We start from the raw sequence: 57,671 nt of genomic DNA on the forward strand, positions 1-57,671 counted from the left end.
AACTGCGCCTGGAAGGTGTTGATATGTATATGGGCGAGGTAAAAGTTCAACTAAAGCCCAATGCAGACGGCGTCTATTTAGGCCAATTATTGTTACCAATTTGTAATACTGGAAAAATGCGCTGGAAAGGATACATCGTATCCCTTGATCCGCAGCAGCCCGTTGCCCTTAGTTTTGAGGTTAATAGTCAATGAAATACCTAGCATGGATTGCCCTATTTATTATCAGCCTTGGCGCTGGCATCGCCAGTTACCAGTGGCTGACCACAAGCCCACAAGATGCAGACATGACAGCAGCGGCTCCTCCGGTCAAAGTCCCTCTCAATCTATTTAAAATCAACAGTGATGATGGGCGTTTTCATCAGCTTAGCCATGATAAACAGATTTATATCGCTTATTTTGGCTTTACCCATTGCCCAGATGTTTGCCCCACATCGCTAGCGATCCTCAGTGCCGCCTTACAAGGGGCCAGCGAAACACAGCAACAAAAAATACAAAGCTTATTTATCAGTGTTGACCCAAAACGCGATGACGCAAAAACGGTCAGTACCTACGCCGCTTATTTTCATCCCGACATCATTGGATTAAGTCCAAACGAAGGTCAGCTACTGGGTTTAACCCATGCCCTGGGAGTGTATTATAAGTACGTTGATACACCCAATTCGCAGTTAGAATATAGTGTTGACCATAGTTCCTTCTTTTACTTTCTCGACGCCGATGGCCAGCTCTTAGCGAAAGTTCCTCATACCCTCGATCCAAAGCCGCTGGTTAAGCAAATTCAGCGCTTACTACCCTAAAAGGATTACTTATGCGCCCTCTATTAATTCTACTGAGTTTTATTTTAAGTACACAGTTAGCCTTCGCGGCGGATACTCTCGAAGTTAGCGAGCCCTATGCTCGGGCCACGCCCCCGAATGCCCCTACGAGTGCTATTTTCCTCAGTATGCATAACACTTCCGAGCAAGCGATTAGCTTAATTTCGGCAAGCACACCCGCTGCTGGTCGAGTCGAGTTGCATACTATGTTAATGGATGGCGATATCATGCAGATGCGTCAAGTCCGGCAAATTGAAGTCCCAGCAAAAGGGACCATTGAGTTAAAACCCGGCGGTTTTCACTTAATGTTATTTGATTTGCAGAAAGCCTTCGTTGAGGGAGAGCAACTACAACTGTACTTGAATTTTTCAGATGGCAGTCAGCAGCACCTGAACGTTCCGGTAAAAAACGTCATGGCGATGATGAAAATGACACAGTAACACGAGCAAGAGCCTTTTAAGCCTTGGCGTTTCATGTTTGTTGCAGATACAAATGCACGATAACGACAAGAGAAACAAGGCTTGAAGATAAGCGCTTTAGCAAATCAGGCTAAGCGCTTAGCCAACCGCCAATTCTAAATAATGATCTAAACAGATATCGTAATCACGCGCTGATACCGCCCCTTCTATTTCCTCACTTTCAACTTTACTTAAGTCCAAAGTCGTCACTTCAAGGTGGGTATGCGAGACCGCGCTATAAATTAGCTTCAACACTGGCTGCAAGGGTTTAAGCTGATTACGAGCTACCACTAAACCCAAACGCCCGGATATCAACTTCACTAAGGTACCAACCGGGTAAACCCCCATACAACGGATAAATTTTTCAACCAACAGTTTATCAAACTGACTACCGACACCTTTTAACAAAATACGGAATGCTGCCGTCGGAGGCATACCACTTTTGTAAACACGATCGGCGGTAAGTGCATCATAACAATCAATGATATTCGCCATCCGGGTATAAGTTGACAATTGCTCACCGCTTATTTGATGGGGATAACCCAAACCATCTAGGCGCTCATGATGATTACTAGCGATATCCAGCATCACTTTGCTAATCCCTTTTTGCATTCTCAAAATTGAATAACTGTGAACCACATGCTCCCGCATAATTATAAATTCTTGCTCAGTTAACTTATCTGGTTTGTGGAGTATTGCATTGGGGGTATAAATCTTACCGATGTCATGCAACATTCCGCCCATGAGCAATTGTTTTTGCAAGCCCTTACTTTGGCCTAAAAAACTTCCAAAATAGGCCAGCAGCATACCTACGTTAAGCGAGTGCTCCATTAAATATCGATCTTTGGCGCGGATCCTTGCTAAACATAACATTGCATTACTTTGATTTTCTAATGAATCAATCAGCTTCTCAGCGACCCGTTCCATCGGAGCAATATCAATCGCTTCACCATGTTGTAATTGTTTAAAATAATTACCTTGTATCACTTTAGCTTCATGAAATAGCTTCTTCGCCAAACGTTTCTGAGTTTCATCACTGGATATGTGAGGCTTGCTTGCAGATCGTTCTAGCCCGTTAGTGGGGGCAGGCACAGGCTGTTCAAACATACTACGCGCCCAATCAACTTTGAGCGTTTTTACCCCTTTACTTTTTAATTGGGTAATTTGTCTATTTTGGGTGATCAGTCCTGATTGGCTCACATGGCTATGACCAGTTTGCGATTCGATGGCAACAACAAACATACCTTTTTTCAAGGCATCAATATCAACCACTCTGATGTCATAGCTCGAATTCACCATATGGTTCCACGGCTCCGTCAATCAACCCAATCAAAGAGCACTTACGCCCACACCTATTGACAGCATTATCTATGCTTAAAAAAGCCTCTATTTAAAGTGTAGAATGTTATCTATCTCAACAAAGCGACAAATGATGATTTTTGGGCGATGGCTTACAAATTGATTCATCAAACCGAAGCTAAATACTCTTTGGCCAAACTTTCTACGTGTGTCTTCTCTTTCTCAGTAAAGGCTGCTGCTCTCGCGGTCAGCGAAGAAAAATTTAAAGTTCCTAAAATTTTCCCATCTTTCTCTAAAGGGGTTCCAATATAGCTTTCTAGATGTAAGGCTTGATAACAAGGATGTAGGCACATCTCGGTAATCGCACCAACGCGCTCATAAGCTACAGTTTGAGCTTGTCGTAATACTTCACGACAATAGGTAGAGTCAACTTCAAACTCATCCCCTTGCCGAACTAAATCTAAGCTCGAATAAGCTGCAACGACGCGGTAGTGATTACCTTCGACCTGACTCACAATGGCTAATTGCATGCCCAGATCTTCCATCGCATCCTTCAACCACAATTGAATGTCTAACATACTCAACTCCAAGTGACTCTGGGTGTATATCTGTGACTAAGTTTAGTCTAAGTTGAGTTGTTGTTTGAGAGCCAGCGGGTATACTCAAGCAATGCACAACTTTGACCTATGGCGAATGCTCATTTTCGTCAGCCTACTTAGCTTATTTATCTTGCTAGAAATCCGCTGGCCAAGGCACCCCCGTTTAATTCCTCGCAGCCAACGCTGGCCAGCTAACTTTGTGCTAATCATCGTCAATGGTGTGTGCGTTAAATTAGTCTTCCCAATCAGTACTTTCGGCTTAGCCATGTGGAGCTCGGAGCAACAATGGGGGGTATTGAATCAACTAAATTTCAATACTTATTTGAGTATCCCACTGAGTATTCTGTTATTAGATTTTGCGATCTATTGGCAACATCGTTTATTTCATGCCCTCCCTGTACTTTGGCGTATACATCGGATGCATCATGTCGACCCAGACTATGATGTCAGCCTAGGCTTACGCTTTCATCCGATTGAAATATTGCTGTCGATGGCGATTAAACTGGCAATCATTCTGCTGCTAGGCGCGCCAGTGATGGCAGTATTTTTATTTGAAGTGATACTCAATGGTATGGCGATGTTTAATCATAGCAACTTGAAACTCCCCAACAAATTAGATGGAATACTGCGTCGATTCGTGGTTACTCCCGACATGCATCGGGTACATCATTCACAACGCATAAATGAGCATAATAGTAACTATGGCTTCAATCTGTCATGCTGGGATCGCTGGTTTAATAGTTACATTGCACAACCCAAACTCGGCCACCAGCAACTTCGTTTCGGCTTAAGTGGCTGGCCCGACGCCAAAGATAATCGGCAGCTCAAAGGCTTGCTCTCACTCCCCTTTCGTTCTGCCAAATAAGCCTGCAAACTAAGCTGGGCTAGAGAGGCTGCCGCTGGAGCGACCAACATCATATCGACTCAATCACGATGAAACGAATATTGAATATGGGTGGATCATTTTAGTCTTGGTCAAGCGGTAGCGGTAAGTTGAGACTATCCTTAGATTCAGTGGTTTCCGCCGAGCTAAAATCTTCGATAGCCTTATCTAACAACTTCAGATCCTCTGGGTAATCATGGCTCAACTGATGGATCCAATCGTCAACATTATCCCACCAAGCTGGCAATTCGGGAGATTGAATTTTGTTGGCCAAACGCTGGATGCGAGCCAAACCAATAGAGCCCGCGGCACCTTTGATCTTATGAGCCTCGGAAGCAATTCCCTGCTGGTCTTTCGCAAACAAATTACTTTCAAGTACTTGCATATAATCGGGCATCACTTGCCTGAATAAAGTAACACTATCGGTAAGCACCTGACAGCCAATGCTACTACAAAACTGTTCAATCAGTTCCAAGTCTAATACCGGTTGAGAACTGCGACTAAGGGCCTGACTAGGATTTAGTTGAGTCTCGGAGGGCTCATCATGTGGGCCAATAGCAAATACATTATTCAAACAATGAACCACCGCATTGCGGTTGATCGGTTTATGGATTACATCCACCATGCCAGCTTTAGCAAACTCTTGTTTGCTATTGACCACATTCGCGGTCAACGCCACCATCGGCGGAAGTTGTTCTTTGGCGTAGTCTTGTTGTAAGCGTTCAGCAATATCGAAACCGCTCATATCAGGGAGCTGAATATCCAACAATATTAAATCAAACGAGTCGGGATCAAAGCTCGCTAAGGCTTGCTTACCATTCATTGCCACCGCCACATGGTGGCCAAGTTTTTCTAACAAAGCTTTCGCGATGGTGACATTTAACTCAACATCTTCGACTAATAAAATGTCTAAAGGGGGATGGTCTATTTGCTCCGCTTCATCGGGGATAGAGTCCAACTGAACCTTGAGACTGACCGTAAAACACGAGCCTTCCCCCTCCTTGCTCGTGACCTTAATATCTCCGCCCATCGCCCGAACCAATTGACGAGACACCGACAAACCAATACCACTACCGGTGGCAGATTTTCGGCCTTCCACTTGGTAATACATGGCAAAGATTTGTTCTAACTGATTTTGTGGAATGCCCGGTCCAGTATCGGTAATACTGATATCGAGTTGTACTTGCTGCTCGGCCAAAGGCTGTGCCTTAATCATCAACCCGACTGCTCCCTTTTCGGTAAACTTCACCGCATTTTGGGTCAGATTCCATAATACCTGACGCAACCGGGTCGGATCGCCGACAATACTGCTCGGGATCGGGCCTATTTGTTCAAATTTAAAACTTAAGCCTTTATTCTGCAACTGCATTTCGGTCAAGGTTTCGATGTCATTCACCAAGGCCTTAAAATCCATAGGTTCCATCGACACCGCAAAACGACGCCGATCGAGCTTATCTAAATCAATGATGTCGTTAAAAATATTACCCAGCGTGGTGGCACTTAATAAAATCGTATTCACATGCTTACGCTGCGCATCATTCAGTGCGGTATCCAGTAATATCTGGCTCAGACCAACGACCCCATTGAGTGGCGTGCGCAACTCATGGCTTAGCGTAGAAATAAACTGAGTTTTATCGCGGTTAGCCTTTTCTATATTCGCCTGATGACGCATTCGTTCGGTAATATCTCGACCAAAACCCAATAGGCCTAAACGATTACCATTACGACCATAGAAAGGGACTTTGCGTAATTCAAAGAAAGCTTTTCGGCCATCGGGATATTCCAACCATTGCTCGTAGGTCAGCGGCTCATCGTTATCAAACACTTGGTGATCGGTTTCAACAATTTTATCGGCAATATCCTCTGGATAAACATCATAAGGGGTCAAACCTATTAATTTTTTTTCTGTTCGGCCTACCAACCGTTCCAAGGCAAGGTTGCAGCCAGAAAACTGTCCTTGTTCATTGCGGTAATAAACCAAGTCAGGGGAACTATCAATAAAGCTACGCAGCAAGGCCGAATGTTCTTCTAACTCCTGTTGAGCCAGTTGACGTTGTTTCACTTCTTGTTCCAAATTAACAATCGCTTGACGACGAGCCGCCTCGGCTTTCTCACGTTCGTCGATTTCTTTATTTAGCTGGCTAATGTTGGCTTTTAACTTATTGGTAAGTTGTAAATCACGTGAACGCATTTTCTCTAGCTTACGAATAACCTTGCTTAAACGCTGTCGAGAATCTTCAATTTGTTCCACCACCACCGACATGAAAAACACCGCCCAAGGCGTGATAATTAAACCAAAAAATACCGAGCGGATCAGATCCACCGCCGAAACTTTACCGGTAAGGGCAAAGGTAACGCTCATCTGAATCGCTAAAGCCACCATGATAATCGCTGCCGCAAGGCTAATGCTAAACTTAACCACGCCCAGACGAGACAATAAATGCACATAATAGGTGGCTAATTTTTTTAGTGGCGTCATTAACAATGCTTCCTTATCTTCACTATTCGCTTACATTTTTGGGTAGCCAAGCTAAATACCCTACGATAAAGATGGTTAATATTAAACAGGGTTCTGTGGTATAACAGCCCATCTTTTTTTAACTAAAGCCATCGAACAAGGCTTTATTAACACATAATCGTCCGTGGAGTACCAAGTGCATGTCTACTGCAATGCCTGATATCGCTAATTCAAGCCAAGCCCAAACAGAAGGTCAACTGGATTGGGTTGGCATGAGCCAAATAGAAATGCCGATCATGGTGGCATTTGAGGATCAGGCCCCCAGTCGAGTGAGCGCCCACATCGAAGCCTTTGTCAGCTTAGATGATCCAAAGGCCAAAGGCATTCATATGTCTCGCTTATACCTGCTCCTTGATCAACTCTCAAATCAGCAGGTATTAGATTATGCAGGTTTAACTAGTTTACTGGATCAGTTTATTGCCAGTCATCAAGATTTAAGCGAACACGCACAAGTAAGCTTTAACTTCGACTATCACCTACGTCGCCGTTCTTTAGTTTCAGGTAAAACTGGTTGGAAGGCCTATCCTCTGCAGATTAAAGCCACCCGTCTGAAACAGCTCACCGAGATCGAACTCAGCGTTGAAGTCCCTTACTCTTCGACTTGCCCTTGCTCAGCTGCTTTATCACGGCAACTCATTCAGCAAGCCTTCGCCGAGCGCTTCGATTCAGAATCTGTTGATAAAGCCGACGTTCAGCGTTGGTTGGGCACCACCGATGGAATAGTCGCAACCCCGCATAGCCAACGCAGCATTGCCCAAATTAAAGTGAAACTAAGCACTCAAGCTCAAGACTTACCATTAATTAGCTTAATTGATGAAGTCGAAAATACTTTACAAACCCCGGTGCAAGCAGCCGTAAAACGCGAAGACGAACAAGAATTTGCTCGCCTTAACGGACAAAACCTAATGTTTTGTGAAGATGCCGCTCGCCGTTTACAACACCGTCTCAATCAACGCCAAGACTTCTGTGATTTTTGGGTGAGAGTGAACCACTTAGAAAGTTTACATGCTCACGATGCGGTGAGCATTGTGACCAAAGGCATCAAGCAGGGTTACTCTGGACAATAACAACATCGCATAGAGCCATCCCTAAACACTATCACTGGCGGCGCAAAAACGCGCCTTGCCTTGGTGTTTCGCGCGATACAATTGCAAATCGGCAATTCGAACTAATTCGCCATAATCCATCCCCTGCTCGGGGACAATACAAGCTAACCCAAGACTCACCGAAATAATTGGTTTCACTCCTGAATACTCATGAGGTATTTGTGCTTCATCGAGATATTCAAGTACATTATTTGCGATAATTTTAGCCCCATCCAAGCTGGTGTTTGGTAATAAAATAGCGAACTCTTCTCCGCCATAACGCGCGACTAAATCAGAACCACGCTTCACCGAACGACTAATTATTTTCGCCACTTGACGTAGCGCATCGTCCCCCAGCTGGTGACCATAGTTATCGTTATATTGCTTAAAACAATCAATATCTAACAACAGCAGGCTGAGTTCAATTCCCTCGCGACGATGGGTGACCCATAACTGCTGCAATTTTTCATCAAAACTACGACGGTTGGCCACCTGGGTTAAGCTATCAATAAAACTCAATTCTTGAAGCTGCATAATTGCATCAGCCAGCTGTTGTTCGGTGGTTTTTCGCTCCGTCACATCACGGGTGATAAAAATAATCCCCTTTTCACCGCTCTCATCATCGAGATAAGGTCCTTTGATCACTTCATACCAGATCTGATGACCATCATCGAGATAAACCAACTCTTCATAACGGAGCGGTTTACCGGTTTCTAAAATTTGTCGATTTTGCTGTTGATGCTGCTCTAATTGTTCTTCACTTAAAACTTCGGTGAGATGCTTGCCATGCAAATCGTCACTGGTGTAACCAAACATCTTGGCAAAGGGTTCATTCCCGCCAATAAAGTTGCCTTTATCATCGATAAACCCAAGTGGGTCTGGCGTTGAATGAAATACCGTACGGATCAGATTGTTTTGTCGCCCGAGCTTTTTCTCGGAACTAATTCGATTTTGGTTTTCTTGTTCCAGTTTACGGTTCAACTCATGCCACTTGGTCACATCATAAGAAACATTCAGTACACCAGTGACTTCATCATGCTGATTCTTAAGTGGGTAAACATTATTTTGTAATAAAATTTGTCGGCTATCTGGCGCGCTAAACCACTCGGTGTACTGGCATGGTTCTCCCGCGAGCACCTGTTGATCATGTAATTGGCTACGCCCTAACTCGTAGTGCGTCAGAAAATCACTTAAACGCTTACCTGTTAATTCAGAGGGTTTTAGGCCGTGGAACCCTGCCCAAGCCTGATTACAGCCCAGTAGACGTTCATTAGCATCTTTAAAATAAATAAACTCTGGAATGGAATGAAGTACGTCTGCAAACAACTTCTGTTCTTGCTCTATTCGATTTAGATAGGCAAAGCCTTGCGCATTCTCATAAGCATTAATAAACCATAGCTCTCGACAACCGTGCACACTTAAACTGGCGTAAAGTAATAATACCTTGGCTTGTGGTGGAGACTCGAGCTGCCAGTGTACCCCTTCCATCTTCTGTGAAGCCGTATAAGGTTGAAGCAAGTCAATCAATTGCGTGAGATGCCGAGACTCAGAGAAAACCCAAGCTTTACCGTTATTCGTCAGCTGTAGCAACTCACAAAAGCGGGGATTAGCAAACACAACTTCTTTGGTGTTCGCATCTAACATCAGTTGTGCTGCGGGAGACTTGACCATCGCAGCCTGCTGGATAAGGATCCGTCGACGTGCCAAGCCCCAGAGAATAATCACCGTAATTAACAATGCGCTTAGCGCCGCGATAGTGAATTGCATCCAAATCGCCGGATAAAAAGTCTCTTGCATCAATCGTCCATTTTTCTGCAGCTGTAGACTACTTTACCTGATAATGCAAAATATGGAACTATTCTATTATGAAACAAGTAATTACGTCACACACTAAGTAACTTTAGTGGCTAAGGCTGTTCCTTGAGCGCCTTGTTCAGCCAGTGCTTTCGCAATATCGGTGAGTGCCCACCATTTATTCTGGCACCACTCTGGCGCTAATAATATGGGAGGGCGTGAATGCGCACTCACCCGATGAAACACCACATGTGGCGGCGTATGCTGGATCAACTTTACCGCTGCGCTCACGTATTCAGCTTGGCTCATGGTGCTTAAACGACCCGCTCGCCAAGCCTTAGCCATGGTACTGCCTTCCACCACGTGTAAGGGATGTAGCTTAATACCTGCAATATCCAAAGCCAATACAGCCTCAAGCGATTGCATGTAATGCGTTAGCGTTTCTCCTGGCAAACCTAAAATTAAATGCGCGCAAACCTTAATTTTGTGTCGCTGAGCCCGCGCCACCGTTTGTTCAAAAGCCGCAAAATCATGCCCTCGATTAATTCGCTTCAAGGTTTCATTGTGGGCGGTTTGTACTCCTAACTCCAGCCACACTTCTTTACCTTGCTGCTGAAATTCGGCCAACATTTCTAATACCGCATCTGGCACACAATCTGGGCGAGTACCAATGCACAAGCCCACCACCGATGGGTCATTTAAAGCCTGCTGATACATCGAACGTAAATATTCAATCTCAGCATAGGTGCTAGTATAGGCCTGAAAATAGGCGAGATAAGCGATATTTTTATGTTTCATTTCAGCTTTACGCGCAGTCAGCTGCTCAGCAATTGATAAACGTTTTTGTTCGGGTTTCACAAAGGAGTCCACGTTACAAAAAGTACAGCCGCCAACGCCAATACTACCGTCGCGATTAGGACAGGTAAAATCACCATCCACACTAAGTTTGCGGACTTTTCCAGCAAACTGCTGCTTTAAGTGACGCCCGAGCGTATTTACATATAAATCTAATTGCACAACAACTACTTACCTACGTTGACCAAAACCAGCTTAAAATCACGGAAGCCAGTCTAGCGATAAGCGCCGAGCACTGCATCGGCATAGATCAATCCAACGACAGATCTAAAGGCTATTTTGATCAAACAGAGCTGTTATACTGTGCGCCGCAATTTATCACCTAGGAATCAATATGAGTAGCAGCGACAATGCCGCCATAGAGCAATACAACCGTCTCACCAGCAAACAACGTTACCAGTCGTTTGTAGAGCAGGCTCGCCAAGCGCAACAACTATGGACTTTAAGTGATGAGCAGGGTTGCTTAATCATCGAAACCGGCGAAGAAAAAGTCCTGTTACTATGGAGCGAACCTGCATTTGCGGAACACTGGGCCAGTAAAGATCATTCCAGCTTTCAATCGCTTGCAATTTCGCTCGACGATTTTATCGAGAAATGGGCGCCCGGTATGAGCCAAGATGGCTTCGACATTGCCGTTGCTCCCAGCTTTGCTGGAGAAGGGACCATTGTCGCGCCTCTCGATCTCGCCGAAGAACTCTCAAGCGGCAAAATAAAATAAGCGCAAAATCAGGCGAAACGAGCCAAGCACCAGGCAATTTATCCCAAGTTCAGCTTAAATAGGCCAGTTAGCGGCATTAAGCTGTTTTTTTAGCGCTAGCTTAAGTGTAGAATCTTCGGCTCGAAATTTGTTCACCGCCCCCGTGGGCACAGCAATAGATACAGGTTAAATTATGACAACAACGGTTAATCCATTAATAGAAGATCTTAAGGCGCGTGGTTTAGTCGCCCAATGTACTGCCGACGAAGAACTGGCCGAACACCTTTCTAGTGGAGCCCGCACCCTGTATTGTGGCTTTGACCCCACCGCCGACAGCCTACACATTGGTAGCCTGGTGCCACTATTGATGTTGAAGCGTTTTCAACTGGCAGGCCATAAACCTTTAGCCCTAGTGGGTGGGGCAACTGGTTTAATTGGCGATCCAAGCTTTAAAGCGGCCGAACGTAAACTCAACAGTGATGAAGTGGTGACTGGTTGGGTTGCTAAGCTACAAAAACAAGTCAGCCAATTTATTGAATTTGGCGAGCAAGACAATGCGGCGAAAGTGATTAACAACCTCGATTGGACTGGCAACGTCAACGTGATTGATTTCATGCGCGGTGTGGGTAAACACTTCAGCGTAAATGCAATGATCAAGAAAGAGTCGGTGAAGCAGCGTATCGACCGCGATGAATCGGGCATTTCTTTCACCGAGTTTAGCTATATGTTGCTGCAATCTTTCGATTTTGCCGAGTTGAGCGACAAAGAAAATACCACCCTGCAAATTGGTGGCTCCGATCAGTGGGGGAATATTACTGGCGGTATCGATCTGGCGCGCCGTATGTATGGCAATAAAGTCTATGGTTTAACCATGCCGCTCGTCACCAAAGCCGATGGCACTAAATTTGGTAAAACTGAGACTGGCACAATTTGGCTCGATCCTAAACGTACCTCTCCTTACGCATTCTACCAGTTTTGGATTAACAGCGCCGATGCCGATGTTTACCAATTCCTTCGTTACTTCACCTTCTTAAGTGTTGCAGAGATTGCTGCCATTGAAGAGCGTGATAAAAGTGCTCAGGGCCGACCTGAAGCGCAAGCCATCTTAGCTCGTGAAGTCACCCGCTTAGTACATGGTGAAGAAGGTTTAGCCTCTTCAGAGCGGATCACCCAAGCGCTATTTTCTGGTGACTTAAGCTCGCTCAGCGAATCAGACTTAGAGCAGCTGGCTCAAGATGGCTTACCCTGTCGTCAAATTGAGCAAACACAAGCCAGCTTGGTTGAGCTATTAACCGCCACCGAACTGGCAAAATCGAACAAGATGGCGCGTGAATTCATTGGTAATGGTGCGGTTGCCATTAATGGCGAGAAAGTCACTGACCCAATGGCAGAGCTGAGTGCAAACGGCGCATTGTTTGGCAAATACACCTTAATAAAGCGCGGTAAAAAGCTGTTCAGCTTGGTGATTTGGGCTTAAACAATAGAACTCAACAATAAAGGTGCCGCAAAATACAGCACCTTTATTGTTGGTCAATCCTCGAAGATCAGCGTGCTATAAACTACTCATCTTCTAAACGCTCGATGCCAAGCTTTTTCATCACAAACTTCTCGTAAAATGTCTCGCTGGTTCCAGCTCTCATCTTATGCATAAAGTATTTTTCAAAACCAACCTTGGCTAAGTGCACCCATTTGCCTTGGGCAAACCAAGTGACATTACGCGGAGGGATCTGTGGCATCGCCACAAATGCGATCCCACCATCCCCGGTATCGGCCAAACAAACCGCATTCCAGCTGCCTTTTGCTGTGGCTGGTTGCTGAGTTAAATCGGCATGAATATTTTCTGCAATCGCGGTCATCATCGACTCAATCATATAACCGGTTTTTGGTGTGCCTAGTGGCACTGGGGTAACTTCAACAGGCGGGATCGCTACACAAACACCAGCCGAGAAAATATTTGGATAATGGGGAGAGCGCTGAAACTCATCTATCTTAACGAAGCCTTTCTCATTACACAGTTCTGGTACCTGAGCCACCACCTCAACTCCTTTAAAAGGAGGGATCAACATCGCATGTACAAATGCTAAATCATGGATGTCTCTCAGCTCTCCTTGGTGATCACATTCAGCCACTCGCATGCTCCCTTCACTCACCCGCTCAACTTTGGCATTAACCACCCATTTTATGTGCCGATTACGCAGCTGACTTTCCAACATCGATTTAGAGTCAGCGACCCCACCCAGCCCCAAATGACCAATATAAGGCTCTGGACTCACAAAGGTCATCGGGACTTTATGCCTGATTTTCGCATCCCGCAGCGCCTTATCTAAAATCAGTGCATACTCATAGGCAGGACCAAAACAACTCGCGCCTTGAAAAGCCCCCACGACCACTGGACCGGGGTTTTCGATGAGCTTTTGCACATCTTGATAGCATTCGATCGAGTGCCCTAAGGTACAAACCGACTGAGTAAAACCGCCCACAGGCCCTGCACCTTCAATCAGCTCAAAAGCTAATTTGGGCCCAGTTGCGATCACCAGATAGTCATATTGCAAGTCATCAGCCCCTTCTATCTCCAACCGATTATGTGCAGCATCTAGTAAAGTCGCTCGTCCCACCACCAAGTCAATCTGTTTATTAGTCAAAGGCTTAAGTAAATCAATACAGATCTGTTCTGGCTTTCGCCATCCCACCGCCACCCATGGATTAGAAGGAACAAAATGAAATGCGGGGTACTCATTTACCACCGTGATCTGATGTGATTTACCCAATCTATTTCTAAGATCGTAAGCCCCCGCTAAACCACCCAATCCAGCACCCAATACCACAATATGCGACATCTAACGAACTCCTGCTATAACAAGCTGAGAATTTAAATTAGTAAAGACTAATTTAGAAAGCCCTACAATACGACTATTGTCTATAGCGATACAGAAATGTGACCCACGCCGTTTTACATTATTTCGCAGCTCTCTAGCTGTAATGCAGAGTCAGAAAGCTTGATAGATAATACTAAGCCCTCAATAAACAAGGATAATATAGCGAAGTTAATGATGAGACGAATACCGATTTCGCCGCTGATTTCTCGGGACAATTACACTTGCAACAAGCTTCTGGCAACAAAATCCCTGTAACAGACTTAAAAAAGTCATAAATCTTACCTAAGCTGCTTGCAGTCTGCCGCAGAAGGCGGTAACTATTGACTGATAAAAATAATAGTGAATTTTAACGAACATAAGGAAAACTATGCATATTCGTCCCATTCGTGAAGAAGATGCCAGCGCAGTGGCCAAATTGGCTGAACAACTTGGCTACCACCCAACGGCACAAACTGTATTACCGAACATTCATGCCATTTTGGAAAACCCTGCCCATCAATCTTTTGTTTACCTCAATGAACAAGAGCAAGTGATTGGCTGGGTACATGTTTATGTAGCCTTACGTTTAGGCTCACTTCCTTTTGCCGAAATTAGTGGCATGGCTGTCGACTTGAACTACCAAAAACAAGGCATTGGCCGCCACTTAGTGAAACAATGCCGCCATTGGGCAAACAGTCGCGGGGTAGGTGAAATTCGGGTCCGTTGCGATACCACTCGTGAACAGGCCAACCAATTTTATCAACATATCGGCTTTAAACATCGCAAATCACAACACGTGTTTGTGCGCGATCTATAGCTGTCTATCCCATCGGCTTATGATAAAATCTGGCGGATTTCTTCTTTAACTACAGAGACACTTATGACAACGGCAATTATTGGTGCAATGGAACAAGAAGTGGTAGCACTTCGCGAACTAATCAACAACTGTGAGACCTACAGCTTTGCAGGTTGTGAGTTCTATAGTGGAGAGATTAATCAGCATCCCGTTGTGGTCACTCGCTCTGGTATTGGTAAAGTTGCCGCAGCGATCGCCACCACCGTATTATTGCAGCGCTACCAGCCCAGCCAAGTGATTAATACTGGTTCTGCTGGCGGCTTCGATCCCAAGCTAAAAGTGGGTGATGTAGTCATTTCTGAGGAGCTGCGTTACCACGATGTTGACCTCACCGCATTTAACTACGAAATGGGTCAACTACCAGCCAACCCCGCCGCCTATAAGGCCGATAGCAAGTTAATTGAGCTTGCCGAGCAGGCCGCTCAACAACTATCGGGGCATCAAATCGTCCGAGGTTTAATTTGTACTGGTGATATTTTCATGGCCGACCCAGAGCGAGTAGCAAAAGCCCGCGCTGACTTCCCCAATATGATGGCGGTGGAAATGGAAGGAGCGGCAATCGCTCAGGTTTGCCATTTAGCCAAAGTGCCCTTTGTTGTGATCCGTGCTTTATCGGATATTGCTGGTAAAGAATCACCCGCGTCTTTTGATGAATTTTTAGAAACCGCAGCCAAGCACTCTACCGCCCTTGTGCTAGCGATGTTGCAACAGCTGCAACGCTAATGGATGAAAGCTCTTGGCTTTGGTTCAGCCTTAGCATCCCTTTACTCGGCATTGCCTTAGAGCGACTGATCAGCGGCCAGCTGTTCAAGCAACCCTTGTTGGTTGTTGGTCGCTTAGCCGAGCTGTTAGCGCAAAAAGTCAATCGGAGCAGTAATGGAACCAGACAACAGCGTCTAGCTGGCAGCATGGCCTTGTTTACCCTAGTGCTACCTTTAGCCATAGGCTTAGTTCTGTTTAATCAACTGAATCCCTTAACAATGCTGGTTGACCCCTTGTTATTACTGTGTTTATTGCAATGGCAACAACCAATGCACAGCTATCACAAAATCACTTTGCTGATCAATAGGCAGCAGCATCAGCAAGCCCGCAGCTTACTTCGCCCTTGGGTACTGCGCGATTGTGAAGAGCTTTCGGCAGTGGGGGTAGCCAAAGCCAGCGCCGAGATGCTGCTTCTCCGCTTAGCTAGCAATTGGTTTGGGGTGATTTTTTGGTTTATGGTCGGCGGTATCGTTCCAGCCTTAAGCTATCGCTTAGTCTGCGAGTTACATCAAACTTGGAACCCCAAGCTAGTGCAATATCGACAATTTGGTCGCACTGCGAGCATTCTTTATCAAACCTTTAGCTGGCTCCCCTTCCGCATACTCTGTTTAATTTTTTGCTGCTATGGTCATTACGGACGCAACTTCACAGCAGGTAAGCAAGGATTTCGCTGGCCCTACAGCAGCAGCGGTCAATTGCTCGGCGTCGCCGCGTCTAGTCTACAAAGTGAGCTTGGAGGGCCTCGCCTTTATCAACAAAAAAAAGTTGAACAAGCTAGATTTGGCCCTAGTAAACATTATCCCAAAGCCGCTGAATTAGACCGACTAGCCTTAAAACTGAATATGAGTGCTTTGTTATTTTTATTGTTACTCAGCCCAATCTATGTGGCGCGTATTGTCTACTTATAGAGGAATTTGGCTGCTCATTGCAGGACTTTGCTTCAGTTTTAACAGCTTCGCGGTAAGCAAACCACAACGTATTATATCCTTAGCCCCTCACTTGACCGAACTAGTGTATTCCTTAGGTGCTGGCAATCGTCTGATTGCCACCGTAGATTACGCCGACTACCCTAAGGCGGCGAAATCTCTACCGCGAATAGGTAACTACCAATACATTAGTTTAGAGAGCATTTTGGCCTTGCAGCCCGATTTAGTGTTGGTATGGCAACAGGGGAATCAAAAAGGTCTCGCTCAGAAATTAGCGGCACTCAATATTGCTGTCTACGTATCGGCTCCCAAAACACTGCTGCAACTACCACAAGAAATATTACAATTGGGGCGAGCCCTAGGAGAGCCGCAGCAAGGTCTGCGACTCAGTCAACAAAGCCAACAAATTCTGAAGCAACTTCAACAACGCTACCAAACTCGGCCTAAGGTCAGTGTCTTTTATCAACTATGGCACAATCCACTACGCAGTATTTCAGCCAAGAGTTGGATTAACGATGGGATCCGCTTATGCGGCGGTGAGAATATTATGGCCGAAGCGCCAGCACCTTATCCCTTATTATCTGAAGAGTTGGTATTGGCCGCCAATCCACAGGCAATCATTGTGGCTCAGTGGGCATTCAATCACTTCTGGAATAAATGGCCGCAACTACAAGCAGTACAGCAGCAAACCATCTATCATTTAGATCCCGATAAAGCACATCGGCTAACACTACGCACTCTCGAAAGCTTAACTGAGCTATGTGATGTTCTAGAAAAAACTCGAAAAAAAACCCACTCAGATAACTGAGTGGGACGAGAGCATATACGAGTGAAGAAAAATCTTCAGATGAACTAATGAAAGTCTTGTGCCAGCTTTACCTGAACAATAAGTATAAACAAAACTTCAACACAGACAGCCTCCAATAAGCATCCTGTTAGCGATTTATTTCACCAATAACTCAACTTTCCCTCAGTGTACCAATCATTATCCTGAGCGCTTAACGACCACAACATTATGTTTATAAATCGAAGCGAAAACGCTTGCACCACCTTTTGTCAACTTGCGCCAAATTGGGTCTTAGCTTCAATTTATTATGGATAAATCGCCAGCAAACGCACTGAATCTGGCATTCTGACCGGCATCTAGCTACAATCGGCCTAATCTCTTGTTTGTATGTTGGAAGTAGATTGGCAAGCTTATTACCAAAACGTCATAGACGGCTCTTATTGATTGCGCTGATTGTAGTGCTGGCCGCACTGCTCTTTCCCAGCGACCCTCCCGTATCAGCAGAACAATCACGCCAACCTATCGATTTATCTGCTCCGGTAGCTCAAATCAGTTTGCCTTCAAATGAGACCTCAGAGCCAGCCAGCAGTGATTTAAACAACTCACAAGATCTTCACGAGAAAGCCAATAGCAGTCAATCGACCGCTAACCAAGCGCACTTACAACAAGCGAGCTCAGCGGCTCCACAGGCAAGCCCTTCGTTGCAGTCAAAACCAATCAGCGCCTTAACTCTCAATGCAACTGAAAACGCCTCAAAGGAAAGTCTAAAAGCAAGCGAAGTGCAACAACGGCTCAGCCAATTCGATACCAAACAGCCACTACAACGTGGTGTTCGTTACCGTTTAGACTTAGCAATCGAGAGCAGCCAACTCAAGCCCGAAGAAGAACATTTTTATACCCTAAAACGACAAACTGTAAAATCTGGCGATAGTATGGCGTTATTATTCTCTCGTGTTGGACTCAGCGCAAAGAGCCTCTATCAAATCGATCAGTTAGGCGGCGAAGCACATCAACTGCGAACCCTGCATCCTGGCGATAAACTAGATTTTTACTTAGATGAAAATGACCAGTTAATAGAATTACGTTATCCACGCTCAAAATACCAAACCTTAATTATTGAGCGTGATGAACAGCAACAATTTCAGGCCAGAGTGGAAACAAAAGCGCTAGAAATTAGAACCAATTTTGCGCGAGGCAACATTACATCAAGTTTTTGGAATGCCGGAATTAGCGCACAACTCAGTCAGGGACAAATCATGGCTTTAGCGGCCATTTTTGGTTGGGACATCGATTTTGCGCTCGACATTCGCAGCAACGACAGCTTTATGGTGTTGTTTGAAGAATACTATGTTGACGGACAGTATGCTGGCAATGGCAATATTATTGCCGCCGAATTTATTAATCAGGGCGAAGTATTTAGAGCGGTTCGCAACGACGATGATGATAACTACTATTCACCAGAAGGGCGCCCCATGCGCAAGGCCTTCTTACGCGCGCCGGTCAATTTTAAATATATCAGCTCCAATTTCAATCCTCGCCGCTTACATCCGGTGACAGGAAAGGTTCGTCCACACAATGGGATCGATTATGCGGCGAAACCGGGTACGCCAGTTCAGGCTGCAGGCGATGGCCGGGTGATAAAATCAGGATACAATCAATACAATGGCAATTATGTGTTTATTCAACATAGCAGTGCCTATGTCACCAAATATTTGCACTTGAAAAAACGTTATGTAAAAACTGGACAACGAATTAAACAAGGGAAAATAATTGGTACGGTAGGCGCTACCGGTCGTGTTACCGGGCCACATTTACATTATGAGTTTTTGGTTCACGGTGTACATAAAAACCCTCGAACGGTGAAACTACCGACGTCTACGCCACTTAAGGGTGATAAGAAAAAACGCTTCTTGCCTACGGCTAAGTCACGGATTGCCCAACTCGATAATACCAAACGTGTATTATTGGCCATGAATTAAGCGATTCACATGAGCGAAATTTATCTTGGTTTAATGTCTGGCACCAGCATGGATGGGGTCGATGCGGTGTTGGTTGACTTCGCAAAACAGCCACCATGTTTATTAGCCCACTACCAGCAGGCCATTCCTAACACTTTATTAACCCAACTGCACCGCTTATGTAGTCCGGCAACGAATGAATTAACAGCGATGGCACAAGCCAGTGTGGCAATGGGGAAACTGTTTGCAAACGCCGCAAACCAAGTGGTAGCACAAGCTCGACTTGAGCCCACCCAAATAAAAGCAATTGGAAGCCATGGGCAAACCATTCGTCACTTTCCTGAACTCGGATTTAGCTTGCAAATCGGAAGCCCCAGTCACATTGCGGTCGCAACTGGTATTGATGTGATTGCCGACTTTCGCAATAAAGATATGGCTTTAGGGGGCCAAGGCGCTCCTCTGGTACCAGCGTTCCATCAAGCCATTTTTAGTGACCCCAGCGAGGCGCGATTTATTTTAAACATCGGTGGTATTGCGAATATCACTAGCCTCATCGCTAACCAAACGCTACTCGGTTACGACACGGGGCCCGGCAATACCTTACTTGACCAGCATTTTCAACGCCACCACCCAAAAGGCTTAGCCTATGACGACCATGGTCATTGGGGGCGTAGTGGCCAGCCAAATCCCGAATTATTGACCTGTTTGCTCAGTGATAACTATTTCTGCCTACCCGCCCCCAAAAGTACAGGGCGAGAGTACTTTCATTTAGCTTGGCTAGATACCCATCTCCAACAAGCCCGATTCGCTAAAATCAAACCTGCAGACGTGCAATGCACCTTGTACCACCTTACCGCTCAAAGCATTGCTCAGTCACTGAACAAGCATGATAAGGGTTGTGTTTATGTCTGTGGCGGCGGCGATAACAACCCATTTTTACTGGAATTACTAGCCAAGGCCCTTCCCAACTTACGACTCAGTCGAACCTCAGAACTGGGGATCCCAGAACAAGCGCTAGAAGCGATGGCATTTGCCTGGCTAGCTCGCTGCTTCATCGAACAACAAGCAGGCAATGCGAGTTCGGTCACCGGAGCAAGCAGAGCAGCAATTTTGGGGGCACTATATCCTGCAAAGTAAGAGACCAATCTTGCGAATTAAGAGCCCAAGCAAAGCGTCAAACGACAGCCTCGAGTAAAAAGTGCCAAACCAGATACTATAAACTTGCCTGAGGGCAACAACTGAATGACGCGTCATCCCGCCAGTAAAACGACTAGCGAGTTTCGGAGAGTTGCGTCACCGTATTCGAAACATTCTCTGCTCCCTTATAAATTTCATCCATTACCGTTGAAACTTCAGAGATTTTATCCATACCTTCGGCTGAAATAGCCGCAACTTCCTCCATGGCTTTGGTGACACTACTGGTCAATTTCTGGTTTTCTGATACCACTTCGGCAATCTCAGAAGTAGATTGACTGGTTCTGGAGGCTAATGAGCGCACCTCATCCGCAACCACTGCAAATCCGCGCCCCTGTTCACCAGCTCTGGCCGCTTCAATCGCCGCATTTAGGGCCAGTAAGTTGGTTTGCTCGGCGATACTTTTAATCGTTGAAACAATCGCCTCAATACTCTGGGACTTAATATTCAATTCTTGTACTCGCCCAGAAGTTTGCTTGACTTGATCAGCAATACCGCCAGAAAGCCGAACCGAGTCTTGTAAAAGCTCAGAGCCTTGTTTGGCGATTTGTGCGGTTTCGATAGAAGTACTCAATGCAATTTCAGAGGCTTCTGCCACGGCTAAGTTTCTCGCGACTTGCGCAGAAATGTCGGTCGCAAATTTAATGACCCGAGTCACCTTGCCTTCACGGTTAATAATCGGATTATAAGTTGCTTCCAGCCAAACATCCTCGCCATAGCTGGTCTTTCGTAAAAACCGCCCAGACTTAAATTCTCCCTTGGCAAGATCGGCCCAAAAATTTGGGTTTTCCTGATAAAAGAGCTCATCGCAGAACATCTTATGTTTCTGTCCTTTAATTTGCTCCTGACTGTATTTGACCGTGGCTAAAAAATTATCATTGGCACGCAATATATTTCCCTGGGGATCAAACTCAATGATCGCTAAAGACCGTTCCAAGGCCTGCATAATGTTGTTTTTACTCTCTAACTCTAAATACTCTCGCGTCACATCATTGGCGATTTTCATAACTTTGAAAATCGAGCCATTCTTTTTAACTGGAAAATAGCTTGCCTGAAGCCAAACGGTGTGACCATTTTTAGCCACTCGTTCAAAAGTCCCTTGATGCGCAACTCCCTTGCTCAGCTCGGGCCAAAAACTGCGATACTCATGACTAGCGACATATGCTGACTTACAAAACATCGAATGGTGTTTACCAACTATCTCATCAAGTTGATAGCCCATCGTCTTTAAGAATAAAGGATTGGCATCGAGTATCTTTCCATCTGTCGAAAATTCGATGGTGGCAACACTGGCTTTAATCGAAGACACTATCCCCTCTAGTTCGCTCATCATTTCAATATTTTTGGCTAATTCTGCTTTCAATTTGGTTGCGAACATAGGTTCCCCTTTACTATGACAATAAGCGTTCTTAACATACTATTGCGGTATGAAATCAATGTGGTGCCACTAAAATATAGAACGGTGTTCACCATAGAGCGAATTAAATATCTTGAACATCACACACATTTTTAAATATTGTTATATCGCACCACCTAATCACGTATATTCCGCTGTGCTCGATCATAAGAGTCTGTTTTTTTTGATCTTATTGAGTCAACTGTAAACTAATGGCATACTGACAAAATGTACAAAAATCTAACATTCATGTAATTAGCTGTTTTAAAGGATTAAAGTCACAGCAAATGAAGATTGTTCAAAATAAAATATCCCTTCAATTATTACTCTGCTTGCTGTTGATTTTCTGTGCGATGAGTGAGGCCGACGATCATATTCCCACCGCACCAAAACCAAACTGGGTGAGCGAGATAGCTCTCCCTGATCCCGAGCTTATTCAAAATAATCAAATTCAAAATGGTGTCTATTACTTATTAGCAGATACTCAGCTCAAGGTTGAAGAGCAACAATCACAGTTCTACTATCATTATGCTGATTACATCGTGAATCAAACAGGTGTCGAAAATAACTCCCAAATCAATATCGACTTTGACCCTAGCTACCAACAATTGCGCTTACATTCGGTCCAAGTGATTAGAGACCAGCAGCCCATCAATAAACGCAACTCGGCACTTATCAAGCTGCTCCAACGTGAAGAAGAATTGGAAAAACTGGTCTATCAGGGGGAAATGACACTTAATATCATTCTCGATGATATTCGCGTCGGCGATATTATCGAATACAGTTACAGTATCCAGGGCATGAATCCAGCCTACCAAAATATTTTTGCCTATCAACGCTTACTCAATTGGTCGGTTCCTTTGGCTAAATTTTCGTTACGGATCCTATGGAACAAAGCCACACTACTTTACTACCAGTTACAAAATACTGAGCAAGAGGTCATCGAAAATCAAACAGTTCATGGGACAGAATACCTGATCCAAAAAAATTGGATTGAAGCGCTAAAAATTGAGGACAATACACCGATTGGCTTCGACCCCAGAGCAAAGGTCTATTTTAGTGAGCTTCAGTCTTGGGCGGAAGTCGCTCGTTGGAGTGAACCATTCTACCGGGATGCGATGATCGCCGACCAACACATCAAAAACTTAGTCAGCGATATTCAAACACATCATCACGATCGAGAAGCACAAATTTCAGCCGCATTACGTTTCGTTCAAGATGAAATTCGCTACTTTGCCATCGAGCTCAACCAAAACTCACACATTCCCACCCCTGCTTTCGAAACGCTGCGTAATCGCTACGGCGACTGTAAAGACAAAACCGTATTATTACTCACACTCTTCAAAGAATTAGGATTTAAGGCTTATCCGGCGCTAGTAAATACCGAAGACAAATTGGATAGCATCTTGCCAAACGTTCAGGCCTTTGATCATGTGATTACCTATCTTGAATATAAAGGACGGCGTTATTGGCTCGATCCCACCCGTAGTTTTCAACATGGTCACATCGATAATATTTACCAAGCCGATTTTGGCAAGGCCTTGGTGCTATTAAAAGACCACCAGCAATTAACGCAGATGCAAGTCTCTCAGGCCAAGCATGGCATTTTGGTTCACGACCACTTTATCCTTGCCGATGAAGGCCCAAGCCAGTTCTTATCAACAACCCAAGATATCGGTAAAGATGCCGAAAGACAGCGCCAGCGTTTAGCCGAAAATAGTCTCGAGCAAATCCAGCAAGATTATTTAAAGTTTTTTCAGGGGTATTACCCAAAAACATCAGTATCACAAGCCATTCGATATACGGATGACACCGAACTGAATATATTGCGCAGCGACGAGCAATACCAAATTGAAAACTTTTGGCAAAACGACTCCGAACAACAGCGCACTCAAGCCGATTTTTATGCGAATTTAGTGAGTTCCTCGCTTCAGGTTCCCGATGATTTAAGCCGGATTGACCCGCTTTATCTCAGTTATCCGCATCGCGTAGAACAAACCATTGATATCGATTTAACAGACGGCGACTGGAATTTTGATAATGAGAGCTTTGTTGAAGACAATCCATTTTTTCACTTCAGTCATCAGGTCAAATTCAATAAAACGAAACAACAGCTAAGTTTAATCTATCAATATCAAAGTAAACTGGATCATATATCACCAGAAGATTACTCAGCTTATCGTAAGGCTATCCAAAAAACCCAAGACCACCTCAGCTATAGCATCATTCAAAGTCATTCGTCAGCAGCTGATGGTAATTCGACGCTCGCTTGGCTGATGCAGTATCTAACAGCTACCACCGTACTTATGGTATATGGAGCGCTCTATTTACTGGTGATGTTATTATGGCTCATGGAGCGTAAGCACACTGCCGACCAGACTGAAGCGCTGTTCTTTCCAGTCTCGATAGTAAAGCTAGCCCTGATGTGGGTACTGAGCTTTGGCTTATATGCCGTATATTGGTTTTATCAGAACTTTCAATATATAAAACAGCAAGAACAAAACGCTTCAATGCCTTGGGCCAGAGCCTGTTTCAGTATTTTTTGGTATTATCCACTATGGCGTAAACTCAAAACTGATAATGAGCAACGTTTTACTCAAAGCCACTTACCCAATAAATGGCTTGCCATATTGCTTGCTTTGATTTATTCAGCAAGTGGATTCATCATTAATACAGACTATTGGCAACTCCTTTCATTATTACTTAGTGTTGCCCTCGTGATTCCTTTAGCAAACTATATTTTATTTATTAATGGCCCAGATTCAGCAGCCATGTTGAGAAACTCAAAGTGGCGTTTCCGCCACTATTTATTGACGATATTAACGGCCCCATTATTTATGTTTCAAGTAAGTTCATCATTTGGAGTCATTCCAAGTGATACCGTTGTGAAAGGTACATGGCTGCTAGACCACGATATAAAAACCATGCAGCGTCAGGGTATTATTAAACCCGGAGATCAAATAGATTACTTTTATAGTGATGCTTTATTCTTTGTGGGAAATGATGGAAATGGCTTCACCCAGCGCCATGTGTTCTCCTATTGGAAGGACGATGAGCAACGAATAAACAAACAGCTAGCATCCTATAGCGAGATCCGACAGATTAAAGTTGATTGGGCAAAAACCGTCAACAAAAACTCGACCGTGACGGTCATTCGAAAAGACGGTAGTGAGTTTATACTTTACGTTTCCAATGTTGACCATAAGGATCAACAGTTTGTTACAGCACTAAAAAAACACTGGCAAGCCAGTCCTTAAATCAATGCTTCGCATAAGGATAGATACCCTTGAGTGCGACTTGAAGTATCCGCCATAAGGCTATCAACGCCAATCAAGCTATTCGAGCCCACCACGACTCAGCAAGACATGAGCCTTTCTCGATGATGGGCCTAGTGCTCGGCCCTTGGCTTTGCCGTCTCAAGCGACCAAGCCAAGTTTTGAACACAAGCGAACTTGATTTACTAATGAAAGAAAGACAACTCTTTTTTCTGCGATTCAGCCAGCTGCGCTAACTCTTCCGATGCTTGTAAAGTCTGACTCACCGCTGCAACATTTTGATTCACGGAGTCAAAAGCTTGTGTCGTAATCTTCGAAATGTCTTCCGTCACCATGAATTGCTGCTGTGAAGATTCGGCCACCAAGCTATTGATGTCCAAAATAGATGTTACCGCTGTCGAAATATCTTCAAAAGATGCTTTGATCTGGTCGGCCAAAGTTACTGAGCCTTCAATCAACTCTACATTCCCAATCATATGCTGATTTGCTTTATCCGATTGAGATTGCAGTTTTTCGATAATCTCTTGAATTTTGACTGTCGATGATTGAGTTTTCGATGCCAAGTTTCTCACTTCATCGGCAACCACCGCAAAACCACGTCCTTGTTCACCAGCGCGAGCAGCTTCAATCGCGGCATTGAGCGCCAGAAGGTTAGTTTGCTCCGAAATACTGGTAATCACTTCAGTGACCGAGCCAATTTCAATAGCAAACTGCCTGAGTTCTTCCACAATAGTGGCAGCCTCTGTTACCGAGTGATGAATTTGATCCGTAAGACGAATATTTTCTTCTAAAACCAACTGCCCACTGGACACATTCGCTTGAGCTTTTTCGGCATCTTGTTCCGCTAAACCCGCCTTACTGCTCACTTCTTGAGAGGTTGATGACAACTCATTAATCGCAGTTGAGATTTGTTCGACTTGTATCAACTCTTGATTGGCATTGTTCTGAGTCTCATTCATAACCACATTCAACTCTTGAGATGCCGAAGAAACACTTTCAGAAATGCTTCGAGAGTTATTAACCAACTCATTCAGTTGTCTGGATAAATTCACCAATGAAAGATAGATCCCTGTCTCTTGACCCGTCACCTTTAGATTTTGACTTAAATGTCCCTTCGACATACTTTCCATTAAAGCTGCAATGTCATCGGGAGCGCCGCCAACCGGCTTAATCACCAGCTTATTCAAGGCCACTAATAAAACTAAAATAGCAATAATCAGACAAAACAAACCGATAACAATAGATGTCCATAACTGCTCATCTGCACTCTCATGAATTTGATCATTACGAATGTAAGTAATAAAGTTCATATTCGCCTGTTCAAGTTTTCCCCAAAAAGCAGTGAAGGCGACCATTTCGCCATTCACTTCGCTTTCGTAAGATAACTTCGGTGACTCTGGGCTAAACTGTTTATATAGAGGGCGCTTGGTAAAGATATTTTTGCCGACAAAATCTGGATAGGCGGATAGCAAAATAGTGCCATCGGCGGTGTATAAAACCATATCTTTACGGTTCGCAATATCTTCAAGTATTGAAGCCAAATATACATTCGCCACCACGGCTGCTGAATCGCTGAGCTTATAAGCAATCGCGACAACCGTATTACCACTTTCTTTCGACTCAAAAGGAGGCGAGACAAAAAAGCTTTCTCCTTGTTTGAACAAGGCCGTGTAAAATGCACGGTTCAAATCCTTCACATTAAAACTAAGCTTTTTACCAGTTTCAAAATACACTTCACCATCTCTGTTAAATACCGCAACACCATCGCCTATCTTGCCCATCGAACGACGTAATGCCTTCAGCTCAGTGACCAATTTTTCAGATAGGCCTGCGTCGGAAAAATCCTTAGGAGCAACTTGAATCGAAGATAACATCTGCTTATAAGCTTTGAGTTTTTCATTCAATTTAGTCTCAACAGTGATCGTTCTTTCACGAAGTAATTCTTCATGTAAATAAATACTTTCTGTTCTGAAAGAATTAAAACTTAGACTCGATAGCAGCACTACGATGATGAGGATAATGGCACTGAGCGTGCCAACAATTTGAAGTTTAAATTTGTTCATATAAGCTCTCTATGTATCACTTCACAAATCAGAAAACAGTCAATATCTCGACCTAACTTGGCCGGGATGAATATATGACTTAGATGGGAGATAGAAATAAAAGATTAATTATTGTAGCACTTCTGCTTACCCTCTCGTTTATCGTTTTTATATATATTAGATGATTTTTAAGGGCTTAGAAGCAAAACCTTTAATAAATTTCTCTCAATGAAGGCAGAGGGAAGTCATTTACTTTTCCGGTGTGATTTTTTTGTGAATAAGCAAAATACCTAGAATAAGACAAATGCCATATATTAGACCGCTAGAATATATATTCTAGATTAAAACACTATTCCATATGGCAGCTGCAGAGGATTTAAACTCTGCATAGAGTTGACTACAGTGTTCAATTCCAGAAAGAACAATATTTTACAATACAAAATCGCATTCAATAGACCAGTGCCGTTATTTGAGTCCGATATATTCTCGACTCATTTAAAAATAGCATTTAGTAAATACCGCTCCACCAATTGATAAAAACTAATTGAAGGGAGCTGTCTCGAATAACTGACACCTATCGATGTGAAACCGCTACTAGCCATTTAGAGCTATTTTTATGCGCACCTGAATGCCAGCATATACAAATAATTTTAGCGCATCGCAACGAATACCAAGCCTAATGCAGCGATGGTTCGCTTCGAATAAGTCCCCACAGGCGCATCATCGATGCGAATAAACCACCCTCAGATTTACTCGAAGGGTTACTGAGAGTTCTCTGTTCACGCAGCGACAAGAAAACGCTTGGGAATAAGTATTGGTATCTGGCTTCTGCTAAGAATATAAGCCTAGCGGAAAACACTCTTCGACAAGGTATAGCTGTCGATCTGGTTTAAGCATCAGAGCGAGATAAATCTTAGCGCTTGATTGGAGCTTGACGGCCATCTAAGCATTGGCCAGTTGCTTTTTTATATCACCGACATAATGCGTGAGGAATCAAAAGCATTAATCGCTAGCTTTGCTGCTTCATCTAAAATAGCCTGCAACACTCACCTCTTGTTGACCATTGCTCACCCAAAGTGGTCGATTGCCAGACCAGCCTTGAGAGTTGTTTACAATGATTATCCCGATCACAAACAACCCGATACTGCATTCTCGGGGGGAACAGGGTCGTGCGCGGCAAATAGCAGTGCTTACTTATGCCTTCAAGCGGATGAACGATGGCATAAGGTAGATGTCACAGTGTACACTGATGACTTAAGCTAGTTAACTGACTCATCTAAGCCCCATACGTTATTTTTAAACATGTAATTAAATTTTTATAGGCACAACCTGCGGATGTATTTAAATCTAATTGGCTGGTATTTTTAAAGCTTTGCTTAGCGATAATAATATAAAAACAATTCTATATACAAAAGTAGATTTCCGCAACACAAATCAGGCAAAAACCCATTAAAAATAGACACTTATATAATGCCGTTTTCTAAAGTAGAACTGCATGTATTAGTTGTGGTTCATATATATAACCAAACAACTAATACAATATTATCCTTGTACAAGCCAATTTAAACTCAAAAATTATCAGGGACAATAATTATTCTATGATTCCTTCCTGTCATAAAGCTAACAAATACAAATCATCAATTAAATAAACGATTCAGTGACCAAGAGAGCACCGTCAAGTCAATAACGAGTCCCTCTCCCACAAACTGTACTTCCCCCTTGAACTATCAAAAGAATAATCGAATTTGCAAAAAGCGAATACCTAGTTTGCATTTCGAGAAATGTATTCTATTTCAATAAGAACTAAGCGATAAGTAATTGAAAAATAAAAAATATAATAAAACTGGCATGAAACTGGATTACTCGGTAATCAACAGCACCTAAAACCACCAACGCTAGCGCGATCCAGTCGAGGTATCAAATGCAAGCAAGATTTCACAAAATACTCATGCAATTCACACTCTGTTCAAGCATTCTAACAACAGTATTCACTTCATTAGCCAGCCAGGCAGGCGTTATCTACAGTATCGAAAAACCAGGCATTCAAAGCTCTCAAGTGAGCGGATTAACCCTCACCGAAGATTTTGACCTACTATCGAACAACAGCCTAGCCAAGGGTTACCAAGCCGATTTTGGCTATTACTCGGTAAATAAAGGCACCGCGAAGATCCACAAATTTGGGGTTTATGGGGGGGCATTTGGCGAAGGGAAATACCTATTTATTCCGAATAACAGCGCTGTAAAATTAAGTTTTGACCAAGCCGTCGGGTATTTTGGTTTTTGGTGGAGCGCAGGTGATAGTGGTAATCAATTGCGTATTACCACCAAGTCTGAAAACTTAATGTTTGCCACTCACCAAATTTTAGATGCAGCCGTATTGGAACCCGAGCACTACGGCAGCCCAACGAGAGTGAGCGGAAATAAACGCGAGCCTTATGGCTATGTCAATTTATTTGCAGAAACAGAGGCTGATAAAATAGTCTCAATCGAGTTCTTTGGCCGAAACTTCGAAACCGATAATCACACAACCAGCATCCAGCGCGAGCGCATTACTGGTTTAACATTAGCGGCGGTCAGCGTACCTGAGCCCAAAAGCAGCTGGTTAATCGGCTTGGGGTTGTTACTATTGATGATTCGTCAGACTAGGTGCAGGCAGCGAACTGAACACGCTCGATAGAGCCTTTGGGCTCTGATACCTAAAGGATAATCCGAACAGTGCTGGCGGTTCGGTCACTGCGCATTCTCCATAAACTAATTCTTATTTATAAATGTAAAAACGGTGCTAAACCTTTGCTTAGCACCGTTTGACAAGAACATCGTGTAAATATTAGCGTGAAAACCGCCGACTATTTCACCATATCTTTAATATATTGACCCAATTCAGAGTGGTGCATAATTCGAGAAACCGGAATGATTTCTTTTAACGGTCCCCACGCAAAAACATTGACCGGAGTATGAGTATGCGTGCCCGTACCCCAAACCGTATTTTGGCCCGTCGCATGTTGGCGCGCTAATACGTTACCGCGGTCGTTATAAGGGAAGAACGCGTCGAAGTCATTAATAGCAGGCACATCATTCGCAGATAAGTAGCTATGCATTTTTTTATAGTATGGATTTGGCTTGGTTGCCATCACATGAGCTGCTTGCTCAGAGGTAATCGAAAAATCACTATTTGCGTTCACAATTTCAGCTAAATGATCTGGAGTTTGTTGCGCTTTATCCAATTTGTCGAACTGAGCAAGCATATCTGCATAACTCATTTTCTGATTATACAAACCGTCTAAAATATCAAACTTACCAAAGTTGAAGTTAGGCGCATAATCGCGTTTTTGAAATGCTTCGCCAGTACGTTTTTCTGGTTTTGGTAAGTCATTTGAAGAATAGCTGAAACCGAACGAACCTGTTTCGTGGTCTGCGGTCACAATGATCAAGGTATCTTCACGACCTTTCGCCCACTCATAAACTGAATTGACCGCTTCATCGAATTTGATCATTTCATGTAACATCGTGCCAGCATCGTTACTATGTCCAGCCCAATCAATTTGCCCCCCTTCCACCATAAGGAAAAAGCCGTCCTGATCTTTAGCCAATACCTCCAGAGCTTTGTCTGTCATCTCTTTCAATGTTGGTTGAGTGCGTTTCGGATCATTTTTAGTATGGCTATAAGCAATGCCGTCATTCATCCCCGAATAAGAAAACAAACCTAATAATTTGTCACCTGACGCATTTGCCAACATATTTTTATTAAATGCCAAACTGTAGCCTTGGGTTTGCGCTTCATTCAGCAAATTGCGCTCATCCTTACGCTTAGACTTAAGCTTCACATCGCCCTGAGTCAATAACTCAAGCGCCTTATAAGTCTCCCCTTTATCATTGGTAGATTTAGGGATCCAATGACGAATACCACCAGACAGCATCACATCGGCACCAGTTGCCAACATATCAGACGCAATCTCATTTTCTAAAGAACGATGCGGTTCATGGGCAGCAAAGGCTGCAGGAGTCGCGTGGGTGAGACGGGTGTCAGAAACCAGTCCGGTGGCTTTGCCCATCCGTTTGGCTTTTTCCAGCACCGTTTCTACATGATCGCCATTTGAGTTAATTCCGATCACCTCAGAGGCGGTATATACCCCGGTCGCTAACATCGTTGCAGAACATGCAGAGTCAACAACGATGGCCTCCTCTGGATTAGTTAACGAAGAACCGATCACGCCTTCCTGGGCCAGCTTATACAATGCAGTGGTTTCACCGCGATAGATAGAATGCGGTGCATTGTTCGCGTATAGCTCTAATAACCCGACTTGCTGCGGGCCCATGCCATCACCAATCATTAAAATGACGTTCTTAATTTCTGCCGATAAAACAGAAAAAGAAAACATCGAGGTGGCTGCGGCGAAAACGAGGGGTTTAACGATCTGCTTCATTTCATGTTCCTTATGTATAAATGCGGCGGTAGTTAAACAAGGTTGTTTGACAGTTTTATGACAAAAGGTGATTTGTTTGACGACTCAAACATAATAATCACGCTAAATACGCCCCCTTAATCTCGTATAACGTTGCCGCAGAGCAATCAAGCGCCTTTGCCAAAAATGAAATGAACCACTGGTTAATGAAAAAAGCACATCTTAACTCTCAAGCCGCAGGCGGATTGAATAACCAGAAAAATCACTTTGCCAAGCGCAATGATGAACATCATTTAAGCAAACAAATGCTAACTAAAAGTCGACCATGATTAGGCAATATCTCGCTTAGTTGATATAAATCGAAGGCAATATTCGATCTCGCAATCGACCATTTAGCTTCGAGAAATGTGATGCCCTTGTACTGCTCCAGCTCGCCAAAAATAAAAAACTCATAGCGTCATACGCTATGAGTTTGGTTTTCTTAATCGACCTTAATCGACCTTAACCAACATATCGAAAAATAAAGTCACCACAAATCAGTACTGTGACTTACGCTTTCGCGAACCAGCCAAAGTCGATTTTACCATTCGACCAAAATCTCGGTCATTGGCACGACGCTGGGCGATACTGGCAGCATTAAACTGTTGTTCTCGCATCAGTTTTCGATAGTTACTTAAACGACGCTCAGAAAACTGGCCTTGTTCTATCGCCAAACGTACTTTACAACCAGGCTCACGCTCGTGCTGACAATCTGCAAATTTACATTGGGCGGCCAATTCAACGATATCATTAAAGGTAGCCTTTACGCCCTCTTCGCAATCACTCAACTGCAGTTCACGCATGCCAGGCGTGTCGAGTAATAGGCCGCCTCGCCGCATGATATGCATCGATCGCGCAGTGGTGGTATGCCGCCCCTTACTATCGTTTTCTCGAATGCTAGCCGTAAGACTCGTAGGTTCGCCTAACAAAGTATTAATTAAGGTCGACTTACCCACACCAGACGAGCCCATAAAAGCCACTGTTTGCCCTTCGCCACAGTAACTTTCTAGCTGGCTAACTTGCTGTGCATCCAAGGCATTCACCGCCTCTACAAGCAACATTGGATCCAGTTGTTGCACTTGTTCAATGTAGGATTCCGCTGACTCACATTGATCCACTTTAGTCAGCACCACAACTGGGTCAACCTTTACTTCATGAGCTAAGGCCAAATAGCGCTCAATACGACTGAGCTTAAAGTCATGGTTCACTGAGCACACCAAAAACAATGTATCTACGTTCGCCGCAATCAGCTGTAACTCGGCGCGCGAACCGACCGCTTTACGACGAAACAGAGTCGTAGGTTCAAGTTGCCGAACAAACTGGCGTTGCTCGAGTAACAGCCAGTCTCCGACCGCCATTTTTGGCATATTCGGGGTAATCGCCAGCCTTTCCAGCCCCTGTTCAGAAGCAAGTAAATATTCGCTTCGATGTTGTTCAAATATTCGAGCAGGCCGAAATAAGCTGAGCTCGTCGAAATGAAGTTGTTGTTGAAAAAAAGGTTTCCATCCTAGTTGAGATAGAGAAAAAGAAGTGCCCATTGAGCTTACTCCAAACACATAATTTGTGAAATTTTAAGGCGTAGTGAAACGCCCCGGAGATACGGGCTTTGACAAGAAATGACTTAAGCTAAATCCTGAGCCCGTTGAGTTTTAATTACAATCATCAGATGTCCTTTATGTGTGTTCAAATTGTCGCCAATCATAACAAAATACCAGTAAATTTACCCTACCAATGAGCGTATTTCGATCTCAATTTAAACCCTGATGTTTACTCGTTACACCCCATCACGTCACCCATAACAATCATTCCGTCTCTAACAATGATGTTCATCACTCAATTCAAACATACTGCGTGTAACAAGCACCGCTGACTCTTGGGGCGGCAGATCCCTTAGGGCAGGTAAGCTGAATACTCACTTTTGTTCAACATTTAATTCGCAGTTAAAAATATTAAATAGTGCAAAATAGAGATATTTTAAGTAAAAAATATTGCGCTGAAGACTCGCCTGCAAGGCGCATGACGGTTCAGTTATTCGCCAAGTTGGGTTCTTGTTCGCCAGTGGATCTGGCCAATGCTCCGAAAACTTGCGCTTAATTGTGTTAGACTACGCTCCACGGTATCAAATGACTCGCATCCCCTCTCGCATCAACGAGCTCTCATTTTCAAGCCTCCTCGATTACCAATATAGCTCCACTAAGCTTGTGACGTTTATTGTTAGCATCCTGCTGACGCGCTCGCTCAAGCAAAGGAAATATTATGAAAACATCTTCAATAGGCGTAATAGGCACCTCTAAAAAGCAAGACGAACGACGCGTTCCAATCCACCCTGAGCATTTATCTCGACTCCCAGAAGCACTGCGTAAACAGCTAACCTTTGAAACTGGCTACGGAGAACGTTTTGGAATGTCCGATGCAGAACTTACCACGCAAGTAGCAGGGCTTGCCTCACGAGATGAGATACTCGAGACCATGGATACCACCATTATTGCAAAACCCACGCTTGCCGACTTTGAACAACTTCGAGAAGGCGGCACTCTTTGGGGTTACCCGCATTGCACTCAGCAACGAGCTATCACTCAAACCGCAATTAACCGCAAGCAAACCTTGATAGCCTTCGAAGATATGTACGTATGGGGCCCTCAAGGACAAGTCGGACGACATACTTTTTATAAGAATAACGAAATGGCGGGCTACTGCGCGGTGATTCATGCGCTGCAACTGAAAGGCATTGACGGACACTATGGTAATCAACGCAAAGTGATTATCTTCAGCTTTGGTGCGGTAAGTCGTGGTGCCATTTATGCACTTAAAGCACATGGCTTCAGAGATATTACCATTTGTATTCAACGTCCTGATCATGAAGTGCGCGAAGAAGTGCTTGATTGCCATTATGTTACTTTTAGAGAAGGAGCTGAGGGCGAAGCTCGAATGGTTATCATCGAGCACGATGGATCGGAAAGACCACTAGCAGAGCTGATTAGTGAATCAAGCATTATTATTAATGGCACTTATCAAGATACCCATCATCCAGTGCATTTTGTCACCGAGGCAGAAAAATCCTGCTTAAAAGACGGTAGCTTAATCATTGATGTGAGTTGTGACGATGGCATGGGATTTTATTTTGCTAAACCCACAACCTTTCAAGATCCCATATTTAGCGTTGAAAATGTTGATTATTACGCTGTAGACCATACGCCAAGCTATTTGTGGGAAAGCGCCTCTCGGTCTATTTCTGCCGCGCTTATCGTTCATCTCCCTGCGATCGCAGCGGGGCGCGCCAGTTGGCAAAACAGTGACACCATTCGCCGAGCAATCAATATTGATCGCGGAGTGATCCAAAAGGAAGAAATTTTAGCCTTTCAGCATCGCCAGCCAAGCTATCCACACGTCGCCATTACCGAGTGAAATCAAATTCAACAAGCACCAGCGAGAGTCCCCCTGAAAATGCAATACGCGGTGAACTCAAAGCCAGTAATAGCGCAATGGAGGAGCCCTTAGAAATAACAAAACCAAATGGTAAACTGGTCCTGTTATCTGGTCGGTAAGTTTCAAATAGCTTTATGCTGCGTTCCATGGTCTCGCCTTAAGATGAAGGCCTGTAAGCATGCACCTTGTTTAAAGCCATTTGAATTGATACTGCTCGCTCTGATATAGATGCGTAATCAAATAGAGGATGTCGATTAGCTTTATTCACAAAAGCGTTGTTTATAACTCTCATCCAACGCGCTAAACATGAATGAAAATCGCGAGCTTAAAATTAGATATAAAAAAAGCCGATGCGTTAGCATCGGCTTTTCATATTAAAGGTTTGCTCTGAAGCGATTAAAGCTTACCAGAACCTGCGTTTGCTTTCACATACTCAACCACTTCACTTGCTGGCATCGCTGGCGCGTCACCATAAAGAGTTGGTTTCCAACCGACATCTTTAGACAATTGTTTCTTCTTGCTGCTCACTTTATTTGCCTCAGCAATCACATCAATCATCTTGCCATTGAACATAGAGCCAGTATCGAATGCTACTTTGCCTTTCATGTTGCCAATTGCATTAGCGGCTGTACCGTTTGCGATTTCAAATACGTTGGCTTCTGAGTAGATAGCAGACTCTTTACCGGCACCCAAAGCTTGACGCAAAATGTTATGGTGCGGTTTGTTTTTCAAAGAACTTACGTGTCTTGCATAACGTGTATCACCAACACCATCACCAGATGCATCACCTACAAAGTAGTTATTGTATGAGTGAATTTTACCATAACGAACACGTGGCATACGTTGGCCAACATTATTGAAATAGTTGCTGTGTAACGTCACACGTAAGTGACCCGTATCAGCTTTTTTCTTATCACTATTACCAATCAAAAACGCTTTATCATGATCATGGAAGTAGCTATTTGAAATAGTTACAAAATCAGCTTGGTTAGTAATATCGATCAAACCATCATGGTGTTGAACTTTTTGGGTAATCTCATTCTGAGGGAATGGGTAAACCGGTGGGAACATTGAATCCGCACGGTCACCATCAGAGAAGGTACAGTGATCAACCCAAACGCGTTTACCGCCAGCGATAGAGATTAAATCATACTCTGAGTTCCAACGGCCACCTGAACACATTTGTGGGCCGGTTTTCACATCAACGTATTCTGCCTGACAGCCAGGGTAGCTTGAGTCAAGTTTAAAGCTATCGCCTGGATCCCAATCTGGGAAGTAGTCGAAGGCATCTTCAAAGGCTATGTTGCGAATGATGATGTTTTCAGAGCCTTTGCCAATATGTAGCATGCCTTTAACGATTTTGGCATCAGTGCCTAAACCAATAATGCTGGTATTCGATGGGATGTCGATAACGATTTGTTTTTTCTGATTTTTTTGCGAGGCAACACGCGCTTCTTCAAGAGGGCCGGTCAATTTTCTATTTGGACGCTTCTTGATCAGTGGCTTCACGTTCCAAACTGCTGGCGCGTAAGCATTTTTATAATCTTCAAAATTGTAAGGTGCAACTCGGTAATCTTCTTCAGTCAATTCCCGACCTTGATCATCAGATGACAAGTTGATGGTACCTTTGATTTTGAGGATTTTTGCATTGTCGCCAGCAGCTAACAACGCATCGACTAACGCTTTTCGACTGCTCACCGTATAAACATGTGCATCAGTCGCTTTCGCTCCACCTGTAACAGGACCTTCAGCAGCAGCCCAACCGTCATTGGCAGGCATAACCACTCTTGCCATATCCATAGTGGCTGCACTTGAATATCCAGTCATTAAACTGGCCGCCAAACATGACGCAGCTAGAATCGTTCTATTCATTTTATTCTCCGAATAATGTTGAAAATAAACATTTTCGGTTTCCTAACCGATGCCTATTTTCAAATAGAATTTTGATTTTTAGATATATAAAAAACATAAAAAGTTTGTTTCCCCCCTCATATACTCGTTTCATTTTTTTTGAAAAAAATAATTTGGGAACCCTCTATATCTACAAACAAACTAACAAGAAAAACAAAATAAAAATACTGTTTTATTTTTTTAAAATCTCGATTTTAGATTTAGCGCACAAAATATATTAGTTATCGACAATTTGCTTCTTGTAAGGTTCGAGACGCCTTTAATCCAGAATGAAAAGAAAGCCAGATTTGTATTCAAAATTTGTGATCTAGATTCTAAATTTTAACTATCCCCCCCCCCCCCCCGTTAATACGCAGTAGTTAAAAGTATCAATAAACACTCACGACCAATGCGGTTTGCTAATTGTTAGCCTTCTATGGTCTACAAAAATAACCTTATTTGAGTCGATAGTAGGCGCGAGTAAGTCGATGTATAGAGCGATGGGCAAGTCGATAGAATTGATTTGAGACAGAGAGCGACTCGCTTAGCGATCACTCATCTCACACCGAGTAACATCCCCGCAGGAATTAAAAATAACTCGCGCTGAGCGGATGGCTGCGCTAATGGTACCAACTTAACTCATCGCCACCTCCCTAGACCACAGCCAAGCATGACGAGACACATATCAGTGAAGTGTTTCAAATAAAATAAACAATAACATGGTTGAACTTGGCATCACGCCAAATCTGAAATCAACTAATGACAACATTAATTATTAAATGATGTCAAAATATTTGCATTTCATTGGGATTTTTTTATAGCGTACAAATAAAGATGCTTAGGTATTTATAATAATTCTGTGATCTGAATAACACTAGCATTAATTAGAGCCAACTATTTTCACGAACCTTATAATGTGTCACATGCGTATCTGGCTTTAATTCATATTGTTCATCTTCTGGGTAAATTTTTTCAACATCTATATCTTCACTAGCAAATGCTTTAATAGATTCTAGGTCTGACCAATAGCTAATTTTCTATTGTTATCGTTCCTCATCCAGCTTTCCCTCGACGAGCTCAGCAAAAAACTTATGCCAGCCATAAGAAGGCTTTCATCTATACCTGTAAACCTTGCATTTTAGCTGGTTGAGTTTTTCATCTTTATTCTATGAATCACGCCTCTGGGCTTAGAGCTTTGGGACTGGATAGCTTAAGGAGTTTACTCACCAGAACGATGAGCAAATTTGTGTGCAACTCAGGGTCAGGTTTTGCTTTTAGCCACTATCTTGCTTACCCGAGAATAAAGCGGCTTTCTCGCCTCCCTCATAGACAAACCGCCGATATTTGTTAACGACCCGTTTCCTCTGCTTTCCAAAGAGCAATTAAGTCTAATCATTATCCTGCCACCATAAAAAACAGCCTAAGTAAAACTTGAGCTACTGTAAGCAAAAAACAAGACCTGAACCCATTACTCCCTCAAGAGAAAGAGCCTTGGTTGATTGCTACGTCATTAAGCCTCTAGCAGGTTACACCGAAAGCTGTAGAGAAATTTACGCCACTCGGATGCAAATTGAAGAAGTTTTAAAAATGTAACAACTGGGCTGGGAATGAACCCATCTAGAACCCAAGACATAAGGTGGCTTAGAATGTTACTCAGGATTGCCGCTCTCACCCATCTTATACTTCACTGGTCTAGCGTTGAAAGCTGCGGGCAAACACTATCGTTATCTGGCTAATTCAATTGAGCATCGCAACGTTCTCTATACCCCCTATAACTTGCTCAATAAACGACCAAGATACAAGACTCAGATTAAACAACGCTCACTAGCCTAAAGCCTTAGATACGCTAAAGATACGCTAAAGATACTCTACACGAGCCCAGCTAAATACGGGACTGAAAAAGCATGAGTATATTCGAGGAACATCAGGCCCTCCCTCCTTTTATTCCAAGCAGCAATATCTTGGGCTCGTTGAATTGCCTACGTTTTGTTTTCGCTTGTTTTGCGTATTATCTGTGGGACAAATCTTTCACTAAAGCCTGCGACAAATGACCAGAAAAACAATTTGGCTATATCTTCACCTGTTTTGGGGTAAGTCAAAGATATCCATTGGTAAAAATCATTTGCGTTAGAAATATTGAATTTGTTCGGATATTCTGGGAATAATTCACCTTGAATTATATTACCGATAAACATCAGCATAAGAACTAACGCAAATATTCCACCATTTATCGGGATCAGTGTTATAGATACCCAAGAGGTTGATAATGTCTTTAACTCTTGCAATTTTATTTTCGGTAGTCGCTGTTGAATGCTCACAAAGCCGCCTAACAGCCCAGAGGCAAACACTAATGTGACTAGGTATGACCTCTTATCATCATGTAATCCATACAAGCCAATCGCTAATATAAGCAAAATTAACCCAGTGAAAGATACTAACCTCTTTGTTACTGCTTGAAGATGTTCTTGACGTTCTAAATCTTCCATATGTTACTCCTTCAACATGATGAAGACAGACATAAAAAACCAGACATAATGATCCCGGTGAAAGTCTCAATCTTCTGCATTAAACGAGGTTTAGCCGAACTAGAGACACACCATAAGATGCAAGTCTTAATATAAGGGAAGAGGAGCCAATACGTCATGCTTACATCCCCACCATCCATCATTCACTATAATCAATATATCTAGAGAATTTGAGATATTCAGCAGGGTTGGAAGATTTATAAGGGGATCCATGAATAAAGCGGCTTTCTCACTTCCTGTTCTGGTCTAATTCCATCGGACACTTAATTTTGAGACAGTATGTTAATGAATTAAGAGGTCTATATGAGTTTGAAAAAATCACACAAGAGTTATCCACAAGAATTTAAAGATGAAGCGGTACTAATGGTGTTGGAGCAAGGTTACAGTGTTGCTGATGCTGCAAAATCTCTAGGGGTTGGCACTAGCCTGCTTTACAAGTGGAAAGAAAGGTACGAAGTCCAACGGCAAGGCATCACCCTAGAAGAGTCTGAGCGTGATGAACTCAAGCGATTACGCAAAGAAAACAAAGAATTACGCATGGAGAAAGAAATACTAAAAAAGGCAAGCGCCTTCTTTGCGAAAGAAATGAAGTAAAATGTCGCTTCATAAAAAAACACTCAAATCAGTTCCCTGTTGCGCAGCTATGCCGAGTCATGAACGTAAGTAAATCAGGCTATTACGATTGGCTTAAACGCCCTGCGAACGTGATAGGCCTTGATACTTTGAAGCTTTATCGCCGTGTTCGCCAGTTATTCAAGAAAAGCCGAGGTAGCCTAGGGAATCGTGAGATGGTGAAGAAATTGCGCAAGGAAGGCTACCAAGTAGGCCGCTATGCTGTCCGTACAATGATGCAACGCTTGCGGCTGAAAGTGACCCAACGGCAAGCTTATAAAGTGACAACGCAGCGTAAACACTCTGACGCAGTCGCTGATAACCTGCTAAATATGAACTTTAACCCAAGCGCTGCTAATCAGGTTTGGGCTGGTGATGTGACCTACCTAAAAACAGGCGAGGGTTGGATGTATTTAGCAGTCGTGATGGATTTATACTCTCGCAGAATTGTTGGCTGGCATATTGATAAACGGATGACTACAGACTTAATTTCCAAAGCACTCATTAAAGCCTACAACTTACGGCAACCACCTAAAGGCTTAGTCTTTCACAGTGATAGAGGCTCACAGTACACCAGTAAACAATATCGTAAGCTATTAGTTGGTTTTGATATTCGAGCCAGTATGGGCGATGTAGGAGCGTGTTGGGATAATGCTGTTGTTGAACGATTCTTTGGAAGTTTAAAACACGATTGGCTGTTTAAAGTTAATCAGCCAACACGAGAATTTATGAAGCAAGATGTGGCTGCTTATATGAAGTATTACAACTTAGAGCGGCTTCATTCGGCCAATGGTGATTTATCACCGGTGGCGTTTGAAAATTCTCAACTAAAAGTGTCCAGTTTGGGTTGACCAGTACATCCCTCATAGACAAACTGCCGATATTTTTTAACGACCCGTTTCCGCTGTTTTCCAAAGAGCAATCGGGTCTAATCATCCGATATTCTAGTTTAGACAGCCATGCTAACTATCGAATAAGCATCAGTCGATGTTATCAACTCAAATCTGTAGTTGGGGTGGCTGTCTAGTTATCTTCGTCTTCTCTTTTCATTTTTAGTTAAGATAGCAAGGCGCTAAAGGGTGCAGATATTTATAGTTACTCTGCCCCTTTTATTGCAACTGAAAGTGTCCAATTTGGGTTAACTAAAACAGAATGACTTAAAATGACACGCTTAAGCCGATATTGGCGGTATTGATGTCAACATCCTTAAGTCCCAAGCGCTGTATGCCAACATGCATCGCTGTTCTCTGATTGAAATGATATTGCCAACCAGCCTGCACGGTATAACCAATACCATCCTTATCGGTAGATGGGCCCGATTTAGGGTCCATTTTTACTTCATTGGCATTGATTCCGGCAGAGAGATAAAGCTCATGGTTTTGTGCGAGAGGATAGTATCCTACGGCACTCAGAGAGATAGCTTTGTAGTCAATATCTCGCTCTGAAGTGGTCGTCTTACCAATATCTTTGGTTTTAACGCTTGTCGCATTCCCGATATGTCCGCTAACTTTCATAGCAAAAGATGGATAAAAGCGTCGCTCATACTCGATAGACCCGGTCCAGGCTGTATTAGTCTCATCATTGTCTGCTTCGTCGTCTACATTCATTGAACCAATACCCAAAGACAGCCCAAAGCTATTCGTTTGGGCAAACACAGGCTGATGCACGGAAACTAAGAGACTCGCTATCACCATAGAAAGAATTCTGACGGTTTTTACTTCTTTATTTCTCATAATGTTATTCACTACTTGTGGATGGATAAATGTTTAATGAGACTATTCTAGAGGTGAAGTATCAGGTGCGTCTGTAGCCCCTTCGTGACTATTTGTGACAGATTGAGACAATCACAAATGAGGGGCAAAAAAGGGCGAAATCCGTGTTGAAATAGCTCGATACATGGCTAATTCGAAACAGGTAATAATTGAAGATGACATGGCCACCGGAAGGTAAAACAAGCGCCACCCATGAGAGAATCGCTCACCGTAAGCTGCCCATGGTGCCAGTGTGCAATTTGTTGACTAATTGCCAGCCCAAGGCCATGGCCAGCTTCCTGAGTTCGGGAAGCGTTATCCAGTTGAACAAAAGGATTGAAAATCTGTTCACGATGCTCAGGAGGAACCCCTGGTCCGTCATCACACACATCAATCACCCACTGATCTTGCTCTGCATCATAATTGAGATGGATTTCAATCGTCGTTACGGCATAACGGCAAGCATTACTCAATAAATTATTGATAGCGCGCCGGATCGCTGTTGGATCAATCCATGTGGTTCGTAAACGGATTAACGGCGCAGCATGCAATACCACAGACAGCGACGGATTTGCGAGAGCAACATGGTTACACTCCTTTCGCAGCAATTGCGCCAAAACCTGTTCAGAAAACCGGATTTGCTCGCGATCATGACTATAACGAGAAAGCTGAAGTGTTTGATTAATGAGATGATCCAAATCTTGCATACTGTGCTCAATGCTTTGCTGGTACCTTGCCTGTTCAGACGCAGTGAGTGACGATGTATTGAGTATCTCATTCGATGTAAGGGTTGACGTAAATCATGAGCAATGGCATTGGTAAGTGTGCGTTGGCCCTGAACAGTTTGCTCAATACGTTGTGCCATTTGATTAAACTGCCGGCTAAGATTCGCCACGGCTGCAACCTTGGGAATCGGAGAGCGTTGAGACAAATCGCCCTGACCAAATTGTGTTGTCGCATCACTCAAACGTTTCAGATCACGCCAGAGCGGGTAACTCCAAAAAAACATTCCGACAGATACCAATAAAACGAACATCAGAATAACCACTAAAAGCACCATCGGTGTGTTCGAAGAATAAGGTAGCGATGATACAACCAATGTCATCCCTTTTTCAGGCGTTGCAGTATAAAAAACCAGTTGATGTGTAGCATCAAATCGCCAAAAACTGGCCCTTTTATCCCATTGAGCCTGCTCTGAGGGCGTGAATACAATGGTTGATTGCTTTTGTAATCGCAGATGAAATTGAGATGAAAGTCGCTGAATCAAAGCTTGCCATTGTGTCACAGGGGTTTGCTCGAGAGCTTTCCTAAGCAGATAGATTGTCCCAGATGACGCCCTGTCGATATCTTCTTCTTGTGTGATATCGACAAAAAGACGAATAACCCAATCACTGTTTGGCAGCCGCTTCAACAGGTACTCTGGTTCAGCATTAATAAACAAGATGTTTCCCGCGGATAATGCTGCTTGCTGTGACTCAGAAAGGGATAGCGTTGACATCTGCTGGAGTGATAGTCCATAGCCAAAATAAGGTGAAATATGAGCAAGTTTTTGGGGCCATGCAGCCTGCGGCTGCATAAGTAACTGCTGCTCAAGTAGGGTCAGTGTTCCACCATAGAGATGAACATACCGTTCTTGCTCAATATGTTGATTAAACCAGTGAATTGGACTGTAACGTGATGGGAAAAGTAAAAAACATAAGGGAATAAAAACGAGTAACCATAAGCCTGAAAATGCTCGAAACATAAACCGGATTCCTTAGAAACAGAGTTGATAGCCTTTGCCATGCACTGTTTTGATAAACGTTTGTTCAGCTAAGTCTTCAGATAATTTTTTTCTCAATCTGGAAATACGTCGATCAATAGAACGGTCAAGGCCATCATATTCATAGCCACGCAGTTCTTGCATGATCGTTTCTCGACTTACAACCTTCCCCGGAGAAGCCGCCAATAATGCCAGAAGCTCGAATTCGGCAGTCGTGAGAGCCAGAATCTGATCATTAATTTTAACACTCCGATCTGAATAAGATATCGTCAATGCCCCGCATTGACGTGTCTGATCGGAATCCTGATTAGTCTGCGCCTGAACTTGCCGATTCACACGCCTGAAAAGAGAATGAATGCGGGATAAAAGTAGACGAGGATTCACCTGCTTCACCACATAATCATCTGCTCCGGACTCCAAGCCCGTGATTTGGTCAAGATCATCATCAAGCGCGGTCTGTATTAAAATTATTCCCTGATATTGCTGACGCACTTGCTTGCAAACATCAACGCCATTTTGTCCGGGTAGCATCACATCTAGAATAACAAGATCTGGTTGTTGCTCTAGGATTGCAGGAACCGCATCAAGGCCATTTTGAATCAAAGACACCGTGAAGTGATGATGAGTGAAGTAGTCTTTCATCAAATGAGCAAGTTCGATGTCATCTTCTACCAACATGATGTGTTTCTTATCGGCTGAATAACTATCTGATGGATGTCTATCGCACGAAGGTTTCAATTTATTCGCCCCTATGATGAAAATGAATCTGGCCGTTATCATACGTGGTAAGCAGCGATAGACTGTGACTAATTGTGACAAAAACTTACCAAATTAACAATAATCTGTTCCGGAAGCCTTGGATATGAGTTAAGAGACTAAATATTTAGACAGCCATACTAACTATCCAATGAGCATCAGTCGATGTCATCAACTCAAATCAACTTTGAAGAGCCAACTTGTTCTTAAACACCTTACATACTGGGGCGTTAATCAAAGCTTTAGTCAATGCGAAGCGATTCATGAGGGCGAAAAACGTAGTGATTCGAGATATGCTAAATACCTACTCAGTCGACAAAAAATCAGACTATAAATTACTTACCCAGCATCAAGCCAGCGTTTAGCTGCTGCCATGCCTTTAATTCGCTGTTGCTTATGCTGGTGTTTGTAACGTTCTAGCGAGTGACCAGCCCCAACCACACTGGCGAAGTGATGCTCTAAACCCGTGCTTAAGGCTAACCAGCTTTCTTCATCGATTTGTAAGCGCTGTAAAATGGGCGCTTGTGCATCATCGATATAACCACGTTTATCTTCTCTGATAACTCGACAGGTAAGTTCCACCAGTTGCAGGTAGTCTTGTAACTCGAAAGGCAAGCCTTTAGGCATGGTTTCTCTGGGGTTACCGACAAAAGGCATTAGCGGCTTGGGTTGCTGACCTTGTTTGGCTTGCTGAATGCGCTGTTTGATACTGGTGTGGTCCGAGGTTTCAGGCGTACTTGCCATATTTGAGCGAACCGGGTTTAAATCCACATAGGCCATACAGGCGGCAAGTGCTGCTTCATCGAGTAAGGCTTGTGATTTAAAACGGCCTTCCCAAAAGCGCCCAGTGCATTGGTCTTCTTTATTGGCGGCTCGAGCAATATGTTCATTTAAATGGCGCATAAACCAGCTTAAATCAAAGAGTCGAGTCCGATACACTTCGGCGGTGGCGTGAATGGCCTGTAGTTGCACCTCACTTAACTTTGGACGTAACTCAGAATTGAGATACATTTGAGTCAGTAAGGTGCCTTGGTGCAAAATATGCCAGCGCTCTAAGACTTCATCCATTGACCAGGCTTCGGCTTTGGCCTTATCGATGTGCAATACCACATGAGTGTGATTACTCATAACAGCATAAGCACAGACATCAATGGCAAAAACCGCAGTAAGTTGCAGCAAATAGTCTTCCACCCACTGGCGACGGTGCTCATAGCTTTTACCACTTTGCTTGTCTTCGCCACATAAAAAAGCCCGCCGAACACAGCGGGAAACACAATGATAGTAAGGCGTATCCGATAAGCTCACTTGCGACTGTCTTGACCGAGGCATGGCAATAACTCCAAAAAAACACTATTGATAGTTTAGATTATTATCATCATTTGGCTAATTGGGGTGGATGTCTAATTATCTGGTGTTGATAGTTTAGATTATTATCATCATTTGGCTAATTAGGGTGGATGTCTAATTATCTGCTATTGATAGTTTAGATTATTATCGTCATTTGGCTAGTTTGAGTGGATGTCTAATTATCTGGGACTTTTACACCCACAAAGACCTCTCCGACTTGGCCCTTGTAAGACCGTAAGCAGGGTGGATGTCTAATCTATCTAATCTACCTCAGGTGGCTAACTATCTTGCCTTCCTATTAGTCCATATCCTTAAATGTGCAAACAGGCTCACCAATCGTTGATTTGGTAAGTGGAATACGACAATCCAAGTAATAAGAGATTAAATCTAAGGTCACTTCAAGACCCTGAGCTGCAAATGTTGGAGAAAGGTAGTCTACAGCCGCAACATCTTTCCTTACGTCTACGGTATTACCTAGTTGATCGGTGAAGTCACATAGAGTTTTAGAAACATTTGCATTTTCTAGCCGCAGAGTGATACATGGCTGCTCCTCTGTGTTGTATCTCGTGTAAGTCACTGTTTCGCTACCGACAATACCAACAACTTCGTCCCTTGCTTGAAAAGACTTACTCTCTTGGGTGCAAGCCGAGCCAGAAAACAATACTAAGCTAAGCGTTATAGTTTTTAATAGGTGTTTCATGGCGTAACCTGAGCTGGTGAAATATTAGAAATTGAATAGGCAAACTTGCTTCGAGCCTTAAATCGCTCGTAAGGTACTGAAGCCCATTTAGAACGGTCATTAAATAATAACTTCAAGGCTGGTATGTCCCCTTGAGCTAAAGGTTTTTGTAGAAATTTACGTGTTGTACCCGAATAATCTCCCCGATACGTTAAATCAATAAATAGCTCTAATAAAGAACCAGGCAAAGCACCCCAATTAACAAAGCCATAAGCCGCAACCGTATCAGCTTTTTTGCATATACGCAGTACTGTTTTTTCCTTCTCCCCATATACAATATTAAACAGTGCCAATTGAGTTTTTGGGCTAACTTCAAAGTCTAAAAGATCGTTGGCAATGACGAAGTCTTTCGCTGCCTTTCCTTTTAATCTGGCGCCAGCTGCTACTTTCATCGCCTCTGTAGAGCCAATGCCTGCTTTCATCAGCTGGGAAGCGACTAAACTAGACGACTTATCTTTCATGTCATACCCTCGGCCTATTGTTAAGCCAGAGTTGGAACTGGGAACATGAAGTAATCGGCTATGGAATAGTCCGCCTTCGTGTCCTTCAGCCACCCAAGTTAATAAACCTTTTTTAGGCGCTGTAAGCGATTGAACTGTAAAACCTGTTTTAAGGTGCTCAACCAATTTCTTAAAAGTGCCTCCACCTACAGAAACCAATCTGTCAGGCTTAGCCATTCGTACAACTTTTTTCTGAAATTCTTCCAACAATCCCAAAGTTGCAGCATCAACACTGCCATTCATTGGTAACACAGCTTTTTTAGTATTTCGGGCGTATGAATTTAACAAGGCTTTGATCAGATAAACATCAGCGGAAGAATTTTTGCCTCGCTCTCCCACAGAGCCATTCATTAGTAACGAAATCAAGAGTTATTCCTAAGAATTTTATTAATAGCTGGTGTACTGATAAAATACTCATTAATATTGACGCAGTCAACAACAATTTAATCAAGCAATAAAAACATCAGACAAAACCAAACAAGCAGAAAAAAGCGCAGCATCGCTGCTTCGCTTTCTATCATAAAACACTAAAAGGTTTTGGTGATCTGAAATGAAGTTGGCCGAAAGAACTTTACCCCCAACGCGGATGAAATCAGTTTAGATAATTCATCAACCAACATCGCTTCACTTTTTCGGCTGATGAACAGGTACAGAGCCTTCCTTCCCATCCTGAGCGCTAAAAAATGGTTCTTTCAATAAGCGCGTCTTACCCACTCTGCGCTTACCAACAACAACGCTTAACGGCCTTTGTTCTCGGCAAGCTTTTGCGTTACTCACCTCAAAGCATCAAGCTCTTCTGTTCGATTATAATGCAATAAACTAGACACCCATTCTAAAAGCAAAAATCTTTCACACTCTTGATAGCCAAGATTACGCTTTTAAATCCCATCATCTTCGCCGAGTAGCGCAAATGAATAAGGGATTAAAGTTGAAGTCTGTTTGAGCGTAGTGTTTACTTCAACGCCCTTGTGAGTGAGCAACGGAGGATCTAAGAAGATGCTGGGTGGCCTTTCTTTTGTATACTAAGCTTTAGCCAAGCAAGCTTAGTATATCGCCGTCAGGGCGAAACCCTCACTAACAGATCGATCCAAAACTAAATGACAAAAGCGCGACTAACAGCTCCCCAAAAAAATAAGCGAACTCATTTTGGGGCAATAGTGAGTTACAAAAAAGCGAGCACTACTTTCGCAGCACTCGCTTCTGTCCAATTTTAGCCTGATGTCAGTTTCCTACTTCAATTGACGAGATCAAGTTGAGGTTATGTAATGAAGTTGGTTAACAAGACCTTTAGCTTTAGAGGGCTCGAAAACGTTCTTCAAGAATGGAAGTTGGTTAAATTACCTCAAAATGATGTCTTATCTATCGAGCTTTGTGGAATTAAGTTGGTTAACTAAAAATTCAATTCAGCATCAAGTTTGTTCAATGTTTAGTTCTTAGATCACCAAAGTACGTTATCTAACAAAACAAGATGGTCGTTATATTAGCAAGGTAATTTAAACCGTAGTAAGTTTAACCATCGAAGGTAACTAGGAGTTACTGGGGCTCTACCTATCCGAGTTTGAAAGGAAAAATTATTGGCTCTCGGTACTTACCGACCTTCCCAATCATGGGGTAGAAGGTATCTTTCAATCATTAGATATGTTGGATAAATCAGTATAATCATTAATTCAGTAAATGTTAGTAATTGGTATATCTTAGTTTGGTCTGTTGTTTGTTCAAGGAATCATTTATTCGATTTTCGATGCTTCTTGGCAAATTTTGAAAATAATCTTAGGAATTTCTTTGTAGGAATCTACTTTAAATGGATAAACTTTTTGTCTACGCCATAATTTTGCAGTCGCACTTTGATCATCAGTAGTGAACCATATTCCCCAGTAGGCTAGCTGTCTATTTTTAATAGAAACGTGGTTTTCAAAGCAGTCTTGTATATGTGCTTTTAAGTGTGTATCGTTACCCGAAACACCTATAAACAAAGGGGTCGTGGATGACATTATGTGATAGATTTTATTTCTCCAGCCTTTAATTAGTTATTAACCAACTTAATTAAAATAACTATCCTCATTAAATCGTTAACCAACTGATCACGGCAATTCTAGTTGGAAACCGACCCGAACCCGAAATCAACAACTTATAATTTCCTAAAAACCAATGAAGTTGGAAACTACTGCACTAGAACATCTAGTGCAATTGAAGTCTCTCTGACATTCAAGTTGGAAACTACTCAGCTTTAGTTCACTGAGCGTTACACCCTCGAAATGACAGAAGCTACCATCTTGACGCTACCACTAATAATTGCATCTTTTACTTAAACTTGAACTAAACAAGGTAAGGGAAGTCCACTGGTGACTAGCGGTATATCTGACTTGGTTCTGTAACTAGTAAACAAACGAATTAATGAGAGTCGTTTAATTGTTCCAAAGTGCATGGTTGATAATGCGTAATAAGAGCTATATAATTCTCTATATACTCAGCAATAGTTGCGACTTATTTTATAAGGGCTGGTATGCCGCTATGACTAGCATAGTCCGAGACGGATTCTCTTGAATTGACGGTCACTTGGGATAGATTGAAGAGCTGCAACAGTTACTAAATTCTTCTATTGTTAAACGCTTTCTGCGTTATTAACAACACAAAACTAGTTATGCGTGCCACGTTAACACCCGTTTCATTTACCTTTGTCTTTCCAAATTAATTTCAGAGTCAGTTAAGTATAGTCGGTTCATGGTGAACTCTTTTCACTGTTAAACTTCGCTGTCAGCTAGATTAAATGACTGCTTCTTTACAATCGACAGCGAACTTTCCTCCCCAGAAATAACAAAAGCGCCATCAAGGGCGCTTCGTGAGTTATATACTCAAACAGAACGTCATTACCGGACACTGCCTCGACCATTTCTGGTTACGCGATGTCATGCGGTAATCCTCCCATTATTAACCGCATTTATTCGTAGAATTCATGCTGCCGTTTTTAGTGGTGGGAACCCTCCATTTGCAAGGTGTGGTCGTTGATGATTGTAGAACCATAACCATTGGGTCGCCCGATCTTGAACCTCTTCAAGTGTGTCAAACAAATACTTACTCACTAAGCCAAACCTCATAGTACGGTTGAACCTTTCTATATACGCGTTTTGTTGTGGGTTCCCTGGCTGAATATAATCGATTCGAATGTCGTGGTTGTTGGCCCATTTAATAAACGCATGGCTAATGAACTCAGGACCATTGTCGCAGCGGATCGCAACAGGTTTGGTTCGTTGTTCGATGAGCTGCTCTAAGATCCGAGTGACTCGTACTGTGGGCATTGAAAAATCAGGTTCTGACGCCAGACCTTCACGTTTGTAATCATCTATCACATTGAATAAACGGTACTTCCGGCCATCAGATAGCTGATCATGCATAAAGTCCACGGACCAAACTTGGTTTGTTTTAATCGGCTCTTTAAGAGGCTCTGGCGTATGGCGATTCAGGCGTCGTTTTGGCCTAATACGTAAGTTTAGAGCCAATTCGCAGTAGATCCGATAAACCCGCTTATGGTTCCATGTATACCCTTTAACGTTCCGCAAATGGTGAAAACACAGGCCAAAGCCCCAGTCAGAGCAGTCTTCACTGTTGCACAGCGTTACTAACTCTTGAGCTATCAACTCATTCTCAGGTTGAAGCTTCGATTTATAGCGATAGCAGGTCTCGCTGATCCCAAACCAATAGCATGCACTTTTAATGCTGATGTGATAGTTCGCCACCGAACGCTGAGCCATCAATCGACGCTCACAGGGCTTCACCACTTTTTTGCCATCGCCTCTGAGATCACCTCTGCTTTAAGGCGTTCTTCCGCATACATCTTTTTAAGCCGTCGATTTTCATCTTCGAGTTCTTTCATCCGCGCCATAAGGGATGCGTCCATACCACCGTATTTCGAACGCCACTTGTAAAAGGTTGCGTTGCTCATTCCATGCTCACGACAGAGCTCAGGAACAGGTGTACCAGCCTCAGCCTGCTTGAGAATAGATAAGATCTGACTGTCCGTGTAACGTGACTTTTTCATGTTGAATCTCCTGTATTTACTATACGAGAAAATTCTACTTTTGCATGGGATTAATTTTCGGGGGGATTACCGTGTTAGTTTAGTTAGTCTGTAAGATCTTGAAGATCTTGAAGTTGAACTCGTTGTTATGTGCTTCTAAATACTTTTCAAATCGATCACAATGCTCTTTGCTTAGCCCTTCAGAACAAAGTTCCTCACCGCTTTGAATACCCAAACCTTTTAACAATGAAGTATCAAGCTTGGGTGATAACTGAGATATGTACTTTGAGCCCTTTTTAGTGAAGGTTAGCAAGTGCGCGTCAAAGAGTTTATCAATATGAGCACAGAGTAAGATACCATTTGCACCATCAAGCCTCTGCTCATCACTTTCGCATTTAGACCAAGGCACTATATGAGATGCAATTAACATCTCGCGTACACTTGTAAGAGTTAACGCACAACTCTCACCATTACCCCATGAGTTGATGACGTTTTGTCTAAATTGCCCTTGCCCAACACGAGAGAGTACTAAGCTTTCGCGCTCAGTCTTATCAATAGTAGTTCCGAATATATCATCGACGTCTTGTGCTACGTTGGGTAAAGGCATTTTTGAATACTTTGCTTTATGGCTACCAACCGCATAGTAGTCACCACCAATAATCTCGAGAGACATGTCAGATACTTCTTCTACATACTCTTTTATCTTAGCGCTGCCTGTATCTGTATAACCGTCGTTATCTTCATCCCATATTATTGGGAATGTTCTTAATGAATATCCTTCATTTTCCACTAGTTTTATATACTCAAGAGCTTCGCCAAAGGCATTAACCCTACGCCCTTCGTTATTGAACTCCCAGCCCATTGATAAAATCAACGCTCTGTCTCCGTCCGTATTGACATCCCACGCGCCAAAATATACTTCCTTTTCTTCGTGATTCACAAAGGCCCAACCATACCGAGCATTGCGATTAGTTGCGCCGTAAGATTCCATAAATTTTTTGCGTGACATTATCTACCTTACTAATTAGTTTTCTTCGTATAAACATAAAAGTTGATTAGATATTAATAGCGGCGTCAGTTCTTAACTTTTGACTATCATTACTTTTTGTACGCCAAAGTTAACTGAAAATCTATGTTCATACTTTGGTTCATAACTTGTTTTGGGGCAGAAATATGTTAACCGCCCTAACCTTCTTTTGGACAGAACCTTCATAGAGCTGTTGTGGTGATAGTGGTAAGGCCTGAGAATCCTAGACACTTTCTAGGCTCTCAAAATACTGTTGCTCGAAGTCCGCAGGAGACATACGGTCATTGTTAGTATGTCGACGTTTCGGATTGTAGAACATTTCGATGTAGTGGAACATAGCTTGTCTAGCCTCATCCCTCGTTTTGTACTTAGTTTTGCGTACTTTTTCTTTCTTTAAGTTGCTAAAGAAGCTTTCTGCCACTGCGTTATCCCAACAATTTCCCCTACGGCTCATACTGGGCTTTATATCCAATTCAGTCAGTAGCTTTCTAAAGTTACGGCTGGAGTATTGAGAGCCCTGATCAGTATGTAGGTTCACCGTATTGTTCGGCTTTCGCCGCCAATACGCAGCAGTTAAGGCATCAAGCACCAAGTCTTCTGTCATACGTTCGCCCATAGACCACCCAACGATGTTGCGAGCATAGAGGTCCATCACTACAGCAAGAAACAGGAAGCCTTCCTGAGTATGGATATAAGTAATATCGCTGACCCACCATTGATTAGGCTCCTCTACAGCAAATTCACGATTAAGCGTATTAGCTGCAATAATGTCTGGTTTACCGCCATAACAGCCCTTCGGTGACAGATAGCCACGCTGTGCTTTTAACCCTGCTTGACGCATTAATCGCAGCACTCGGTCTCGGCCACAGGTAATGCGTGCTTCAAGTAAATCCTTATGGATATTGCGATAACCGTAATGCCCACCGCTCTCAATCCAGAACTGTTTTATCTGGCCTAGCAGTTTTCTATCTGCACTTTCTCGTTGGCTTAGTGGCTGCTTAAGCCAGTCATAATAACCACTAGGGTGCACTTGCAAAGCCCGACACAGCAGCCGAACGGGATAATGATTGCTACGAGATTTTATGAACGGGTAGCGTTCTTTGACTCGCTTGCAAAGAACACGGCGGCTTCCTTTAAAATGTCCCTCTCTTGCTGTGTGCGTTTAAGCTCTCGCTTAAGCCTAGCGACTTCAGCCTGAAGGTCTTGCTCTTGAACACGCTGTTTAGGCGGTTTTGCATAGATACGCATCCAGTTATACAAGGCTTTAGTACTTATGCCTAAGCGCTCAGCGACATCTGCAACGGGATAGCCGTGAACAGTAATTTGATTAACAGCTTCTTGTTTGAACTCTGCTGAATAGCGTGTGCCTTTGGCCATGGTTTTACCTTTTATAGTGAAGTTACATTTTTACCATAAAAAGTGTCGGGTGTTTTCAGGCCTTACCAGATACAGAAAATTAATAACATACTGTATGGAATGTAAGCTAAGCACCAGCAGATATTCGCCTCAAAAAAAGCGAACCATTCGGTTCGCTTTTTGACTTAGACTCAGAAGTTAACCAACTTCATTAAGATAACCATCTTCATTAAATCGTTAACCAACTTAATTAATGATCCTCACAAGTGATCATCTACTCCTGGTACGCTTCCATCGGCAAGCAGGCACAGAACAAATTCCGGTCGCCATATACATCGTCGATACGATTGACCGTTGGCCAGAACTTGTTTTGCTTCACTGCCGCGCTAGGGAATACCGCCAGCTCGCGGCTGTAGCTGTGTGGCCATTCGGCATCGGTAATGTCATCCAAGGTATGTGGTGCAAATACCAGCGGGTTGTCTTGCAACGTCCACTCACCGGTTTCTACCTTGGCTATTTCACCGCGAATGGCTAACATTGCGTCAACAAAACGGTCAATTTCGGCCAGCGATTCTGATTCAGTTGGCTCAACCATCAGCGTACCCGCAACTGGGAAACTCATGGTAGGTGCGTGGAAGCCGTAGTCGTTGAGGCGTTTGGCCACGTCCATTTCGGTGATACCAGTCGCTTCTTTAAGGGGCCGCATATCAATAATACATTCGTGCGCAACCCAGCCATTTTTACCGCTATATAAGATAGGGAAGGCTTGACTTAAACGGCTGGCAAGATAGTTCGCGTTTAAGATGGCAATCTCTGAGGATTGACGTAAGCCTTGGTTGCCCAACATGGCCACGTACATCCAGCTAATCGGCAAAATAGACGCGCTACCGTAAGGAGCGGCCGCAACGGCGGCATTGGCATGACTAACTTTACCATTACTCACAACCCTGTGGCCTGCCACGAACGGTGCTAAATGCGCTTTTACCCCGATCGGGCCCATACCGGGACCGCCACCACCATGCGGAATGGCAAAGGTTTTATGTAGATTAAGGTGGCTTACATCTGAGCCAATCGAGCCTGGTGAAGTTAACCCAACTTGGGCGTTCATATTGGCGCCATCCATATATACCTGACCACCGTTGTCATGAATAATGTCACAAATTTCTTTAATCGATTCTTCATAAACGCCATGGGTACTTGGGTAGGTGATCATGATGCAAGATAACTGCTCGGCTAGCTCGCTGGCTTTACTCCGCAGGTCACCCATATCTACGTTACCCAGTTTATCACAGGCAACAACCACCACTTTTAAGCCCGCCATATGGGCCGAGGCTGGATTGGTCCCATGGGCCGAACTGGGGATTAAACAAATATTACGATGATGATCACCACGACTAGCGTGATATTTTTGAATCGCTAACAAACCTGCATATTCACCTTGCGCGCCCGAGTTTGGCTGCATACAAATTGAATCGTAACCAGTGATGTTAACTAACCAATCTTCTAGTTGGCTAATCATGGCATGGTAGCCCTGCGCCTGTTCACTTGGGCAGAAAGGGTGCATGCTGGAAAATTCTGGCCAAGTCACTGGGATCATCTCGGCAGTTGCGTTGAGTTTCATCGTGCATGAACCCAGCGAAATCATCGAGTGATTAAGCGCCAAATCTTTACTCTCTAACTTGCGAATATAGCGCAATACATCGGTTTCACTGCGGTAACGATTAAAAACTTCGTGTTCTAAAATCGGCGTATCGCGTAACAAGGTTTGTGGAATGCAAGTCTCACCCTTCACAACCACATCTAAACGCGCCGCATCCAAGCCGTGGCCTTCGCCCAACAATACGCTAAATAGGTCATTCACATCGGCAGCGGTCGTGGTTTCATCAAGGCTTAAAGCAACTCGGCCCTCCAGATCCATGCGCAAGTTAATGCCCAAGGCTTCACTGCGGGCTTTAATTAACTGTTTATCTGCCACCGGAATACACAGCGTATCAAAATACTGAGCATGCTCAGGGCTGAGACCTTTAGCCTCGAGGCCGTGAGCTAAAATAGCCGTTAAACGATGGATCCGCTGGGCGATGGTGCGCAAGCCATCTGGGCCATGGAATACCGCGTAGAATGAAGCCATATTGGCGAGTAAGACCTGCGCGGTACAAATGTTTGAGTTGGCTTTTTCACGGCGAATGTGTTGCTCTCGGGTTTGTAGCGCCATGCGCAGCGCAGGCTTGCCTCGGCGATCTTTAGAAACCCCGATAATTCGTCCGGGCAGCGAGCGTTTATAGGCATCACGGGTGGCAAAAAATGCCGCATGCGGGCCACCGTAACCCATGGGTACGCCAAAGCGTTGAGCACAACCCAGCACCACGTCAGCCCCCATCGCGCCAGGTGATTTAAGCATCACCAAGGCCATTATATCTGCGGCCACTGCAACAATGCCCTTATCAGCGTGAACTTGCCCGATCAGCTCGCTTAAGTCACGCACTCGACCACTGGTGCCTGGATATTGCAGCAGCGCACCAAATATATTGTGTTCCACGACACTTTCGGCGGGACCAACTTCAATATCGAAACCGAAGAAGTCGGCACGCTCTTGAACTACGTCGATGGTTTGCGGATGCACATCATCGGCAATGAAGAACAAATTAGATTTTTTGTTTTTAGACACCCGCTTCGCTAACGCCATCGCTTCGGCAGCAGCAGTGGCTTCGTCGAGTAATGAAGCACTGGCTAACTCCATCCCAGTGAGGTCGAGGCTTAACTGCTGAAAATTGAGTAACGCTTCTAAACGGCCTTGCGCAATCTCGGGCTGATAAGGCGTATAAGCGGTATACCAACCAGGATTTTCAAATACATTACGCAAAATCACATGCGGCACATGGGTATTGTGATAGCCCATCCCGATGTAGCTACGATACAGCTTATTTTGCTTGGCTAAGTCACGCAGGGCACTTAAAGCCTGCTGTTCAGTTTGGCTCTCTCCAATGTTTAGACCTTGGCTAAGGCGAATCTGCGCCGGCACCGTCTGCTCGATCAGTTGTTCAACCGAATTTAGCCCTAGTTGCTGCAACATGGTGGCCACTTCGGCTTGGTCGGGGCCTATGTGGCGGCGAATGAAGTCTTGGTTTTGCTCTAATTCATTTAACGGCAAAGACGGGTTCATTGAAGTATTCCTGTATAACTGAAATAAAGTGCGTTTGCGTTTAGTGGTATTTAAATTCTTTTAGATAAAAAAAGCGCCCCGACTAGCGGAGCGCATCATTTACCTGATTTTATTCATCTTCTTCGATGGTCAAGGCGTAGTCTTCGGCCGACATTAATTCGTCAAGCTCGCTGGAGTCGCTGCATTTCACTTTAAACATCCAACCGTCGCCGTAAGCATCACTGTTCACCAATTCTGGCGAGTCTTCTAAATCTTCGTTAATTGCCACAACTTCACCACTGATTGGCGCGTAAATATCAGAAGCCGCTTTCACCGACTCGGCAACCGCACAATCGTCGCCCGCATCAATATCGTCACCCACGTCGGGCAAATCAACAAAGACCATATCACCCAAAAGTTCTTGAGCATGCTCACTAATACCAATAGTGTAAACACCCTCACCTTCATCACGAACCCACTCATGGGTGCTTGCGTAGCGTAAATCGGCTGGGATAGTAGCCATAATTCTTTTCCTCTAGGTTGCTAATTTAAGGGTTAATTCAAAGTAAAAATCAGTGCTCAGCGAAGCTAAACTTTGGCGCCATTACGTACAAATACAGGTTTTACTACTTTCACTTTAACCTGTTTTTTGCGCATTTCCACTAAGGCTTCATCAACCTCACAATTGGCGATCCGTGCTAACGCAATACTGACGCCTAAAGTCGGCGAAAATGTACCGCTAGTGATCACCCCAGGGAGCGCTTCGCCAAATTCGTTAACCACCGTCACTTGTTGCCCGGCGCGCATTACGCCTTTGCTTTCCATTAACAAACCAACCAGCTTATCGCTGCCTTCGATTCGTTGCGCTTCTAATGCTGCGCGACCAATAAAATCCCGGTCTTCTGGTTGCCAAGCAATGGTCCAAGCCATATTCGCGGCTAACGGCGAAATACTCTCGTCCATATCCTGGCCATATAGATTCATGCCCGCTTCTAGACGCAAGGTATCGCGCGCGCCCAAACCACAAGGTTTCACGCCTTGTGCTTGCAGCGCCTTCCAAAGAGAAACCGCTTTATCTTGTGGTACCACAATTTCGTAGCCTTGCTCACCGGTATAACCAGTGGTGGCAATAAATAAATCACCGGCTTGCACCCCAAAGAAAGGCTTCATACCTTCTACGGCAAGGTTTTGCTCGTTATCCAATACCGCCGCGGTGAGTTGCTTGGCTTGCGGGCCTTGCACTGCAATCATCGCCAGCTCTGGCCGCTCAATAATACTCACCTGATAGTCGGCCGCTTGTTGATTGATCCAAGCCAGATCTTTTTCACGAG

General features: G+C 43.7%; 43 protein-coding genes (2 of these 43 cut by a window edge). 17 read left to right on the forward strand and 26 right to left on the reverse strand.

Going from position 1 to position 57,671, the window contains the following annotated elements:
* The 3 genes in view from ACRRS1_RS17615 to ACRRS1_RS17625 are tightly spaced (at most 11 nt apart) and all read left to right on the forward strand, a layout consistent with a single transcriptional unit that may run on beyond the window.
* Positions 1–194: the 3' end of a hypothetical protein gene (locus ACRRS1_RS17615; RefSeq protein ID WP_432460029.1), read on the forward strand. It extends 259 nt beyond the left edge of the window; 194 of the gene's 453 nt are visible here — the last part of the coding sequence; the start codon falls outside the window, past its left edge; it ends in the stop codon at positions 192–194.
* Positions 191–796 carry an SCO family protein gene (locus ACRRS1_RS17620; RefSeq protein WP_432460030.1) on the forward strand — a complete coding sequence of 202 codons (606 nt, stop codon included), beginning with the start codon at positions 191–193 and terminating at the stop codon, positions 794–796. Before ACRRS1_RS17615 ends, ACRRS1_RS17620 begins: the two co-directional genes overlap by 4 nt.
* Positions 797–807: 11 nt before the next feature.
* Complete coding sequence (locus tag ACRRS1_RS17625; protein ID WP_432460031.1) at positions 808–1,254, forward strand: copper chaperone PCu(A)C; 447 nt, start codon at positions 808–810, stop codon at positions 1,252–1,254.
* 117 nt (positions 1,255–1,371) lie between these two features.
* Here ACRRS1_RS17625 and ACRRS1_RS17630 read toward each other — a convergent pair whose 3' ends face one another.
* Together ACRRS1_RS17630 and ACRRS1_RS17635 are read right to left on the reverse strand one after the other, a co-directional pair.
* The gene (locus tag ACRRS1_RS17630; protein ID WP_432460032.1) at positions 1,372–2,571 is read right to left on the reverse strand and encodes an HD-GYP domain-containing protein; all 1,200 of its coding nucleotides are present in this window, start codon (positions 2,569–2,571) and stop codon (positions 1,372–1,374) included.
* A 167-nt stretch (positions 2,572–2,738) separates the two neighbouring features.
* Positions 2,739–3,149, reverse strand: a complete 411-nt coding sequence (locus tag ACRRS1_RS17635) for a GAF domain-containing protein (RefSeq protein ID WP_432467249.1) — start codon at positions 3,147–3,149, stop codon at positions 2,739–2,741.
* A 91-nt stretch (positions 3,150–3,240) separates the two neighbouring features.
* Between ACRRS1_RS17635 and ACRRS1_RS17640 the strand changes: the two genes are divergently transcribed.
* Complete coding sequence (locus ACRRS1_RS17640; protein ID WP_432460035.1) at positions 3,241–4,035, forward strand: sterol desaturase family protein; 795 nt, start codon at positions 3,241–3,243, stop codon at positions 4,033–4,035.
* Between the two features lie 100 nt (positions 4,036–4,135).
* Here the strand turns inward: ACRRS1_RS17640 and arcB are convergent, their stop codons facing one another.
* On the reverse strand, positions 4,136–6,532 hold the full coding sequence (arcB, locus tag ACRRS1_RS17645; protein WP_432467248.1) for an aerobic respiration two-component sensor histidine kinase ArcB: 2,397 nt from the start codon (positions 6,530–6,532) through the stop codon (positions 4,136–4,138).
* 179 nt (positions 6,533–6,711) lie between these two features.
* On the opposite strand from arcB, the gene folE2 reads away from it, so the two are divergent.
* The gene (folE2, locus tag ACRRS1_RS17650; protein ID WP_432451884.1) at positions 6,712–7,638 is read left to right on the forward strand and encodes a GTP cyclohydrolase FolE2; all 927 of its coding nucleotides are present in this window, start codon (positions 6,712–6,714) and stop codon (positions 7,636–7,638) included.
* A 21-nt stretch (positions 7,639–7,659) separates the two neighbouring features.
* On the opposite strand, the gene ACRRS1_RS17655 is transcribed toward folE2, so the two are convergent.
* Positions 7,660–9,453 (reverse strand): sensor domain-containing diguanylate cyclase, encoded by a 1,794-nt coding sequence (locus ACRRS1_RS17655; protein WP_432460037.1) that lies wholly within the window; start codon positions 9,451–9,453, stop codon positions 7,660–7,662.
* Positions 9,454–9,546: 93 nt separating this feature from the next.
* On the reverse strand, positions 9,547–10,467 hold the full coding sequence (locus ACRRS1_RS17660; RefSeq protein WP_432463762.1) for a TIGR01212 family radical SAM protein: 921 nt from the start codon (positions 10,465–10,467) through the stop codon (positions 9,547–9,549).
* A gap of 172 nt (positions 10,468–10,639) precedes the next feature.
* On the opposite strand from ACRRS1_RS17660, the gene ACRRS1_RS17665 reads away from it, so the two are divergent.
* Together ACRRS1_RS17665 and tyrS are read left to right on the forward strand one after the other, a co-directional pair.
* Complete coding sequence (locus ACRRS1_RS17665) at positions 10,640–11,023, forward strand: DUF2750 domain-containing protein (RefSeq protein WP_432451881.1); 384 nt, start codon at positions 10,640–10,642, stop codon at positions 11,021–11,023.
* 172 nt (positions 11,024–11,195) lie between these two features.
* Positions 11,196–12,479, forward strand: a complete 1,284-nt coding sequence (gene tyrS, locus ACRRS1_RS17670) for a tyrosine--tRNA ligase (protein ID WP_432451880.1) — start codon at positions 11,196–11,198, stop codon at positions 12,477–12,479.
* Positions 12,480–12,561: 82 nt separating this feature from the next.
* Here the strand turns inward: tyrS and ACRRS1_RS17675 are convergent, their stop codons facing one another.
* Complete coding sequence (locus ACRRS1_RS17675; protein WP_432460040.1) at positions 12,562–13,839, reverse strand: NAD(P)/FAD-dependent oxidoreductase; 1,278 nt, start codon at positions 13,837–13,839, stop codon at positions 12,562–12,564.
* A 406-nt stretch (positions 13,840–14,245) separates the two neighbouring features.
* Here ACRRS1_RS17675 and ACRRS1_RS17680 point away from each other — a divergent pair, with 406 nt between their 5' ends.
* The 6 genes from ACRRS1_RS17680 (at position 14,246) to ACRRS1_RS17705 (ending at position 20,283) form a co-directional block, all read left to right on the forward strand.
* Complete coding sequence (locus tag ACRRS1_RS17680) at positions 14,246–14,674, forward strand: GNAT family N-acetyltransferase (RefSeq protein ID WP_432451878.1); 429 nt, start codon at positions 14,246–14,248, stop codon at positions 14,672–14,674.
* Between the two features lie 63 nt (positions 14,675–14,737).
* Entirely contained in the window at positions 14,738–15,436 is a 699-nt protein-coding gene (gene mtnN, locus ACRRS1_RS17685) for a 5'-methylthioadenosine/S-adenosylhomocysteine nucleosidase (protein ID WP_432451877.1), read from the forward strand.
* Positions 15,436–16,383, forward strand: a complete 948-nt coding sequence (locus ACRRS1_RS17690) for a cobalamin biosynthesis protein CobD/CbiB (protein WP_432467247.1) — start codon at positions 15,436–15,438, stop codon at positions 16,381–16,383. The genes mtnN and ACRRS1_RS17690 overlap by 1 nt, the downstream gene beginning before the upstream one ends.
* Positions 16,370–17,209: a cobalamin-binding protein gene (locus ACRRS1_RS17695; RefSeq protein WP_432460041.1), complete on the forward strand. Its 840-nt coding sequence runs from the start codon at positions 16,370–16,372 to the stop codon at positions 17,207–17,209. The genes ACRRS1_RS17690 and ACRRS1_RS17695 overlap by 14 nt, the downstream gene beginning before the upstream one ends.
* A 380-nt stretch (positions 17,210–17,589) precedes the next feature.
* Positions 17,590–19,167: a peptidoglycan DD-metalloendopeptidase family protein gene (locus ACRRS1_RS17700; RefSeq protein ID WP_432460042.1), complete on the forward strand. Its 1,578-nt coding sequence runs from the start codon at positions 17,590–17,592 to the stop codon at positions 19,165–19,167.
* A gap of 9 nt (positions 19,168–19,176) precedes the next feature.
* Complete coding sequence (locus ACRRS1_RS17705) at positions 19,177–20,283, forward strand: anhydro-N-acetylmuramic acid kinase (protein ID WP_432467246.1); 1,107 nt, start codon at positions 19,177–19,179, stop codon at positions 20,281–20,283.
* Positions 20,284–20,416: 133 nt separating this feature from the next.
* Here the strand turns inward: ACRRS1_RS17705 and ACRRS1_RS17710 are convergent, their stop codons facing one another.
* Positions 20,417–21,718 carry a methyl-accepting chemotaxis protein gene (locus tag ACRRS1_RS17710; protein ID WP_432460044.1) on the reverse strand — a complete coding sequence of 434 codons (1,302 nt, stop codon included), beginning with the start codon at positions 21,716–21,718 and terminating at the stop codon, positions 20,417–20,419.
* A 305-nt stretch (positions 21,719–22,023) separates the two neighbouring features.
* Between ACRRS1_RS17710 and ACRRS1_RS17715 the strand changes: the two genes are divergently transcribed.
* A complete protein-coding gene (locus ACRRS1_RS17715) occupies positions 22,024–24,993 on the forward strand; it encodes a DUF3857 domain-containing transglutaminase family protein (RefSeq protein ID WP_432467245.1) in 2,970 nt (989 codons plus the stop codon).
* A 203-nt stretch (positions 24,994–25,196) separates the two neighbouring features.
* Here ACRRS1_RS17715 and ACRRS1_RS17720 read toward each other — a convergent pair whose 3' ends face one another.
* Positions 25,197–27,074: a methyl-accepting chemotaxis protein gene (locus ACRRS1_RS17720; protein ID WP_432451870.1), complete on the reverse strand. Its 1,878-nt coding sequence runs from the start codon at positions 27,072–27,074 to the stop codon at positions 25,197–25,199.
* 1,900 nt (positions 27,075–28,974) lie between these two features.
* Here ACRRS1_RS17720 and ACRRS1_RS17725 point away from each other — a divergent pair.
* A complete protein-coding gene (locus ACRRS1_RS17725; protein WP_432463765.1) occupies positions 28,975–29,730 on the forward strand; it encodes an Npun_F0296 family exosortase-dependent surface protein in 756 nt (251 codons plus the stop codon).
* 169 nt (positions 29,731–29,899) lie between these two features.
* On the opposite strand, the gene ACRRS1_RS17730 is transcribed toward ACRRS1_RS17725, so the two are convergent.
* Positions 29,900–31,477, reverse strand: a complete 1,578-nt coding sequence (locus ACRRS1_RS17730) for an alkaline phosphatase (RefSeq protein WP_432451868.1) — start codon at positions 31,475–31,477, stop codon at positions 29,900–29,902.
* 515 nt (positions 31,478–31,992) lie between these two features.
* On the reverse strand, positions 31,993–33,033 hold the full coding sequence (gene rsgA, locus ACRRS1_RS17735; RefSeq protein WP_432467244.1) for a ribosome small subunit-dependent GTPase A: 1,041 nt from the start codon (positions 33,031–33,033) through the stop codon (positions 31,993–31,995).
* A 718-nt stretch (positions 33,034–33,751) separates the two neighbouring features.
* Between rsgA and ACRRS1_RS17740 the strand changes: the two genes are divergently transcribed.
* On the forward strand, positions 33,752–34,900 hold the full coding sequence (locus ACRRS1_RS17740; protein WP_432451866.1) for a N(5)-(carboxyethyl)ornithine synthase: 1,149 nt from the start codon (positions 33,752–33,754) through the stop codon (positions 34,898–34,900).
* Here ACRRS1_RS17740 and ACRRS1_RS17745 read toward each other — a convergent pair.
* The 3 genes from ACRRS1_RS17745 to ACRRS1_RS17755 all read right to left on the reverse strand — a co-directional run bounded on the left by ACRRS1_RS17745 (position 34,890) and on the right by ACRRS1_RS17755 (position 39,297).
* Positions 34,890–35,069, reverse strand: a complete 180-nt coding sequence (locus ACRRS1_RS17745) for a hypothetical protein (protein WP_432451865.1) — start codon at positions 35,067–35,069, stop codon at positions 34,890–34,892. The two genes, ACRRS1_RS17740 and ACRRS1_RS17745, sit on opposite strands and share 11 nt — an antisense overlap.
* 248 nt (positions 35,070–35,317) lie before the next feature.
* Positions 35,318–36,793 carry a pectate lyase family protein gene (locus tag ACRRS1_RS17750; RefSeq protein WP_432451864.1) on the reverse strand — a complete coding sequence of 492 codons (1,476 nt, stop codon included), beginning with the start codon at positions 36,791–36,793 and terminating at the stop codon, positions 35,318–35,320.
* 1,997 nt (positions 36,794–38,790) lie between these two features.
* A complete protein-coding gene (locus tag ACRRS1_RS17755) occupies positions 38,791–39,297 on the reverse strand; it encodes a hypothetical protein (RefSeq protein WP_432451863.1) in 507 nt (168 codons plus the stop codon).
* Between the two features lie 342 nt (positions 39,298–39,639).
* On the opposite strand from ACRRS1_RS17755, the gene ACRRS1_RS17760 reads away from it, so the two are divergent.
* A protein-coding gene (locus ACRRS1_RS17760; protein ID WP_432462893.1) for an IS3 family transposase occupies positions 39,640–40,799 on the forward strand; the annotation gives its coding sequence in 2 pieces (ribosomal slippage) (positions 39,640–39,889 and positions 39,889–40,799; 1,161 coding nt in all).
* Between the two features lie 306 nt (positions 40,800–41,105).
* Here the strand turns inward: ACRRS1_RS17760 and ACRRS1_RS17765 are convergent.
* The 13 genes from ACRRS1_RS17765 to gcvT all read right to left on the reverse strand — a co-directional run.
* A complete protein-coding gene (locus tag ACRRS1_RS17765) occupies positions 41,106–41,681 on the reverse strand; it encodes a porin family protein (protein ID WP_432467243.1) in 576 nt (191 codons plus the stop codon).
* Between the two features lie 167 nt (positions 41,682–41,848).
* Positions 41,849–42,256 carry a sensor histidine kinase gene (locus ACRRS1_RS17770; RefSeq protein ID WP_432467242.1) on the reverse strand — a complete coding sequence of 136 codons (408 nt, stop codon included), beginning with the start codon at positions 42,254–42,256 and terminating at the stop codon, positions 41,849–41,851.
* Positions 42,232–43,443: a HAMP domain-containing protein gene (locus ACRRS1_RS17775; RefSeq protein WP_432467241.1), complete on the reverse strand. Its 1,212-nt coding sequence runs from the start codon at positions 43,441–43,443 to the stop codon at positions 42,232–42,234. The genes ACRRS1_RS17770 and ACRRS1_RS17775 overlap by 25 nt, the downstream gene beginning before the upstream one ends.
* A 12-nt stretch (positions 43,444–43,455) precedes the next feature.
* Positions 43,456–44,139 (reverse strand): winged helix-turn-helix domain-containing protein, encoded by a 684-nt coding sequence (locus tag ACRRS1_RS17780; protein WP_432467240.1) that lies wholly within the window; start codon positions 44,137–44,139, stop codon positions 43,456–43,458.
* Positions 44,140–44,556: 417 nt separating this feature from the next.
* Entirely contained in the window at positions 44,557–45,546 is a 990-nt protein-coding gene (locus tag ACRRS1_RS17785; protein ID WP_432451858.1) for a transposase, read from the reverse strand.
* Between the two features lie 316 nt (positions 45,547–45,862).
* Complete coding sequence (locus ACRRS1_RS17790) at positions 45,863–46,264, reverse strand: hypothetical protein (protein ID WP_432460054.1); 402 nt, start codon at positions 46,262–46,264, stop codon at positions 45,863–45,865.
* Positions 46,261–47,169: a hypothetical protein gene (locus ACRRS1_RS17795; protein WP_432460055.1), complete on the reverse strand. Its 909-nt coding sequence runs from the start codon at positions 47,167–47,169 to the stop codon at positions 46,261–46,263. The genes ACRRS1_RS17790 and ACRRS1_RS17795 overlap by 4 nt, the downstream gene beginning before the upstream one ends.
* A 2,585-nt stretch (positions 47,170–49,754) precedes the next feature.
* A protein-coding gene (locus tag ACRRS1_RS17800; protein WP_432462919.1) for an IS3 family transposase occupies positions 49,755–50,839 on the reverse strand; the annotation gives its coding sequence in 2 pieces (ribosomal slippage) (positions 49,755–50,590 and positions 50,590–50,839; 1,086 coding nt in all).
* 79 nt (positions 50,840–50,918) lie between these two features.
* Complete coding sequence (locus ACRRS1_RS17805) at positions 50,919–51,827, reverse strand: HNH endonuclease (RefSeq protein WP_432467239.1); 909 nt, start codon at positions 51,825–51,827, stop codon at positions 50,919–50,921.
* 241 nt (positions 51,828–52,068) lie between these two features.
* Positions 52,069–53,222 (reverse strand): IS3 family transposase gene (locus ACRRS1_RS17810; protein WP_432467238.1). Its coding sequence is split into 2 segments (ribosomal slippage): positions 52,069–52,973 and positions 52,973–53,222, totalling 1,155 coding nucleotides; the frame shifts between segments, so codons are not numbered across the junction.
* A 253-nt stretch (positions 53,223–53,475) separates the two neighbouring features.
* Complete coding sequence (gene gcvP / locus ACRRS1_RS17815) at positions 53,476–56,361, reverse strand: aminomethyl-transferring glycine dehydrogenase (RefSeq protein WP_432467237.1); 2,886 nt, start codon at positions 56,359–56,361, stop codon at positions 53,476–53,478.
* A 109-nt stretch (positions 56,362–56,470) separates the two neighbouring features.
* Positions 56,471–56,863 (reverse strand): glycine cleavage system protein GcvH, encoded by a 393-nt coding sequence (gcvH, locus tag ACRRS1_RS17820; RefSeq protein WP_432451851.1) that lies wholly within the window; start codon positions 56,861–56,863, stop codon positions 56,471–56,473.
* A 65-nt stretch (positions 56,864–56,928) separates the two neighbouring features.
* A protein-coding gene (gene gcvT / locus ACRRS1_RS17825; protein ID WP_432451850.1) for a glycine cleavage system aminomethyltransferase GcvT crosses the window boundary here: on the reverse strand, positions 56,929–57,671 show its 3' portion. The gene runs 349 nt beyond the window's last position; only the last 743 of its 1,092 coding nucleotides appear in the window; its start codon lies beyond the right edge, outside the window; the stop codon is at positions 56,929–56,931.

Source organism: Agarivorans sp. Z349TD_8 (genome assembly GCF_050870825.2).
GTDB lineage: Bacteria > Pseudomonadota > Gammaproteobacteria > Enterobacterales > Celerinatantimonadaceae > Agarivorans.

Excerpts from the sequence above, each read along its gene's own strand:
- ACRRS1_RS17620 (WP_432460030.1), top strand. The coding sequence starts at position 191 with ATGAAATACCTAGCATGGATTGCCCTATTTATTATCAGCCTTGGCGCT.
- ACRRS1_RS17625 (WP_432460031.1), top strand. The coding sequence starts at position 808 with ATGCGCCCTCTATTAATTCTACTGAGTTTTATTTTAAGTACACAGTTA.
- ACRRS1_RS17630 (WP_432460032.1), bottom strand. The coding sequence starts at position 2,571 with ATGGTGAATTCGAGCTATGACATCAGAGTGGTTGATATTGATGCCTTG.
- ACRRS1_RS17635 (WP_432467249.1), bottom strand. The coding sequence starts at position 3,149 with ATGTTAGACATTCAATTGTGGTTGAAGGATGCGATGGAAGATCTGGGC.
- ACRRS1_RS17640 (WP_432460035.1), top strand. The coding sequence starts at position 3,241 with ATGCACAACTTTGACCTATGGCGAATGCTCATTTTCGTCAGCCTACTT.
- arcB (WP_432467248.1), bottom strand. The coding sequence starts at position 6,532 with ATGACGCCACTAAAAAAATTAGCCACCTATTATGTGCATTTATTGTCT.
- folE2 (WP_432451884.1), top strand. The coding sequence starts at position 6,712 with ATGTCTACTGCAATGCCTGATATCGCTAATTCAAGCCAAGCCCAAACA.
- ACRRS1_RS17655 (WP_432460037.1), bottom strand. The coding sequence starts at position 9,453 with ATGCAAGAGACTTTTTATCCGGCGATTTGGATGCAATTCACTATCGCG.
- ACRRS1_RS17665 (WP_432451881.1), top strand. The coding sequence starts at position 10,640 with ATGAGTAGCAGCGACAATGCCGCCATAGAGCAATACAACCGTCTCACC.
- tyrS (WP_432451880.1), top strand. The coding sequence starts at position 11,196 with ATGACAACAACGGTTAATCCATTAATAGAAGATCTTAAGGCGCGTGGT.
- ACRRS1_RS17675 (WP_432460040.1), bottom strand. The coding sequence starts at position 13,839 with ATGTCGCATATTGTGGTATTGGGTGCTGGATTGGGTGGTTTAGCGGGG.
- ACRRS1_RS17680 (WP_432451878.1), top strand. The coding sequence starts at position 14,246 with ATGCATATTCGTCCCATTCGTGAAGAAGATGCCAGCGCAGTGGCCAAA.
- mtnN (WP_432451877.1), top strand. The coding sequence starts at position 14,738 with ATGACAACGGCAATTATTGGTGCAATGGAACAAGAAGTGGTAGCACTT.
- ACRRS1_RS17690 (WP_432467247.1), top strand. The coding sequence starts at position 15,436 with ATGGATGAAAGCTCTTGGCTTTGGTTCAGCCTTAGCATCCCTTTACTC.
- ACRRS1_RS17705 (WP_432467246.1), top strand. The coding sequence starts at position 19,177 with ATGAGCGAAATTTATCTTGGTTTAATGTCTGGCACCAGCATGGATGGG.
- ACRRS1_RS17710 (WP_432460044.1), bottom strand. The coding sequence starts at position 21,718 with ATGTTCGCAACCAAATTGAAAGCAGAATTAGCCAAAAATATTGAAATG.
- ACRRS1_RS17715 (WP_432467245.1), top strand. The coding sequence starts at position 22,024 with ATGAAGATTGTTCAAAATAAAATATCCCTTCAATTATTACTCTGCTTG.
- ACRRS1_RS17720 (WP_432451870.1), bottom strand. The coding sequence starts at position 27,074 with ATGAACAAATTTAAACTTCAAATTGTTGGCACGCTCAGTGCCATTATC.
- ACRRS1_RS17725 (WP_432463765.1), top strand. The coding sequence starts at position 28,975 with ATGCAAGCAAGATTTCACAAAATACTCATGCAATTCACACTCTGTTCA.
- ACRRS1_RS17730 (WP_432451868.1), bottom strand. The coding sequence starts at position 31,477 with ATGAAGCAGATCGTTAAACCCCTCGTTTTCGCCGCAGCCACCTCGATG.
- rsgA (WP_432467244.1), bottom strand. The coding sequence starts at position 33,033 with ATGGGCACTTCTTTTTCTCTATCTCAACTAGGATGGAAACCTTTTTTT.
- ACRRS1_RS17740 (WP_432451866.1), top strand. The coding sequence starts at position 33,752 with ATGAAAACATCTTCAATAGGCGTAATAGGCACCTCTAAAAAGCAAGAC.
- ACRRS1_RS17745 (WP_432451865.1), bottom strand. The coding sequence starts at position 35,069 with ATGGAACGCAGCATAAAGCTATTTGAAACTTACCGACCAGATAACAGG.
- ACRRS1_RS17750 (WP_432451864.1), bottom strand. The coding sequence starts at position 36,793 with ATGAATAGAACGATTCTAGCTGCGTCATGTTTGGCGGCCAGTTTAATG.
- ACRRS1_RS17755 (WP_432451863.1), bottom strand. The coding sequence starts at position 39,297 with ATGGAAGATTTAGAACGTCAAGAACATCTTCAAGCAGTAACAAAGAGG.
- ACRRS1_RS17765 (WP_432467243.1), bottom strand. The coding sequence starts at position 41,681 with ATGAGAAATAAAGAAGTAAAAACCGTCAGAATTCTTTCTATGGTGATA.
- ACRRS1_RS17775 (WP_432467241.1), bottom strand. The coding sequence starts at position 43,443 with ATGTTTCGAGCATTTTCAGGCTTATGGTTACTCGTTTTTATTCCCTTA.
- ACRRS1_RS17780 (WP_432467240.1), bottom strand. The coding sequence starts at position 44,139 with ATGTTGGTAGAAGATGACATCGAACTTGCTCATTTGATGAAAGACTAC.
- ACRRS1_RS17785 (WP_432451858.1), bottom strand. The coding sequence starts at position 45,546 with ATGCCTCGGTCAAGACAGTCGCAAGTGAGCTTATCGGATACGCCTTAC.
- ACRRS1_RS17790 (WP_432460054.1), bottom strand. The coding sequence starts at position 46,264 with ATGAAACACCTATTAAAAACTATAACGCTTAGCTTAGTATTGTTTTCT.
- ACRRS1_RS17805 (WP_432467239.1), bottom strand. The coding sequence starts at position 51,827 with ATGTCACGCAAAAAATTTATGGAATCTTACGGCGCAACTAATCGCAAT.
- gcvP (WP_432467237.1), bottom strand. The coding sequence starts at position 56,361 with ATGAACCCGTCTTTGCCGTTAAATGAATTAGAGCAAAACCAAGACTTC.
- gcvH (WP_432451851.1), bottom strand. The coding sequence starts at position 56,863 with ATGGCTACTATCCCAGCCGATTTACGCTACGCAAGCACCCATGAGTGG.